This window comes from Pseudomonas sp. F8002 (assembly GCF_013385495.1).
In the GTDB taxonomy this organism is placed as follows: Bacteria; Pseudomonadota; Gammaproteobacteria; order Pseudomonadales; family Pseudomonadaceae; genus Aquipseudomonas.
Genome location: NZ_JACAPW010000015.1, coordinates 262,161 through 319,831, shown reverse-complemented (window position 1 = coordinate 319,831; position 57,671 = coordinate 262,161). Strand labels below are relative to the sequence as shown.

The 57,671-nt window shown below is 61.0% G+C and carries 46 protein-coding genes and 1 pseudogene (1 of these 47 only partly in view); 19 read left to right on the top strand and 28 right to left on the bottom strand.

Going from position 1 to position 57,671, the window contains the following annotated elements; translation table 11 throughout:
• The 3 genes from HX811_RS13140 to HX811_RS13130 all read right to left on the bottom strand — a co-directional run.
• Window positions 1–536: the 5' end (the start) of an OmpP1/FadL family transporter gene (locus HX811_RS13140; protein ID WP_177008960.1), read on the bottom strand. Its footprint begins 754 nt before the window's first position; 536 of the gene's 1,290 nt are visible here — the first part of the coding sequence; its start codon is at window positions 534–536; its stop codon lies off the left edge, out of view.
• A gap of 146 nt (window positions 537–682) precedes the next feature.
• Window positions 683–1,165: a hypothetical protein gene (locus HX811_RS13135; protein ID WP_087695206.1), complete on the bottom strand. Its 483-nt coding sequence runs from the start codon at window positions 1,163–1,165 to the stop codon at window positions 683–685.
• Between the two features lie 265 nt (window positions 1,166–1,430).
• The gene (locus tag HX811_RS13130) at window positions 1,431–1,655 is read right to left on the bottom strand and encodes a hypothetical protein (protein WP_003214941.1); all 225 of its coding nucleotides are present in this window, start codon (window positions 1,653–1,655) and stop codon (window positions 1,431–1,433) included.
• A gap of 846 nt (window positions 1,656–2,501) precedes the next feature.
• On the opposite strand from HX811_RS13130, the gene HX811_RS13125 reads away from it, so the two are divergent.
• Both HX811_RS13125 and rmuC read left to right on the top strand, forming a co-directional pair.
• The gene (locus HX811_RS13125) at window positions 2,502–2,825 is read left to right on the top strand and encodes a sel1 repeat family protein (RefSeq protein WP_023659092.1); all 324 of its coding nucleotides are present in this window, start codon (window positions 2,502–2,504) and stop codon (window positions 2,823–2,825) included.
• A gap of 175 nt (window positions 2,826–3,000) precedes the next feature.
• The gene (rmuC, locus tag HX811_RS13120; protein WP_173883039.1) at window positions 3,001–4,365 is read left to right on the top strand and encodes a DNA recombination protein RmuC; all 1,365 of its coding nucleotides are present in this window, start codon (window positions 3,001–3,003) and stop codon (window positions 4,363–4,365) included.
• A 101-nt stretch (window positions 4,366–4,466) separates the two neighbouring features.
• On the opposite strand, the gene HX811_RS13115 is transcribed toward rmuC, so the two are convergent.
• Window positions 4,467–7,937 (bottom strand): PAS domain-containing hybrid sensor histidine kinase/response regulator, encoded by a 3,471-nt coding sequence (locus HX811_RS13115; protein ID WP_003214948.1) that lies wholly within the window; start codon window positions 7,935–7,937, stop codon window positions 4,467–4,469.
• Window positions 7,938–8,057: 120 nt separating this feature from the next.
• Window positions 8,058–8,804, bottom strand: coding sequence for a 3-oxoacyl-ACP reductase family protein (locus HX811_RS13110; protein ID WP_177046153.1), 747 nt, complete (start codon window positions 8,802–8,804; stop codon window positions 8,058–8,060).
• A gap of 114 nt (window positions 8,805–8,918) precedes the next feature.
• On the opposite strand from HX811_RS13110, the gene HX811_RS13105 reads away from it, so the two are divergent.
• Window positions 8,919–9,842, top strand: coding sequence for a LysR family transcriptional regulator (locus HX811_RS13105; RefSeq protein ID WP_008432691.1), 924 nt, complete (start codon window positions 8,919–8,921; stop codon window positions 9,840–9,842).
• Between the two features lie 118 nt (window positions 9,843–9,960).
• On the opposite strand, the gene HX811_RS13100 is transcribed toward HX811_RS13105, so the two are convergent.
• From HX811_RS13100 to HX811_RS13090, 3 genes are all read right to left on the bottom strand, one after another.
• Window positions 9,961–10,689 carry an aspartate/glutamate racemase family protein gene (locus tag HX811_RS13100; protein WP_003214954.1) on the bottom strand — a complete coding sequence of 243 codons (729 nt, stop codon included), beginning with the start codon at window positions 10,687–10,689 and terminating at the stop codon, window positions 9,961–9,963.
• A gap of 13 nt (window positions 10,690–10,702) precedes the next feature.
• Window positions 10,703–12,232: an NCS1 family nucleobase:cation symporter-1 gene (locus tag HX811_RS13095; RefSeq protein ID WP_177046151.1), complete on the bottom strand. Its 1,530-nt coding sequence runs from the start codon at window positions 12,230–12,232 to the stop codon at window positions 10,703–10,705.
• A 352-nt stretch (window positions 12,233–12,584) separates the two neighbouring features.
• Window positions 12,585–13,319, bottom strand: a complete 735-nt coding sequence (locus HX811_RS13090) for a phosphoadenylyl-sulfate reductase (RefSeq protein ID WP_003214958.1) — start codon at window positions 13,317–13,319, stop codon at window positions 12,585–12,587.
• Between the two features lie 152 nt (window positions 13,320–13,471).
• Between HX811_RS13090 and thrH the strand changes: the two genes are divergently transcribed.
• Window positions 13,472–14,089: a bifunctional phosphoserine phosphatase/homoserine phosphotransferase ThrH gene (thrH, locus tag HX811_RS13085; protein ID WP_010176441.1), complete on the top strand. Its 618-nt coding sequence runs from the start codon at window positions 13,472–13,474 to the stop codon at window positions 14,087–14,089.
• Between the two features lie 115 nt (window positions 14,090–14,204).
• On the opposite strand, the gene HX811_RS13080 is transcribed toward thrH, so the two are convergent.
• The 6 genes and pseudogenes from HX811_RS13080 to HX811_RS13055 form a co-directional block, all read right to left on the bottom strand.
• Window positions 14,205–14,561 (bottom strand): type II toxin-antitoxin system HigA family antitoxin, encoded by a 357-nt coding sequence (locus HX811_RS13080; RefSeq protein ID WP_087695204.1) that lies wholly within the window; start codon window positions 14,559–14,561, stop codon window positions 14,205–14,207.
• Window positions 14,561–14,863, bottom strand: a pseudogene (locus tag HX811_RS13075) (type II toxin-antitoxin system HigB family toxin). Before HX811_RS13075 ends, HX811_RS13080 begins: the two are co-directional and overlap by 1 nt.
• Window positions 14,864–15,091: 228 nt before the next feature.
• Window positions 15,092–16,432: an aminodeoxychorismate synthase component I gene (gene pabB / locus HX811_RS13070; protein ID WP_177046147.1), complete on the bottom strand. Its 1,341-nt coding sequence runs from the start codon at window positions 16,430–16,432 to the stop codon at window positions 15,092–15,094.
• A 5-nt stretch (window positions 16,433–16,437) separates the two neighbouring features.
• Window positions 16,438–17,424: an alpha-L-glutamate ligase-like protein gene (locus HX811_RS13065; protein ID WP_003214969.1), complete on the bottom strand. Its 987-nt coding sequence runs from the start codon at window positions 17,422–17,424 to the stop codon at window positions 16,438–16,440.
• Window positions 17,424–18,956 (bottom strand): inactive transglutaminase family protein, encoded by a 1,533-nt coding sequence (locus HX811_RS13060; RefSeq protein ID WP_008432680.1) that lies wholly within the window; start codon window positions 18,954–18,956, stop codon window positions 17,424–17,426. The genes HX811_RS13065 and HX811_RS13060 overlap by 1 nt, the downstream gene beginning before the upstream one ends.
• A gap of 5 nt (window positions 18,957–18,961) precedes the next feature.
• On the bottom strand, window positions 18,962–19,495 hold the full coding sequence (locus tag HX811_RS13055) for an ATP-dependent zinc protease (protein ID WP_023659091.1): 534 nt from the start codon (window positions 19,493–19,495) through the stop codon (window positions 18,962–18,964).
• Between the two features lie 272 nt (window positions 19,496–19,767).
• On the opposite strand from HX811_RS13055, the gene HX811_RS13050 reads away from it, so the two are divergent.
• The 6 genes from HX811_RS13050 to prpD all read left to right on the top strand — a co-directional run bounded on the left by HX811_RS13050 (window position 19,768) and on the right by prpD (window position 28,204).
• Complete coding sequence (locus HX811_RS13050; protein ID WP_008432676.1) at window positions 19,768–20,481, top strand: GntR family transcriptional regulator; 714 nt, start codon at window positions 19,768–19,770, stop codon at window positions 20,479–20,481.
• On the top strand, window positions 20,478–21,371 hold the full coding sequence (prpB, locus tag HX811_RS13045) for a methylisocitrate lyase (protein ID WP_003214976.1): 894 nt from the start codon (window positions 20,478–20,480) through the stop codon (window positions 21,369–21,371). Before HX811_RS13050 ends, prpB begins: the two co-directional genes overlap by 4 nt.
• Window positions 21,372–21,411: 40 nt before the next feature.
• A complete protein-coding gene (gene prpC, locus HX811_RS13040) occupies window positions 21,412–22,539 on the top strand; it encodes a 2-methylcitrate synthase (RefSeq protein WP_177046145.1) in 1,128 nt (375 codons plus the stop codon).
• Window positions 22,540–22,740: 201 nt separating this feature from the next.
• A complete protein-coding gene (gene acnD, locus HX811_RS13035) occupies window positions 22,741–25,335 on the top strand; it encodes a Fe/S-dependent 2-methylisocitrate dehydratase AcnD (protein WP_177036355.1) in 2,595 nt (864 codons plus the stop codon).
• Window positions 25,336–25,377: 42 nt separating this feature from the next.
• Window positions 25,378–26,568: a 2-methylaconitate cis-trans isomerase PrpF gene (gene prpF / locus HX811_RS13030; RefSeq protein ID WP_177046143.1), complete on the top strand. Its 1,191-nt coding sequence runs from the start codon at window positions 25,378–25,380 to the stop codon at window positions 26,566–26,568.
• Between the two features lie 151 nt (window positions 26,569–26,719).
• The gene (prpD, locus tag HX811_RS13025) at window positions 26,720–28,204 is read left to right on the top strand and encodes a 2-methylcitrate dehydratase (protein WP_177046140.1); all 1,485 of its coding nucleotides are present in this window, start codon (window positions 26,720–26,722) and stop codon (window positions 28,202–28,204) included.
• Window positions 28,205–28,373: 169 nt separating this feature from the next.
• Here prpD and HX811_RS13020 read toward each other — a convergent pair whose 3' ends face one another.
• The 7 genes from HX811_RS13020 to HX811_RS12990 all read right to left on the bottom strand — a co-directional run bounded on the left by HX811_RS13020 (window position 28,374) and on the right by HX811_RS12990 (window position 37,123).
• Window positions 28,374–29,696 (bottom strand): AAA-associated domain-containing protein, encoded by a 1,323-nt coding sequence (locus HX811_RS13020; protein WP_177023062.1) that lies wholly within the window; start codon window positions 29,694–29,696, stop codon window positions 28,374–28,376.
• Window positions 29,697–29,710: 14 nt separating this feature from the next.
• Window positions 29,711–31,456 (bottom strand): ABC transporter permease subunit, encoded by a 1,746-nt coding sequence (locus HX811_RS13015; RefSeq protein ID WP_003214988.1) that lies wholly within the window; start codon window positions 31,454–31,456, stop codon window positions 29,711–29,713.
• Window positions 31,457–31,683: 227 nt separating this feature from the next.
• Entirely contained in the window at window positions 31,684–32,412 is a 729-nt protein-coding gene (locus HX811_RS13010; RefSeq protein WP_003214990.1) for an alanyl-tRNA editing protein, read from the bottom strand.
• A 2-nt stretch (window positions 32,413–32,414) separates the two neighbouring features.
• Window positions 32,415–33,407, bottom strand: coding sequence for a serine O-acetyltransferase (locus HX811_RS13005; protein ID WP_177046138.1), 993 nt, complete (start codon window positions 33,405–33,407; stop codon window positions 32,415–32,417).
• Between the two features lie 22 nt (window positions 33,408–33,429).
• Complete coding sequence (locus tag HX811_RS13000; protein ID WP_043225528.1) at window positions 33,430–34,344, bottom strand: PLP-dependent cysteine synthase family protein; 915 nt, start codon at window positions 34,342–34,344, stop codon at window positions 33,430–33,432.
• Between the two features lie 24 nt (window positions 34,345–34,368).
• Entirely contained in the window at window positions 34,369–36,228 is a 1,860-nt protein-coding gene (moeB, locus tag HX811_RS12995; RefSeq protein ID WP_134325939.1) for a molybdopterin-synthase adenylyltransferase MoeB, read from the bottom strand.
• Window position 36,229: 1 nt separating this feature from the next.
• Window positions 36,230–37,123: a DMT family transporter gene (locus HX811_RS12990; protein WP_166742189.1), complete on the bottom strand. Its 894-nt coding sequence runs from the start codon at window positions 37,121–37,123 to the stop codon at window positions 36,230–36,232.
• A 150-nt stretch (window positions 37,124–37,273) separates the two neighbouring features.
• Here HX811_RS12990 and HX811_RS12985 point away from each other — a divergent pair, with 150 nt between their 5' ends.
• Window positions 37,274–38,698: a PLP-dependent aminotransferase family protein gene (locus HX811_RS12985; protein ID WP_102370226.1), complete on the top strand. Its 1,425-nt coding sequence runs from the start codon at window positions 37,274–37,276 to the stop codon at window positions 38,696–38,698.
• A 190-nt stretch (window positions 38,699–38,888) separates the two neighbouring features.
• Here HX811_RS12985 and HX811_RS12980 read toward each other — a convergent pair whose 3' ends face one another.
• The gene (locus HX811_RS12980) at window positions 38,889–39,707 is read right to left on the bottom strand and encodes a pyruvate, water dikinase regulatory protein (RefSeq protein ID WP_003215001.1); all 819 of its coding nucleotides are present in this window, start codon (window positions 39,705–39,707) and stop codon (window positions 38,889–38,891) included.
• A 178-nt stretch (window positions 39,708–39,885) separates the two neighbouring features.
• Between HX811_RS12980 and ppsA the strand changes: the two genes are divergently transcribed.
• The 8 genes from ppsA (at window position 39,886) to HX811_RS12940 (ending at window position 48,021) form a co-directional block, all read left to right on the top strand.
• Complete coding sequence (gene ppsA, locus HX811_RS12975; RefSeq protein ID WP_003215003.1) at window positions 39,886–42,261, top strand: phosphoenolpyruvate synthase; 2,376 nt, start codon at window positions 39,886–39,888, stop codon at window positions 42,259–42,261.
• A gap of 107 nt (window positions 42,262–42,368) precedes the next feature.
• Complete coding sequence (locus HX811_RS12970; RefSeq protein WP_177046136.1) at window positions 42,369–43,358, top strand: alpha/beta fold hydrolase; 990 nt, start codon at window positions 42,369–42,371, stop codon at window positions 43,356–43,358.
• 222 nt (window positions 43,359–43,580) lie between these two features.
• Window positions 43,581–44,072 carry a ribonuclease E activity regulator RraA gene (rraA, locus tag HX811_RS12965; protein ID WP_003215007.1) on the top strand — a complete coding sequence of 164 codons (492 nt, stop codon included), beginning with the start codon at window positions 43,581–43,583 and terminating at the stop codon, window positions 44,070–44,072.
• 25 nt (window positions 44,073–44,097) lie between these two features.
• The gene (locus HX811_RS12960) at window positions 44,098–45,093 is read left to right on the top strand and encodes a zinc transporter ZntB (RefSeq protein WP_177046134.1); all 996 of its coding nucleotides are present in this window, start codon (window positions 44,098–44,100) and stop codon (window positions 45,091–45,093) included.
• Window positions 45,094–45,179: 86 nt separating this feature from the next.
• Entirely contained in the window at window positions 45,180–45,425 is a 246-nt protein-coding gene (locus HX811_RS12955; protein WP_003215011.1) for a hypothetical protein, read from the top strand.
• Window positions 45,426–45,427: 2 nt separating this feature from the next.
• Window positions 45,428–46,252 (top strand): mechanosensitive ion channel domain-containing protein, encoded by an 825-nt coding sequence (locus HX811_RS12950; protein WP_008432650.1) that lies wholly within the window; start codon window positions 45,428–45,430, stop codon window positions 46,250–46,252.
• An 87-nt stretch (window positions 46,253–46,339) separates the two neighbouring features.
• Window positions 46,340–46,930 carry an RNA polymerase sigma factor SigX gene (gene sigX, locus HX811_RS12945; protein ID WP_003215014.1) on the top strand — a complete coding sequence of 197 codons (591 nt, stop codon included), beginning with the start codon at window positions 46,340–46,342 and terminating at the stop codon, window positions 46,928–46,930.
• 107 nt (window positions 46,931–47,037) lie between these two features.
• Window positions 47,038–48,021: an OmpA family protein gene (locus tag HX811_RS12940; RefSeq protein WP_003215016.1), complete on the top strand. Its 984-nt coding sequence runs from the start codon at window positions 47,038–47,040 to the stop codon at window positions 48,019–48,021.
• 60 nt (window positions 48,022–48,081) lie between these two features.
• On the opposite strand, the gene cobA is transcribed toward HX811_RS12940, so the two are convergent.
• From cobA to HX811_RS12910, 6 genes are all read right to left on the bottom strand, one after another.
• On the bottom strand, window positions 48,082–48,825 hold the full coding sequence (gene cobA, locus HX811_RS12935) for a uroporphyrinogen-III C-methyltransferase (protein WP_177046131.1): 744 nt from the start codon (window positions 48,823–48,825) through the stop codon (window positions 48,082–48,084).
• A 9-nt stretch (window positions 48,826–48,834) separates the two neighbouring features.
• Entirely contained in the window at window positions 48,835–51,543 is a 2,709-nt protein-coding gene (locus HX811_RS12930) for a nitrate reductase (protein WP_177046129.1), read from the bottom strand.
• Window positions 51,543–51,860 (bottom strand): nitrite reductase small subunit NirD, encoded by a 318-nt coding sequence (gene nirD / locus HX811_RS12925; RefSeq protein WP_003215022.1) that lies wholly within the window; start codon window positions 51,858–51,860, stop codon window positions 51,543–51,545. The genes HX811_RS12930 and nirD overlap by 1 nt, the downstream gene beginning before the upstream one ends.
• Window positions 51,857–54,310, bottom strand: coding sequence for a nitrite reductase large subunit NirB (gene nirB, locus HX811_RS12920; RefSeq protein ID WP_003215025.1), 2,454 nt, complete (start codon window positions 54,308–54,310; stop codon window positions 51,857–51,859). The genes nirD and nirB overlap by 4 nt, the downstream gene beginning before the upstream one ends.
• Window positions 54,311–54,542: 232 nt before the next feature.
• Window positions 54,543–56,213, bottom strand: a complete 1,671-nt coding sequence (locus HX811_RS12915) for a bifunctional protein-serine/threonine kinase/phosphatase (protein ID WP_177046127.1) — start codon at window positions 56,211–56,213, stop codon at window positions 54,543–54,545.
• Window positions 56,213–57,424, bottom strand: a complete 1,212-nt coding sequence (locus HX811_RS12910; RefSeq protein ID WP_003215029.1) for a NarK/NasA family nitrate transporter — start codon at window positions 57,422–57,424, stop codon at window positions 56,213–56,215. The genes HX811_RS12915 and HX811_RS12910 overlap by 1 nt, the downstream gene beginning before the upstream one ends.
• Window positions 57,425–57,671: the final 247 nt, after the last annotated feature.

Genomic DNA, 57,671 nt, shown 5'->3' with positions numbered 1-57,671 from the left:
TCAAGCGTACCGGCGATACGGTTGATAGTCGGACCAAAACCAATCGACACCCGGTCGTTGAAGGCATAGCTGACGGTTGGCTGGAAGGTAATGACCTTCACTTCGCTCTTACTGCCGAATGCTTTGCCCTGGAAGCCGCTTTCGTAGTCAGTCACCAGGCCAAAGGGTGCATAGACGCCGAAACCGACAGCCCATTGCTCATTGAGTTTATTGGTGTAGAAACCGAAAGGAACGGCAGTGAAAGGGACCATGTCGCCTTTATTGCTACCGCTGGAGCGACCACTGACATCTTTGATGTTGGTGGAAGCATCAATCGCTGCAACACCACCTGTAACTTGCTGGCCTTCAAGGCGAGCCATACCGGCAGGGTTGCCATAAACAGTGCTTGCGTTTTCGGCAGATGAAGAACGTCCCGCAAAACCGGTACCCATCCCGGCAACGTCTTGTTCGTTGAGGGCGAAGCCGCTCGCGAACACGTGGGAGGATGCCATTGCAACGGCGAGGCTAAGTGTCGTCTTGAGCATTACTTTTTTCATTATTAGAACTCCGTGGTGATCACCGCTGCGGAAAGTAACAATAAATTTATGTTTGCGCTATAGGCTCAAACACAGGAGATAGAGCGGTTTTGTAGGACAATCCGACCAAAATCAACGTTTTTAGCCGAATCTTGCAAATCGCCCGGTCAACAGGCGACGTGATTCATGGGTGAAACACAGGTTTGCCAGGCCTGGGTGAAATCCCGGAGCCGGCCTTGAGGGTGAAATATTTCTTTCCAGATACGTGCCATCGCCAATACGTCGTCGGCCGGTGGCAGGTTTGGGCGGTGTTGTTCCACCAGCAGCCAGGCGATGGCGGTGGCGTAACGCAGGTTGACCGTCAGCTCAAGCTGCGGCCCGCTGAGGAAGGCATGCTGGCTGGCGAGTCCGCGTACCAGGCTGGCGCGCTCGGGGTCCAGCGCCAGGTAGTTATCCCACAGCGCGCGATGACGCGGCTCGGTGATGCTGTAGAGGCCATGGCCGCGGCGGTCGTGCAGGGCTGAACCGAGTGCCGACTGGCTGGCGGCGATGCCCAGCAGCAGGGATTCAGCCGTCTGGTTATGGCGACCCAGGTAAAGCAGGGTGGGCCGGATCACATAACGACACAATTCGCTGGCGGCGATGCCCATAAATGCCTCAATCCATGAAATTAATCGGCGATACCTGAGCGAGGGCTTGGCAGCGGTGAATCGGATCTCAGGTCCGCCGGAAGCGGATCATGCCGCTTGAGTTGAAGTGTAGTGTCATATTTACGATGTAAAGGACTGTTTTTAAAATATTTTCATCATTTAGTTATATCGTTTATATCAATTTAAACTTAGCGCGCCTGAATTTCAGGCAATAAAAAACCCCGGGTTTTAACCGGGGTTTTTGTGTTTCAGCGATTCGGGTCGATCAGGCAACCAGTGCCTGGCGAGTACGATCGATCACGGCCTGCAGCGGTTCTGCGCTGGAGTATTGATCGGGGTACAGGCGTTCGCTGTGACGAGCGATGCCGTGTTCGTTGACCAGGGTAAAGCTGAAGCAGCCTTTGCGAGCGGCCATGATCAGGCAGTTCATTGGTGCAAAAGCGTTGGTGAGGGTGCGAATGGCATCCTGAGTGTGGATTTGAGTGGACATATTATTGGTGTTCCTACAAATGACACGGTTAAGAACCGTGCAACGTTAAAACGTTCCAGTGACGTTGATCACCATTGATCGAACGAAGAACCCGACTGGAACAAAGCAGCCAGTTTGAAGCGCTATTAAGTTGGCGCGCTTGGGCTGGCAGGTAGGTACTTAGGAGGGCAGGCAACACAACAGGGGCAAAGGTTCTGGGCCCGGGGTGAAGATCCTGATCAATTTGCAGGTTGGTTCGGACAGAGTATGGAAACTTCGCGACACCCTTTGCATTGTTCAAAGGCCGTGTCGTCGCAAGTGATACCTGGAAACCATCGAGGTGGTCGATCCCTTTTTGTCGGCGGTGCCGTGAGGGAGTTGTTCGACCAGAATTGACTTTCAGCTTGGTACTAACGCCGCGGATAGTAACGGATTGAAACGATGAAAGGAAGTGTGATAGGCAAAAAACTTTTCGGGTCCTGGGCCTGCGGTAACATTCCTAAGCCGTTGCCTGAGCAAAAAACGCGGTTGATATAACCGGCGAGTGGGTAGTTGTGCACATTGGTGGCGCCCTGTGTAACTGAACTGACATACGCCCCGCAAAGCGCCCGGGTGCCTGCAACTAAAATTTAAGTCAATGAAAAATCGAGCTTTTTTTTATTGGTGAAAAAATCGTCAGTTTGACTGCGGCCCCCGTTCCATGGGCCTTTGCGGGACTTACAGAACGGTTGTCCACTGAGTTATCCACAGCTTCTGTGGATTGTCCCAAGCGCTTGCTCTAGAACGGGCGTGCAGGCTTTTTTCAGCTTTACCTGTACGAAAAAAAGAGTAGAGTGGCGCGCCTTCCGTTCTGTCCCACAGTGCTTTATGAAGTTTCGCTCAGTATCACCTTCTGTTACCGACAGCCCTCAGGTTGTTACCGCACCCAAGCGTTTTTCCCTGAAAGTTGCCTTGTGGTTGCTCGACAGCCCGCGCCTGGGCCACAGCCCCAACGTCAAACATTTTGCAGGGCATTTGCTCAAGCAACCGGCTCGTGCTGGCGTGGTGGTGGCGCAAAGCCGTCTGGGCCAGTTGATGTGCCGCGAATGCGGCAATGCCCGCGACCGCCGTATCGGCCACGAACTGCTGCGCCAGGCAGCCCGCGCCGGCGACCGCATCGCCCAGCGTGAACTGGGCCAGATCGAAGACTGAGCTGTCCTCAATGCGCTGGCTTGGTTAACCTTCTTCTTTTCGGGTGACGGCAGGAATCGCTATGGCTTTTGACTGGACCAGTGTTGTGCTGGGTCTCGCCGCTGCTGGATTGCCGCTGTTGGGCCTGTGCTGGCAGATTCAGCGCCGACTGAGCGCGCGAATGGCCGGCTGGGAATTGCTCGAAGAGCGCCTGGCCACCGCGCAACTGGCCCAGGAAGGGCTCGCCGCGCAGTTGGACGCCAGCCGTGACGAAATCAGCGACCTGAGCCAGGCCAACGCTGCCAAACAGGCTGATCTGGCCGCCGTGCGCCGGGAAGTCGAACTGCTGCAGATCGACCGTGACAACGCCCGCGACGCCGCCCACGCCTGGAACCTCGACCGTTCCGCCAAAGAAGCCGAACTGCGCCGCCTGGATGCCTTGTCCGCGTCCCTGCGCGCCGAACTTCGCGAGCAACAGGAAAGCCATCAGCAACGCCTCAGTGACCTGCAAGGTTCCCGTGATGAGCTGCGCGCGCAGTTCGCTGAACTCGCCGGGAAGATCTTCGACGAGCGCGAGCAACGCTTCGCCGAAACCAGCCAGCAGCGCCTCGGCCAATTGCTCGACCCGCTCAAGGAGCGCATCCAGTCGTTCGAAAAGCGCGTCGAAGAAAGCTACCAGAGCGAAGCCCGCGAGCGGTTCTCCCTGGCCAAGGAGCTGGAGCGCCTGCAACAGCTGAACCTGCGCCTGTCCGATGAAGCCACCAACCTGACACGCGCCCTCAAGGGCCAGAAAACCCAGGGCAACTGGGGCGAGCTGATCCTGGAGCGGGTGCTGGAACATGCCGGTCTGGAAAAGGGCCGCGAGTACCAGACCCAGGTCAACCTCAAGGGCCCGGACGGCGAACGCTTCCAGCCCGACGTGTTGATCATGCTGCCGGGGGACAAGCAGGTAGTGGTGGACTCCAAGGTCAGCCTGACCGCCTATCAACAGTACGTCGCCGAGGACGACCAGGCGATCGGCCAGGCAGCCCTCAAGCAGCACGTACTGTCCTTGCGCAACCACGTCAAAGGCCTGGCCGGCAAGGACTACAAACGTCTGGAAGGCCTGCACAGCCTGGATTTCGTGCTGCTGTTCGTGCCCATTGAAGCCGCATTTTCGGCGGCGCTTCAAGCCGAGCCGAACCTGTTCCAGGAAGCCTTCGACCGCAACATCGTGATCGTCAGCCCGACCACGCTGTTGGCCACCTTGCGGGTGATCGACAGCCTGTGGAAACAGGAACGGCAAAGCCAGAACGCCCGGGAAATTGCCGAGCGCGCCGGTTGGCTGTACGACAAGTTCGTGCTGTTTATCCAGGACCTGGACGAGGTGGGCAACCGCCTGCAGCAGTTGGACAAAGCATACAGTGCAGCGCGCAACAAGCTGACCGACGGACGCGGAAACCTGGTGAGCCGTACCGAGCAACTGAAGCTGCTCGGCGCCCGCGCCAGCAAAAGCCTGCCGGCCGACTTGCTGGAACGGGCGATGACCGATGAAGACGGCGTGGCGCAGTTGCCAGAATAGTCACCGGGCTCTGTGGGAGCTGGCTTGCCTGCAATGCAGACACCTCGTTCCTCCCCATACACCGAGGCGATGCCATCCCAGGCAAGCCAGCTCCCACATGGCTAAAGCGGCAGGTGCCGGCTCAACAAGGCCCGCAACGCCGCCGGCTTTACCGGCTTGGCCAGGTAATCCAACCCTGCCGCATGCACCTGGGCCACCATCTCCGGCCGCCCGTCGGCACTGATCACCACACCCGGAATCGGCTCTGCCAGTTGTGCCCGCAGCCAACCCATCAACTCGGTGCCGGTCTCGCCGTGGTCGAGGTGGTAATCCACCAGGGCCAGTTGCGGCCGCACACCCTCGGCCAGCAACGCGGCACATTGCGCCTGGTCGCGGGCGGTCCAGACTTCACAGCCCCAGCGCGTGAGCAAACTGCGCATGCCGATCAGGATGCTTTCTTCATTATCCACGCACAGCACCTGCGCACCGCTCAACGGCTGGCCGCTTTCCTGCGCCGGCTTGGCAGGCGCGCTGACCTGAGTGCGCGCCAACGGCACACGCACGCTGAACACGCTGCCCTTGCCCGGCCATGAACGCACGCTCAAGCGGTGCCCGAGCACGCGGCACAGGCCATCGGCAATCGCCAGGCCCAGTCCGAGGCCTTTCTCGGCACGGGTCTGGTGACTGTCCAGGCGTTTGAATTCCTCGAAGATGACTTTTTGCTTGTCCTGGGGAATCCCGGGACCACGGTCCCACACTTCCAGGCACAACTCGCCGCGACGGCGCCGCACACCCAATAGCACCGGCCCGTCGGCGTACCGGAATGCGTTGGTGAGGAAATTCTGCAACACCCGCCGCAGCAACTTGATGTCACTGTCCACCCGCAAACGACTGCCCCGCAGACGGAAACGCAAACCCTGCTCCTGAGCCAGCGCCTTGAACTCGGCGCCCAGCGTATCGAACAGTTCATTGAGCACGAAGGGCTGGCGCTGCGGATTGATCTTGCCGTTTTCCAGGCGGGAAATATCCAGCAGGTCGCTGATCAGGTCTTCCGCCGAACGCAACGAACTGTCCAGATGCTGCACCAACTGCCGGGCATCCGGCGACATGCCGTCGTTCTGATGGGAGAGGGCAGCAGAGAACAATCTTGCGGCGTTCAACGGTTGCATCAAGTCGTGACTGACCGCTGCGAGGAACCGGGTTTTCGACTGGCTGGCGGTCTCGGCCACGCCCTTGGCATCGGTCAGCGCGACGTTGAGTTGCGACAGTTCGTGGGTTCGCTCGGTCACCCGCTGTTCCAGGCCTTCATTGGCCTCGGTCAACGCCTGCTCGGCTTCGCGGAACGCGGTGATGTCGGTGAAGCTCATCACAAACCCGCCACCCGGCATCGGGTTGCCGATCAGTTCGATCACCCGGCCATTGGGAAACAGCCGCTCGGAGGTATGCGCACGGCCCTGGCGCATCCAGTGCAGGCGGCGCGCCACGTGCACTTCGGCCTCGCCCGGGCCGCACAGCCCGCGCTCGGCGTTGTAGCGAATGATGTCGGCTATCGGCCGGCCCACACTGATCAGGCCTTCGGGGTAATTGAACAGCTCCAGGTACCGCCGGTTCCACGCCACCAGCCGCAGGGACTGGTCGACCACGCTGATGCCCTGGGTGATGTTTTCGATGGCGCCTTGCAGCAATGCCCGGTTGAACTGCAGCACTTCCGACGCCTCGTCGGCGATGCGTACTACGTCCTCCAGTTGCATTTCCCGGCCTTCAATGGCGGCTTTCACCACTGCGCGGGTCGATGAAGCCCCGAGCACACCGGCCAACAGGCGTTCGGTGTGGGCAATCCAGTCATTGTCGGCGTTCTGGTTGGGGTTAAACCCTTTGCCTTGGCGATAGGCGAAGCGCACAAAACTCTGGTGAGCCCGTTCTTCACCGACAAACCGCGCTGCCAGGCTGAGCAAATCATTGATCTGCACCGAAAGCATTGAGCGGGCGCTGGCTCGCTGGCTGATTTCCTGGCCAATAAAACGCCCGGCCTGCCAATGCTCCGACACCCGCGTGCGGGACAACATCGAGACCCACACAAACAGTGTGAAGTTACCCGCCAGGGAAAATACGGTGCCCAGCGTCAGAGAAGTTACAGACAAGCCCAGCGGGTGCGAATGCAGCCACGTCATGCCCGGGAAAAGGCTGAACGACCAGCCCAGGCTTTTCGCGGTGACCGGCAGGACCAAGGTGTAGAACCACAGGAACGTACCCGCCGCCAATCCGGCAAACACGCCGCGCCGGTTGGCCTGTTTCCAGTACAGCGCACCCAGCATCGCCGGTGCCAGCTGGGTCACGGCGGCGAACGCAATCTGGCCAATGGTTGCAAGGCTGGCGGAGGACCCCAGCAGCCGGTAACTGACGTAAGCCAGCAGCAGGATGATGACAATGCTCACCCGGCGTACCGACAGCATCCAGTGACGGAACACTTCGAACGGCCGCTCGGCGCTGGAGCGGCGCAGCAGCCAGGGCAGCAGCATGTCGTTGGAGACCATGGTCGACAGGGCGATGCTCGCGACGATCACCATGCCCGTGGCCGCCGAGGCGCCGCCGATAAACGCCAGCACGGCGAGCGCCGGGTGGGCTTCGGCCAACGGCAGGCTGATCACGTAGGAATCCGGCAATACCGAGCCCGGCAGCAGCATCTTCCCGCCGAGGGCAATCGGGATCACAAACAGGGCGGCCAGGATCAGATAGGCCGGGAACACCCACTTGGCCAGGCGCAGGTCCTGGGGGTCGATATTTTCCACCACGGTGACATGGAATTGCCGGGGCAGGCAGATGATCGCCATCATCGCGACGCCGGTCTGCACCACCATCGAGGGCCAGTTGACGGTCTCTTTCCAGTATTCCTCCAGCCGTGGCGCGAGCATCGCCTGGCTGAACAAATCGTCGAAACCGTCGTACAGGCCGTAGGTCACAAACGCACCGACGGCGAGAAACGCGAACAGCTTGACCAAGGATTCAAAGGCAATCGCCAGCACCATGCCGCGGTGGTGTTCCGTGGCGTCGAGGTTGCGGGTACCGAACACAATGGTGAACAACGCCAATACCAGCGACACGATCAGCGCCGTGTCCTGGGAGCGGGTGCCCGTGGTGTCGGCGCTGGCGCCGATCAGCAGGTTCACCCCCAGCACGATGCCTTTGAGTTGCAAGGCTATATAAGGCAGGACGCCCACCAGGCAGATCAGCGCTACCACCACCGCGAGGGATTGGGATTTGCCGTAACGGGCGGCGATAAAGTCGGCGATGGAGGTGATGTTTTCCTGCTTGCTGATCAGCACCATCTTCTGCAGGACCCACGGCGCGAGCACCAACAGCAGCACCGGTCCCAGGTAGATCGGTAAAAACGCCCACAACTGTTCGGCTGCCTGGCCTACGGCACCAAAGAATGTCCAACTGGTGCAATACACCGCCAGCGACAGGCTATACACCCAGGCACGCATCCGCGGCGGCAGCGGCGCATGGCGACGGTCACCGTAAAAGGCGATGGCAAACATAATGGCCATATAGGCCAGGGCAACGGCGGCGATCAGCCCGCTGGACAGCGTCATGAGAACTCCAGACATAAGAACGCCCGGGCATTCCCGGCCCGGGCGAACAGTCTCGCATGATGCTTGGCGTTAGTCAGTGTCGACCAAGGTCGGAGCGTGGTGTGATGTCGCAGCGTTGGTTCAGGCGCCGAAACCACCGTCGATGGTCAGGCTGGCGCCGGTGATGTAGCCGGCCTCAGGGCCTGCCAGATAGGCGACGAAACTGGCGATCTCTTCTACATGGCCATAACGGCCCACGGCCATGAAGCCGATCAGGCTTTCGGCGAAATCACCGCTTGCCGGGTTCATGTCGGTGTCCACCGGGCCTGGCTGCACGTTATTGATGGTGATGCCCCGTGGGCCCAGGTCGCGGGCCAGGCCTTTGGTCAGGCCGACCAGCGCCGATTTGCTCATGGCGTACGGGCCGCCACCGGCAAACGGCATGCGATCGGCATTGGTGCTGCCGATGTTGATGATGCGGCCACCTTCGCCCATGTGCCGCGCGGCTTCCTGGGTGGCGACAAATACGCTGCGTACGTTGATGGCGAGGGTGCGGTCGAAGTCTTCCAGCTTGAAATCTTCCAGCGGGCCGACGGCCAGCACGCCTGCGTTGTTGACCAGGATATCCAGGCGCCCGAACGCTTCGACGGTGGCGTTGACGGCGCTGCGGATGGCGTCTGCGTCGGCGCTGTCGGCATGAATCGCCAGGGCTTTGCCGCCTTGGCTGATCAGGCTGTTCTGCAACGCTTCAGCCTTGGCAGCCGAACTGACGTAGGTAAAGGCGACGGCAGCGCCCTGTGCGGCCAGGCGCTTGACGATGGCGGCGCCGATACCGCGGGAACCGCCCTGGATCAAGGCGACTTTGCCGCTGAGGTTTTGTGTGGTCATGTCGTTCTCCAAAAGGTGTGTTGAGGTTGGAGTCGAGTATCGACCTCACCCGGCGCGCCCGGTAGACCGTGATTGCTATAGTCTGTGTAAACCAAAAGTTTAGAGTGGGGCGATATGGAAAGCTTTGGCAGTATCGAATGCTTCGTGCGCAGCGCCGAAGGCGGCAGTTTTGCCGAGGCTGCCCGGCATCTGAGCCTGACCCCGGCGGCCGTGGGCAAAAGTGTGGCCAAGCTGGAGGCGCGCCTGGGTGTAAGGCTGTTCCAGCGCAGTACCCGGCGCCTGACGCTGACTGAGGCCGGCAAGCTCTTCCTCGAAGAAGTCAGCGGCAGCCTCACCACCATTCAAAACGCCGTGGCTAACCTGGCCAGTGCCGAAGGGCGGCCAGTGGGCACGCTGAAAGTGAGCATGGGCACGGTGTTCGGCAACCGTTATGTGGTGCCGTTGCTGGGGGAGTTTCTAAAGCGCTTTCCTGATATCAACCCCGACTGGCATTTTGATAACCGCCAGGTGGACCTGATCGGCCAGGGTTTCGATGCCGCGATCGGCGGTGGTTTTGAGCTGCCCCAGGGCGTGGTCGCGCGCAAGCTGGCGCCGGCGCACCGGATCCTGCTGGCCTCACCGGAATACCTCGCCAAACGCAAGCCGGTGGTCGTGCCCGAGGACTTGTCTGTGTGCAACGGCATCCTGATCCGCTCACCGCAAACCGGGCGCGTGCGTTCGTGGCAACTCACCCACCGCACGCGCGAACAACGCCCGCTGGTGCTCAAGCCGCGCATGACCATGAGCGACTCGGGCGCTGCCTGCTGCGCCAGCGCCCAGGGCTTGGGGATTGCGCTGGTCAGCATGCCGATGGCGGTGCCGTATCTGGACAGCGGCCAACTGGTGCGAGTGCTGCCCGACTGGTACGTCGACGACGGCAACATCTCGCTGTACTACGCCGAACACAAGCTGCTGCCCGGCAAGACCCGGGCGTTTGTGGATTTCATCCTGGAGCAGTTTGTCGAACGCGAGTTGGGGCGGCGGTTCAGCGCCATTTGATCCTTGTGGGGATCAAAGTGTGGGAGCGGGCTTGCTCGCGAAGGCGGTGTGACAGTCACCACATGCATCGACTGATCCACCGCTTTCGCGAGCAAGCCCGCTCCCACATTTTGGATCTTCAATGTCCGAACTTTCCGGGCCAGCCGATCACTTTCTTCGGCCTCGGCGTCGCATACGTGCGGATCTTCGAGGTCGACAGTCCCAACCGCACCAGGCCTTCGGCAATCGTGACAGCCGAGGTCACACCGTCCACCACCGGCACACCCGTGCGGTAGCGAATCTGCTCATCCAGCCCGGCCATGCCGCCGCAGCCCAGGCAGATCACTTCGGCCTTGTCTTCGCTGATCGCCAATTCAGCCTGGCGCACGATGGCCTCCATGGCCCGCAGCGGGTCTTCCTCCAGTTCCAATACCGCCATGCCGCTGGCCCGTACCGACGCGCACCGCTGATATAAGCCGGCCAGTTTCAGCCGGTCCTCGATCAGCGGCACGGTGCGGTCCAGAGTCGTCACCACGGAGTAGGCATGTCCGAGGAACATCGCGGTGCTGGCGGCCGCTTCGGTGATGTCCACCACCGGCACGTTGAGCAACTCCTGCAAGCCTTCGCGGCCATGTTCGCCGTAGCCGGCCTGGATTACCGCATCGAACGGCTGGTCGTAAGCCATCACCCGGTCCATCACCGCGATGGCCGCCAGGTAGCTTTCGAAATTGCCTTCCACCGATTCGGCACCGAAAAACGGAGTCAGGCCGACGATCTCGGTGCCGGGGGACGCCACCGCCCGTGCCTGTTTGGCGATGGCCTCGGTGATGGACTCGGTGGTGTTGACGTTGACCACAAGGATGCGCATGGAATGTCCTTACTTAATGACTGACGTTATCGACTGCAATGCTTTCGCCGCTCACATCGGCGTAGTACGGCTGGCGCTTGGCGAACAGCAGGTACAGCAGCCCTGCAATACCGGCGCCAATCAGCCAGGAGAAGGGCGAGACGAGGGCGAAACCGGGCAGCAGGGCCAGGAGAATGGCGATCACCGCGGCAGGAATGAAGGCCGCCACGGCGCGCAAATTGATCCCGCGGCTGTAGTAATAAGCGCCATTCGGGTCTTCGCTATACAGCTGCGGCACGTCCACCTGGCTTTTGCGGATCAACCAGTAGTCGACCATGATCACCCCGTACAACGGCCCCAGCAGTGCGCCCAGCCCCGAGAGGAAATACACGATCACCAGCGGGCTGTTGTAGAGGTTCCACGGCAGGATCAACACCGCCACGGTGGCGCTGATCAGCCCGGCGCGGCGGAAGTTCAGGTACTTGGGCGCCAGGTTGCTCAGCACAAAGGCCGGCGCGACGAAGTTGGCCATGATATTCACCGCCACGGTCACAATCAGGAACGCCAGGCAGCCCAGCACCAGGAAGAACGTATTCGGAATCGCCGCAATGATTTCCGTGGGGCTCTCGATCACCCGGCCATTGAGGTGGAACTGCCCGCCGCACAGCAGCACGGTGATGGCCGCGAACACCAGGATATTCACCGGCAGGCCCCAGAAGTTGCCGACCTTGATGGTCTTGCGGCACGGCGAGGAGCGGGCGAAGTCGCAGAAATTCAGGATCAGCGTGCCGTAGATCGCCAGCCACAGCGCGCCGCCGGCAAAGATATTGCGCCACATCTCACCACCGGTCAGCGGCTCGCGAATGGCCCAGGCAATGTGGCCGTCCGCCTGGAAATACATCCAGCCGGCCAGGGACGCTACTGTCAGCAGAATCACCGGCCCGGCGAAGGCTTCATAGCGGCGCACCATCTCCATCCCATAGGCGAGGATGGCGAGCTGCACAAACCAGATCGCCACAAAACACGCCCAGCCCAGGGTGGACAGGCCGAGGATCGAGTTGTGGTCGTAGTCGGCAAAGCCCGGATGAACCGCCGTCAACAGCACGCGGAAAACCACCGAGGCCAGGTAGGTCTGTATCCCGAACCAGGCAATCGCGATCACCGCACGAATCAGTGCCGGAATCTGCGCACCATGGATGCCAAAACTGATGCGGCTGATCACTGGAAACGGTACGCCGGTCTTCTGCCCCATATAGCCCGACAGGTTCATGAAGAAGTACACCAGCGCCGCGCCGATCCCCAGGGACAGCAGAATCTGCCAGCCACCCAGGCCCAGCGCATACAGGCCGATGGCGAAGGAGTAGTTGGCGATGTTGTGCACATCGTTGGTCCACAAGGCAAAGATGCTGTAGCGGCCCCAGCGCCGGCCTTCGGCCTTGGTAGGCGCCAGGTCCTTGTTGTGCAGGCGCGGGCTGAGGACCAACGGGCCGGGGCTCGTGGCCTCGGGGGTCAGGGTGGAGGAGGGCAGATCCAGTGCGATGTTATTGGAGAGACTTGTACGCATTCCGGCAGGCTCCTGGACATCAGCAGGAGAGCGGCTGATGTCAAAGTGTATGTATCTTTTTTATTAATTGTATACAAAGTGTGTTTTGCCTTAAGCCACATACGTGCCAGATTTTCGCCGGATGAAATACACGGCGATTTGGTTTTTAGCGTGATTGGAAATAACCGGCTGAATTTAAAGCGATATAAATTGACCGTTTGAACAGCTATTTATTTTGTAGCGCAGAGAGGGGCGGGGATTTAAGTAGAGGTGTGACGAGGGAGGATGTAACTTTTCGGTGCAGGATTTTATAAGTGCACACAAAAATGGCACCGATGGTGACATTTCTGTGTACAGGATTCTGGCTCAGGCGTTACGCCTTGCTGATGATGTTCCCGGCGTGCAACCCGCATTCTTTCTGGGTTGCTTCTTCCCACCACCAACGGCCTTCGCGTTCGTGCTGGTTCGGCAGTACCGGACGGGTGCACGGCTCACAGCCGATGCTGATAAAACCGCGCTCGTGCAGGCTGTTGTACGGCAACTCCAGCATGCGGATGTAACCCCATACTTCCTCACTGGTCATCTGCGCCAGCGGGTTGAACTTGTACAGGGTGCGTTCCGGGGTGGAAAAAGCCGTATCGATTTCCAGCGCGGCCACCTGGCTGCGGGTGCCGGGGCTCTGGTCGCGGCGCTGGCCGGTGGCCCAGGCGCTCACACCGGACAGCTTGCGGCGCAGCGGTTCGATCTTGCGCACGCCACAGCACTCGCCATGGCCGTCCTTGTAGAAACTGAACAGGCCCTTTTCCTTGACGAAGGGTTCCAGCTTGCTCTGGTCCGGCGAGATCAGTTCGATGTCGATCTTGTAGAACTCACGCACCTGCTCGATAAACCGGTAGGTCTCCGGGTGCAGGCGACCGGTGTCGAGGCTGAACACCTTGACGTTCTTGTTCAGCTTCCAGGCCATGTCTACCAGCACCACGTCCTCGGCACCGCTGAAAGAGATCCACAGGTCGTCGCCAAACTGGCTGAAGGCCAGCTTGAGAATGTCCTGGGCGGATTTGTTGGCGTAAGTCGCGGCGAGTTCAGCGACGTCGAAGGCTTGGTTCATCAGGACGGTTCCTACAGGTCAGTGGCGCTGAGCGCTCTATAGGGGGGCGATGGTAACAAAATCCCGCCTGCGTTGCGGCGGCCAGCGTGAATCGCTAGAGTTCGGCAGTCCTTTTGCTCGCTCAACTCAATAACTTTAAATGGGAGTGTCTTGTGGAAATTGCCTGTCTCGACCTGGAAGGGGTGCTGGTTCCGGAAATCTGGATCGCCTTCGCCGAAAAAACCGGTATTGAATCCTTGCGGGCCACCACCCGGGACATCCCCGACTACGACGTGCTGATGAAACAGCGCCTGCGCATTCTTGATGAGCATGGGCTGAAGCTCTCCGACATCCAGGAAGTGATCGCCACCCTCAAGCCGCTGGACGGCGCCATCGAGTTCGTCAATTGGCTGCGCGAGCGCTTCCAGGTGGTGATCCTGTCTGACACCTTCTATGAGTTCTCCCAGCCGCTGATGCGCCAACTGGGTTTCCCGACCTTGCTGTGCCACCGGTTGATCACCGACGAAAATGACCGGGTGGTGAGCTACCAGCTGCGTCAGAAAGATCCCAAGCGTCAGTCGGTGCTGGCCTTCAAGACCCTGTACTACCGCGTGATTGCCGCCGGTGATTCCTACAACGACACCACCATGCTGGGTGAGGCCGACCGTGGGATTCTGTTCCACGCGCCGGAGAACGTGATTCGCGAGTTCCCGCAGTTCCCGGCGGTGCATACGTTTGAGGATTTGAAGAAAGAGTTCATCAAGGCGTCGAATCGGCAGTTGAGCCTGTAAGTTATTTGGCGTGGCTGACGCCTCATCGCAGGCAAGCCAGCTCCCACATGTTGACCGCGCTCCCATGTGGGAGCCGGGCTTGCCCGCGATGGGGCCGGTATGGCCACTGCACTGCCTAGACCCCTGCCAGCAAACTCTCATAAGGAATGCGCAAGCCTTCATGCAGGCGTTTGATCATCGACAAGCTCAGCTTGCGCTTATGATTCAACACTTCGGAAACCCGCCCGCTCGGACCTATGAAAGGCTCCAGGTCACGGGCGGTCAGGCCTAGTTGCTCCATTCGAAATTTAATCGCTTCTACGGGATCCGAAGGCGGCATTGGGAAATGCTCCGCTTCGTACTTTTCGATAAGTATCGCGAGAATTTCCAGCTCGTCACCCTCGGGCGAGCCGATTTCCGCTTCCCAGAGCTGTTCGACGCGCGCGAGCGCAGCGGTCAGGTCTTCCTGGGAATGAATGGGTTTGATATTCATCACACGGTCTCCGCATTGATCTGATTGTATTGCGCGTGGGTCCCCACGAAGCGAATGAACGCAAGCTGTCGCTGATAATTGATCGCCATGATCACTCGATACTTGTTGCCGCCTATGTTGAACATAACCCTGCCCCCTTTGAAAATGCTCGCTGTCCTTAGCTCTGCCTTGAGGGCCTGAGGGGTTGGGTAAACAGCTTTTTCCATATGGCGCTACAGCTCGACCAGCGGCGTTTTGGCATCCATGCAACCAGGGTGGTTTTCCCAGAATATTCGTAGGGCAGACAGAGCGATTATCCGCATCGCTGCGACCTCCCAATTTGGGAGATGATAGGTGCGGTTGAGGGCAGATGCAATCTCGGAAATCTTTCCTGACAAGTAGGCAGTCGTTTCATGTGATCCTTCACAGACGGCTGGTGGACGGTCGAAACCGGACGCTATCCTCCGGCTTCGACCCCGTCTACTTCGGTACTGATTCAGGTCTTTTCCGCTGCGTGGCTCTACGTCAGCGAGCCAGGAAGGGGCTGGGTGCTACAGGCTTTCCAAGGTTTGTAACAACACCCGCACCTTGGTCATCGACTCCTGATACTCCGCCTGCCACTCCGAGTCCGCGACAATCCCGCCGCCGCCCCAGCAGCACACCTGACCATCCTTGACCAACAGGCTGCGAATGGCGATGGAGCTGTCCATCTCGCCGCGCACGTCCAGATACACCAGCGAACCGCAATACAACCCGCGCCGGGTCGGCTCCAGCTCGTCGATGATCTGCATCGCGCGAATCTTCGGTGCGCCGGTGATGGAGCCGCCGGGGAAGCTGCCGGCGATCAGGTCGAGGGCGTCTTTATCGTCCGCCAGCTCACCGGTGACGCTGCTCACCAGATGATGCACGTTGGGATAGCTTTCCAGGCTGAACAACTCCGGCACTTTCACCGAGCCGGTACGGCAGGTGCGGCCCAGGTCGTTGCGCAGCAGGTCGACGATCATCAGGTTTTCGGCACGATCCTTGGGGCTGGCCAGCAATTCAGCGGCGTTGGCTGCATCCTCCTCGGGCGTCGCCCCCCTTGGCCGGGTGCCCTTGATCGGGCGGGTTTCCACCTGGCGTTGGCTGATTTTGACGAAGCGCTCCGGCGACAAGCTCAACACTGCGCCGTCGTCCGGCAGGCTCTGGAACCCGGAAAACGGCGTCGGGCAGGCTTCGCGCAAGGCGCAGTAGGCCACCCACGGATCGCCACTGCACGGGGCACGGAAACGTTGGGCAAAGTTGACCTGGTAGCAGTCACCCGCCTGGATGTAATCCTGGATGCGGGCGAGTGCATGTTTGTAGGTGTCGGCTGTCACGTCCGGAGCCATTGGGCCTTGCAGCTTGAAGGTGGCCGATGCGCTGATGGTCGGCTGACCGAACAAGGTAATCAGGCGTTGCCGTTCGCTTTCCTCCAGTTTGGGGTGGAACACCAGTTGGCTGGTCTGCGCCTGGTGATCGCTGATCAAGGCCCAGGCGTACAGGCCAAAGCGTGCATCCGGCAGGTGCAGGTCGTTCACCGCCAGGTGCGGCAGGTGCTCAAGATGACGACCGAAGTCGTAGCTCAGGTAGCCGATGAGGCCGCCGGCAAACGGCAGTTCGTAGGGCGCGGGGATCGTGGCTTCACCCAGCAACGTCAGGTTTTCCCGCAGGCGCTGCAGGAAATCACTGCCGCTTTCGTCGGGCAGTACCGCCAGGGTCGTCTCGGGCCAGGCGCTCAGCAGGTCATAACGGCCGCGCTCGGCCGCCGGTCGGCCACTGTCCAGCAGCACCGCGCCGGGCGCATGGCGGATTGCTGCAAAGTATTCTGCAGGGTTGGCCCGGTAGGGCAGCGGGTGTACGGAGCAGGTCACTGGGTTTATCCCTCGACCGCCGGAATATGCCCAAACATTTCCTGCACAAACTTAACCCGTTCCTCCGGTGTTTCCGTTACGCCCGCCGCCTTCAGCTCTTCCAATCGAGCCTCCACGGCATGGGTGCGCAAGGTCAGGCCGCAGTCGTTGGCAATCTGAATGTTCAGCCCCGGGCGAGCGTTAAGTTCCAGGATCAACGGACCCTTTTCCTGGTCCAGCACCATATCCACGCCGATATAGCCCAGGCCGCACAGCTCGTAGCAGCCGGCGGCGAGCTTCATGAAACCGTCCCAGTTGGGCAGTTGCACGCCGTCCACCGCATTGGTGGTGTCGGGGTGCTTGGTGATGATGTTGTTCAGCCAGGTGCCGCGCAGGGTCAGGCCGGTGGCGAGATCGACACCCACGCCAATCGCGCCCTGGTGCAGGTTGGCCTTGCCGCCGGACTGGCGGGTGGGCAAGCGCAGCATGGCCATCACCGGGTAGCCCATCAGCACGATGATGCGGATGTCCGGTACGCCTTCGTAGCTGATGCTTTTGAAGATCTGGTCGGGCACCACCCGGTATTCGATCAGCGCGCGGTCACGGTGGCCGCCGAGGGAATACAGGCCGGTGAGGATGCTGGAAATCTGATGCTCGATTTCTTCATGGCTGATGATCTTGCCGGAGACCGTTCGATAGCGCCCTTCAAAACGGTCGGCGATCACCAGGATACCGTCACCACCGGCGCCCTGGGCCGGCTTGATCACGAAGTCGCTGCGCCCGCCGATGATCTCGTCGAGCTTGTCGATTTCCTTCTCGGTGGAAATGACCCCGTACATTTCCGGCACGTGGATGCCGGCGGCCATGGCCCGTTCCTTGGTGATGATCTTGTCATCGACGATCGGATACAGGCTGCGCTTGTTGTACTTGAGCACGTAGTCGGCATTTCGCCGGTTGATGCCCATGATCCCCCGCGCTTCCAGGGCCTTCCAGGTCTTCCAGAAGCCGAACATTACGAGTCAGCCTTGAGGAAGGCCTTGAAACGCACCAGTTCGGTCAGGCGGTAGCCGCGATAACGACCCATGGCCAGCATGAAGCCCACCAGGATCAACAGGATCGCCGGGAAGGTGAACACGAAGTAGATCAGTTCCGGCACGCTCATGATGATGTGCGCCAGGGACGCGGCGAACAGCGTGCCGATCGCGACTTTCATCGCATGGCCGCCACCGCGTTCTTCCCAGGTGATCGACAGGCGTTCGATGGTCATGGTCAGGATCACCATCGGGAACAGTGCCACCGACAACCCGCGCTCCAGGCCGAGCTTGTGGCTGAACAGACTGATGGCGGCGATCAGCACCACCACGAAGGTCAGCACCACCGAGAGCCTCGGCAGCATCTGCAGCTTCAAGTGTTCCAGGTAAGACCGAAGCGACAGCCCCAGCGCCGTAATAATGGTGAACAGCACAATCCCGAAGCCCAGCTGTGTCTCTCGGAACGCCAGGGCAATCAGCACCGGGGTAAACGTGCCAAGGGTCTGCAGGCCGATCAGGTTGCGCAGGATCAGGATCACCAGCACGCCAATCGGGATCATCACCATGATCATGAAGGTCTGCTGGGTTTGCAGCGGCAGGCCGTACAGCGAGTACTCGAGGAAGTTGGCGTCGGTGTTTTCGTCCGTCAGCTTGGCCAGGCGAATCGCGTTCATTTCGCTGTTGTTGAGGCTGAAGGTCACCATGGCCTTCTTGCCGCCGTCGACGGTGATCAGGTTTTCATCACCGGTCCACCACAGCAGGCGGTCGGCCGGCAGCCCTTGCTCGCCGGTGTCGGGGTTGAAGTACAGCCAGTCGTTGCCATTGAAACTGCGCAGCCAGAGTTCCGGGGTTTGCGGCTGGTCGGCCACCAGGCGGATGGTGTGGACCTTTTCCACCGGCACATGGGCGATGGACAGCAGCAACTCGACGATCTTGGCCTTGTGCGGCGTCGACGGGTCGCCCGCCAGCAGCAGCTTCACGTTGTCGTCGTTGAGGTTGTTGGTGCGCTTGATGGCTTCGCTGATAAAGGTCTCGACGTCGGCCGAGTGCTGGCGGATCGGCGCCAGCAGGGCTTCGGCGGCGATTTTTTCCGGGCCTTCGACGGCGATGCTGTCGCGGAAGGTCGGGCCCTTGACCTTGATCTTTTCACCGCTGTAACGCTTGGTCAGCACCAGGCGGTAGTAGAGGGTCTGGTTGCCCTTGGCCCGGCGTGCCGACCAGGTGACCTTGCGGTTGCCGTCGAGGCGATTGACGCTGACGCCGTAGTTATTCGAGATAAAGCTTTCATTCAGGCTGACGAAGTCGCGGCTCAGGGGCGGCACGAACATCTGGATTTTCACCGGGTCCTTGGCGCTGGCGACGAACTCGACCTTGGCGTCGATGTTCCACAGGTCGTCGGTGGCGTCCTCGGTGACGGGAATCCCCAGCACGAAAATCTGATAGGCGGTGACCGAAATGCCCAAGACCACCAAAACGGCGATCAGGATTTTCAGGTGCAGATTAAGAGAGCGCATTCAAATTACTCAGCGGTATGAGCGTCGGAGGCGCAGGCAGGTTTGCCCGCCGCGTATTTAAGACTGGGGTCGACCAGCGCATCAAAGCGTTTCAGCGCTTCGGAGCCGATCAGCAGCGGGTATTGGAAGGCGCTGCGGTCAGTCAAGTTCACTTCGATACTGCGTAAAGCGGTGCCCATGCAGATGTCCAGGGCGATGACTGGACGGGCGGTGTAGTTCTTGTCTTCATCGGGGTCGTAGTCACCGGCGCGGCGCTTGATCTTGCTCACGCGGGCCAGGGGACGCTCGATGGGGTGGGAGTGTGCGGTGTCGATGGCCAGGTAGAAGCGCACCCAGGACTCGCCGTTGCGCTTGAAGCGCTTGATGTCGCGGGCGCTCAAGGACGCGGTCTTGGCCCCGGTGTCGAGCTTGGCGGCCACTTCCAGGTCAATGCCGGCCAACTTGGCGTATTCATTGAGTCCATAAACGGTCTTCTCGGCAGCAACGCCAAGGCCCGGGATAAACAGTAGAAGCAAAAGGGGGAAGGGCTTGAGTCTCATAAATCCTGACGCGGTGCAGTGCGATGTTCAATTCAAGGCGACTGGCATTGCTGCGCAAGCTCCCTCGTGCGCCTTTTCATCCAGGGATGTGAGGCAAAAGTGGCCGGCATTCTAACATGAAGGTTTTCTGGCGCCAGCGCTGGCAGCCGGCCATGCCCCGATAGAGTGCAAGGCGGGTTATTAGACGATTGTCGACAATGTGTATTTATTCTTTGACTATCCGGGGCTGATTGGCTAGTTTTTGCGGCATTGCTTTTAAAGGTGTCGACAATATGCTGGATCAGCTGGAAACCCCAGTGATGGCCCAAGACGATTCCCAGACCATGTCCGAGAACGTCTTCCGGCGTATCCAGGCCGCCATCGTCAAGGGCGAAATCGCCCCCGGCAGCAAGATCTCCGAGCCGGAACTGGCGCGCACCTATGGCATCAGCCGTGGCCCGCTGCGCGAGGCGATCCACCGCCTGGAAGGCCAGCGCCTGCTGGTGCGCATCCCCCATGTGGGCGCGCGGGTGGTCTCGTTGAGCCATGAAGAACTGATTGAACTCTACGAAATCCGCGAATCCCTGGAAGGCATGGCCTGCCGCCTGGCCGCCGAGCGCATGACCGACGCCGAGATCGAAGAGCTGCGCCAGGTGTTGCACACCCACGAGCGCGATGCGGCCTTCCAGGCCGGTGTCGGCTACTACCAGCAGGAAGGCGACTTCGATTTTCATTACCGGATAATTCAAGGCGCCGGTAACCGCACCCTGACCCAAATGTTGTGCGGCGAGCTGTATCAGTTGGTGCGCATGTACCGCATCCAGTTCTCCGCCACCCCCAATCGTCCACGCCAGGCCTTTGCCGAGCATCACCGCATTCTTGACGCGATTGCCGATCGCGACGGTGAACTGGCCGAGTTGTTGATGCGCCGGCATATCGGTGCCTCCAAACGCAACATTGCCCGTCACTTCCCGGACGGCGCTCCCCAATCACGAGGTGAGTCATGAGTTCCAATAACAACACCACTCCAGGCCAGCGTTTCCGTGACGCGGTTGCCAGCGAGCACCCGTTGCAGGTAGTCGGCGCGATCAACGCCAACCACGCGCTGCTGGCCAAGCGCGCCGGCTTCAAGGCGATCTACCTGTCGGGTGGCGGGGTGGCTGCCGGCTCCCTCGGTGTGCCGGACCTGGGCATCACCGGCCTGGATGACGTGCTGACGGACGTGCGCCGCATCACCGACGTGTGCGACCTGCCGCTGCTGGTGGACGTGGACACCGGTTTCGGCTCCTCCGCGTTCAACGTGGCGCGCACCGTCAAGTCGATGATCAAGTTCGGCGCGGCGGCGATCCATATCGAAGACCAGGTGGGCGCCAAGCGTTGCGGCCATCGCCCGAACAAAGAAATCGTGTCCCAGCAGGAAATGGTCGACCGCATCAAGGCTGCGGTGGATGCGCGTACCGATGACAGCTTCGTGATCATGGCCCGCACCGACGCACTGGCCGTGGAAGGTTTGGAATCCGCCCTGGAACGTGCGGCCGCCTGCATCGAGGCCGGTGCCGACATGGTGTTCCCGGAAGCCATCACTGAGCTTGAGATGTACAAGCTGTTCGCCTCCCGGGTGAAAGCGCCGATCCTGGCCAACATCACCGAATTCGGTGCGACACCTCTCTATACCGTCGATCAACTGAAATCTGCGGATGTTTCCATCGTCCTGTACCCGCTCTCGGCCTTCCGCGCCATGAACAAGGCGGCCGAGAACGTCTACACCGCGATCCGTCGCGACGGCACCCAGCAGAACGTGATCGACACCATGCAAACCCGCATGGAGCTTTATGATCGCATCGACTACCACACCTTCGAGCAGAAGCTCGACGCGCTGTTCGCCGCCAAGAAGTAACGCGAGCGCCTCACTAATAACTACAAGATTGGAGATAACCATGGCCGAAGCAAAAGTACTCAGTGGAGCTGGCCTGCGTGGCCAGGTTGCCGGGCAAACCGCACTGTCCACCGTGGGCCAGGCCGGTGCCGGCTTGACCTATCGCGGCTACGACGTGCGCGAACTCGCCGCCGATGCCCAGTTTGAAGAAGTCGCCTACCTGCTGCTCCACGGCGAACTGCCGACCAAAGCCGAACTGGCCGCCTACACCGCCAAGCTCGGCAAACTGCGCGACCTGCCCCAGGCGCTGAAAGAAGTGCTGGAACGCATCCCCGCCGACGCGCACCCGATGGACGTGATGCGCACCGGTTGCTCGTTCCTGGGCAACATCGAGCCGGAGAAAGACTTCTCCGTGCAGCGCGACGTGACCGACCGCCTGCTGGCCGCGTTCCCGGCGATCATGTGCTACTGGTACCGCTTCAGCCACGACGGCCAGCGCATCAACTGCGTGACCGACGAGCCGAGCATCGGCGGGCACTTCCTGCACCTGCTGCACGACAAGAAGCCCAGCGACTTGCACGTCAAGGTGATGAACGTGTCGCTGATTCTCTACGCCGAGCACGAATTCAACGCCTCGACCTTCACCGCCCGCGTGTGTGCGTCGACCCTGTCGGACCTGTATTCCTGCGTCACCGCCGCCATCGGCTCCCTGCGTGGCCCGTTGCACGGTGGTGCCAACGAAGCGGCGATGGAGATGATCGAGCGTTTCTCTTCCGCCCAGGAAGCGGTGGAAGGCACCCTCGGCATGCTGGCGCGCAAGGACAAGATCATGGGCTTTGGCCACGCGATCTATAAAGACAGCGACCCGCGTAATGAAGTGATCAAGGCCTGGTCGAAAAAACTCGCCGACGAAGTGGGCGACACCGTGCTGTTCCCGGTTTCCGAAGCCATCGACAAGACCATGTGGGAGCAGAAGAAACTGTTCCCCAACGCCGACTTCTACCATGCCTCGGCGTACCACTTCATGGGCATCCCGACGAAGCTGTTCACCCCGATTTTCGTCTGCTCGCGGCTGACAGGATGGGCAGCTCACGTGTTCGAGCAGCGAGCCAACAACCGCATCATCCGTCCGAGCGCCGAGTACATCGGCGCCCCGCAGCGCAAGTTCGTGCCAATCGAACGTCGCTGAGTGGAGAAACCGCTGATCTCGGGGTGAAAACGGATTAAAAAGGTGGGAGCGGGCTTGCTCGCGAAGGCGGTGTGACAGTCGCCATGTGTGTTGCATGACACACCGCTTTCGCGAGCAAGCCCGCTCCCACATTTTGATCGCATTCCACCTTGGATCAGCACCGGTTCTTCCTTTTGCAACTACCGTGACCGAGTCCTGACGATGAACACTGAACACCGCAAAGCGCTCCCCGGCAGCCGCCTTGATTTCTTTGACGCCCGCGCGGCAGTCGATGCAATCACCCCCGGCGCCTACGCCACACTGCCGTACACCTCTCGCGTACTCGCGGAAAACCTGGTGCGTCGCTGCGACCCCGCAACCCTCAATGCCTCCTTGAGCCAACTGATCGAACGCAAGCGCGACCTCGATTTCCCATGGTTCCCGGCCCGCGTTGTATGCCACGACATCCTCGGCCAGACCGCCCTGGTGGACCTTGCCGGCCTGCGCGACGCCATCGCCCTGCAAGGCGGTGACCCGGCCCAGGTCAACCCGGTGGTGCCGACCCAACTGATCGTCGACCACTCCCTGGCCGTCGAAGCCGGTGGTTCTGACCCGCAGGCGTTCGAGAAAAACCGCGCCATCGAAGACCGTCGCAACGAAGACCGTTTCCACTTTATCGAATGGACCAAAAAGGCCTTCAAGAACGTCGACGTGATCCCGCCGGGCAACGGCATCATGCACCAGATCAACCTGGAGAAAATGTCTCCGGTGATCCAGGTACGTGACGGCGTGGCCTTCCCGGATACCTGCGTCGGCACCGACAGCCACACGCCTCACGTTGATGCCTTGGGCGTGATCGCCATCGGCGTTGGCGGCCTTGAAGCAGAGAGCGTGATGCTCGGCCGCGCCTCGTGGATGCGCCTGCCGGAAAGTGTTGGCGTGGAGCTGACGGGCAAGCTGCAACCGGGCATCACCGCCACCGACATGGTGCTGGCGCTGACCGAGTTCCTGCGCAAGCAGAAGGTCGTCGGTGCGTGGCTGGAGTTCTTCGGTGAAGGTGCTTCGGCGCTGACTCTGGGCGACCGCGCCACCATCTCCAACATGGCCCCGGAATATGGCGCCACCGCCGCGATGTTTTACATCGACCAACAGACCATCGCCTACCTGAAACTCACCGGTCGTGAAGACGAGCAAGTCACCCTGGTGGAGCAGTACGCTCGCCACACCGGCCTGTGGGCGGACGACCTCAAGGGCGCGCAATACGAGCGTGGCCTGAGCTTCGATTTGTCCTCGGTGGTGCGCAACATGGCCGGCCCGAGCAACCCCCACGCCCGCGTCGCCACCAGCGACCTGGCGGCCAAGGGCATCTCCGGCCAGTGGGATGACGTGCCGGGGCAAATGCCCGACGGCGCGGTGATCATCGCCGCCATCACCAGTTGCACCAACACCAGCAACCCGCGCAATGTGATTGCCGCCGGCCTGCTGGCACGCAATGCCAACAAGCTCGGCCTGGCCCGCAAGCCGTGGGTCAAGTCGTCCCTGGCACCGGGTTCGAAAACCGTGGCGATGTACCTCGACGAAGCCGGGCTGACCACCGAGCTGGAGCAACTCGGTTTTGGTGTCGTGGCGTTCGCCTGCACCACCTGCAACGGCATGTCCGGCGCACTCGACCCGGTGATCCAGCAAGAGATCATCGACCGCGACCTGTACGCCACCGCCGTGCTTTCGGGTAACCGCAACTTCGACGGCCGTATCCACCCGTACGCCAAGCAAGCGTTCCTCGCGTCGCCGCCGCTGGTGGTGGCCTATGCGATTGCCGGCACCATCCGTTTCGACATCGAAAAAGACGTGCTGGGCCTGGACGCCAATGGCAAGGAAATCCGCCTCAAGGACATCTGGCCGAGCGACGAAGAAATCGACGCGGTGGTCAAGGCGTCGGTCAAGCCGGAGCAGTTTCGCCAGGTGTACATCCCGATGTTCGCGATCCACGAAGACACCGGCCCGAAGGTCACGCCGCTGTACGACTGGCGCCCGCAGAGCACCTACATCCGTCGCCCGCCGTACTGGGAAGGTGCCCTGGCCGGTGCACGTCCGCTCAAGGGCATGCGCCCGCTGGCGGTGCTGCCGGACAACATCACCACCGATCACCTGTCGCCGTCCAACGCGATCATGCCGGGCAGCGCCGCCGGCGAATACCTGGCGAAAATGGGCCTGCCGGAAGTCGACTTCAACTCTTACGCGACCCATCGTGGCGACCACTTGACCGCGCAGCGCGCCACCTTCGCCAACCCGAAACTGTTCAATGAAATGGTGGTTGAAGACGGCAAGGTCAAGCAGGGTTCGCTGGCGCGCCTGGAGCCGGAAGGCAAGGTCACGCGCATGTGGGAAGCCATCGAAACCTACATGGAGCGCAAGCAGCCGCTGATCATCATTGCCGGCGCCGACTACGGCCAGGGTTCGTCCCGGGACTGGGCGGCCAAGGGCGTACGCCTGGCCGGTGTTGAAGCGATTGCCGCCGAAGGTTTCGAGCGCATCCACCGCACCAACCTGGTGGGCATGGGCGTGCTGCCGCTGGAGTTCCTGCCGGGCACCGACCGCAAGACCCTGAAGATCGACGGCACTGAAACCTACGACGTGATCGGCGAACGCACCCCGCGTGCGCAACTGACGTTGCTGATCAACCGCAAGAACGGCGAGCGTGTCGAGGTGCCGGTGACCTGCCGCCTGGACACGGCTGAAGAAGTGTCGATCTACGAGGCGGGCGGCGTGTTGCAACGTTTTGCCCAGGACTTCCTGGAATCGGCTGTAACTGCCTGATAACTGCGGCCGGGGTCAACGCCCCGGCCCATGAGGACCACCATGGCACACGTACCGCAGATCAAGATTCCCGCCACCTACATGCGTGGCGGCACCAGTAAAGGCGTGTTTTTCAGCCTCAAGGATTTGCCCGAGTCGGCCCAGGTGCCGGGCGCGGCGCGGGATGCGCTGTTGTTGCGGGTGATCGGCAGCCCCGACCCGTATGACAAGCAGATCGACGGCATGGGCGGCGCGACTTCCAGCACCAGCAAAACCGTGATCCTGGCCAAAAGCACCCGAGCCGATCACGACGTGGATTACCTGTTCGGCCAGGTGTCCATCGACAAACCGTTCGTGGACTGGAGTGGCAACTGCGGCAACCTGTCGGCGGCGGTGGGTTCGTTCGCCATCAGCGCCGGCCTGGTAGATGCCGCGCGCATTCCGCACAACGGCGTGGCTGTGGTGCGGGTGTGGCAGGCGAATATCGCCAAGACCATCATCGCTCACGTACCGATCACCGACGGTGCGGTGCAGGAAACCGGCGACTTCGAACTCGACGGCGTGACCTTCCCGGCCGCCGAGGTGCAGTTGGAATTCATGGACCCGGCGGCGGAAGAAGAGGGCGGCGGTGGCTCGATGTTCCCTACCGGCAACCTGGTGGATGACCTGGAAGTGCCGGGTGTCGGCACGTTCAAGGCGACGCTGATCAATGCCGGGATTCCCACCATCTTCATCAACGCCCAGGACCTGGGTTACACCGGCACCGAGTTGCAGGGCGCGATCAATGGCGACCCCAAGGCCCTGGCGATGTTTGAAACCATCCGCGCCCATGGTGCGCTGCGCATGGGCTTGATCAAGCACCTGGACGAGGCGGCCCAGCGTCAGCACACGCCGAAGGTGGCGTTTGTGGCGCGGCCTGCGGATTACGTGGCGTCCAGCGGCAAGGCGATCAAGGCGGGTGATGTCGACCTGCTGGTGCGGGCGCTGTCCATGGGCAAGTTGCACCACGCGATGATGGGCACGGCGGCGGTGGCGATTGGCACGGCGGCGGCGATTTCCGGCACGCTGGTGAATTTGGCGGCGGGCGGCGTGGAGCGCAATGCAGTGCGGTTCGGGCATCCGTCCGGGACGCTGCGGGTAGGCGCCGAGGCCAGCCAGGTCAACGGTGAATGGGTCGTGAAAAAAGCCATCATGAGCCGCAGTGCGCGGGTGTTGATGGAAGGGTTCGTGCGCGTACCCGGCGATGCTTTCTAACCTTGCGCCGTGCGGGACGCGGAGCGTCCAAGGCGGCATTCCCACGCAGAGCGTGGGAACGATCACAGGCAGGCACCAAGACCTGCCTTTTATAAAACTTCAACCCTGACCCTGAGGATGGACCATACCTAACCCACTTTGGAGTACTGCCATGAGCGCCAACGTCGACCAGAACAACCGCCCCGACTACGACCAGGTCCTGCAGGACATCGCCGATTACGTCCTGGACTTCAGGATCGAATCCCGCGACGCCCTGGACACCGCCCGCAACTGCCTGATGGACACCCTCGGTTGCGGCCTGCTGGCCCTGCGTTTCCCGGAGTGCACCAAGCACCTGGGGCCGATCGTCGAAGGCACGGTGGTGCCGTTCGGCGCACGGGTGCCGGGCACCTCGTTCCGCCTGGACCCGGTCAAGGCCGCATGGGACATCGGCTGCATCGTGCGCTGGCTCGACTACAACGACACCTGGCTTGCCGCCGAATGGGGTCACCCTTCCGATAACCTCGGTGGCATCCTCGCGGTCGCCGACCATCTCTCGCAAAAACGCGTGGCCAACGGCGACGCACCGCTGACCGTGCGGGCAGTGCTTGAGGCGATGATCATGGCCCACGAAATCCAGGGTGTGATTGCCCTGGAAAATTCCTTCAACCGTGTCGGCCTTGACCACGTGCTGCTGGTGAAAGTCGCCTCCACCGCCGTCACCGCCAAGCTGATGGGCGCCAACCGTGAGCAACTGCTGTCGGCCCTGTCCCAGGCGTTTGTCGATGGCCAGGCATTGCGTACTTATCGTCATGCGCCGAACGCCGGTTCGCGCAAGTCGTGGGCGGCGGGGGATGCGTCGAGTCGCGGGGTGCGCCTGGCGGATATCGCCATGCGCGGCGAGATGGGCATTCCCGGTGTGTTGAGCGCGCCGCAGTGGGGCTTCTATGACGTGCTGTTCAGCCACACCAACAAGGACCTGGCGCTCAAGCCTGAAGACAAGCGCGCCTTCAGCCTGTCGCAGCCCTATGGCACGTATGTGATGGAGAACGTACTGTTCAAGATCAGCTTCCCCGCCGAGTTCCACGCACAAACCGCCTGCGAGGCAGCAGTCACCCTGCACCCACAGGTGAAGCACCGCCTGCATGAGATCGACAGGATTGTCATCACCACCCACGAGTCGGCGATCCGGATCATCTCCAAGGTCGGGCAGTTGGCCAACGCGGCGGACCGCGATCATTGCCTGCAGTACATGACCGCCGTACCGCTGGCGTTTGGCAACCTGGTGGCCGAGCAATACGAAGATGAATTCCACGCGGCCCATCCGATCATCGATGAGCTGCGGGAGAAGATGGTGATTGTCGAGGAGCCGCGCTACAGCCGCGAATACCTGGAGGCCGACAAGCGCTCCATCGCCAATGCGGTGCAGGTGTTCTTCAAGGATGGTTCCAGCACCGAACAGGTGGCCGTGGAATACCCGATTGGCCACCGTCGCCGTCGGGTGGATGGCATTCCGTTGCTGGAAGACAAGTTCAAGGCCAACCTGGCGACCCGGTTTACCGCGCAGCGCAGTGCCGAGATTTTTGCGCTGTGCAAGGATCAGGCACGGCTTGAGGCCACTGCGGTAAACCGGTTTGTGGACCTGTTCGTCATCTAAAAATGATCGTTACTGATCGTTCCCGCGCTCTGCGTGGGAATGCATCCTGTGACGCTCCGCGTCACCATTGCGCAGGACTCAAGCCTTGCGCCAGCAGTGGAACGCGGAGCGTCCCTGGCGGCATTCCCACGCAGAGCGTGGGAACGATCAATGTGTCGATATCACGCCGTCACATGCTGCCTTCCACATCATCCAGGCTGAACGTCTCGGTATGGTCGTCATAGGAGAAAATCTCCGCATACCGCCCCCAGGCCACCACGCTTTCCAGGGTTTTCTCCACAAAGGCTTCCGTCATCGAGTCTTCCAGCTCCTGCTCGAAGCGCACCCGTGGCGCCCGGTGGCCGCTGCGCTCAAGCAACACCTGGTGAATGCGCGCGGCCAATGGCACGTGGCGGATCAAGTGTTCGGCGAACAGGGTTTTACGCTCCTGGGTGCCGTAGTCGGCGAACAGTTTGCCGGCATCGGTCAGGGTGATATCGGCACCCTTGAGTTCGGCGAAGCCCAGATGCTCAAGCATCTCCGCCACCGGGAACAGATCGTCGACTTCCAGCAAACGCCGTTCAGCCACGGTCGGCAGGCCGGCGTGGCCATTGTAGGGCTCGGCGGCCAGGGTTTCGATCAGGCCAGCCATCAGGTTGGTGGAGACTTCCGGCAACAGGCTGCCCATTTTCAGCTCAGGCAAACCTCTGCTCGCGTCGGCGCTGCGGCGGTCGGTCATCAGGGCGTAGATGTCGTCGACCATTTGCCGGAAGGTCGGGTCCAGGCGGTTGCGCGGGTGTGCAAACGGCACCTTGATCTCGGCCACCACCCGGCCAGGGTTGGACGACAGCACCAGGATGCGGTCGCACATCAGCACCGCTTCTTCGATGTTGTGGGTCACGATCAGGATCGACTTGATCGGCAGCTGCTTGCCGCTCCACAGATCCAGCAGGTCGGTGCGCAGGGTTTCGGCGGTGAGTACGTCCAGCGCCGAGAACGGTTCGTCCATCAGCAGCAGGGTCGGGTTCACCACCAGCCCGCGGGCGAAACCCACGCGTTGGCGCATGCCGCCGGACAGTTCGCGCGGGTAGGCGTTTTCAAAACCGTCCAGGCCGATCAGGTCGATGGCCGCAAGGGCGCGCCTGCGGGATTCCTTGCGCTCGACCTGCAAGGCTTGCAGGCCGGCCTCGACGTTTTCCAGCACGGTCAGCCACGGGAACAGAGCGAAGGTCTGGAACACCATGGCCACGCCTTCGGCCGGGCCGTTGAGCGGCGCGCCGTTGTAGCGCACTTCGCCCGACGACGGCTGAATCAGCCCGGCGATGATGCGCAGCAAGGTCGACTTGCCCGAGCCGGACCGGCCGAGCATGCCGACAATCTCGCCTTCGTGCAGGCTCAAGTTCACGCCGCTGAGGACTTGCAGCTCGTCTTTACCTTTGCCGAACACCCGGTTCACGTTTTTCAACGAGTAGATTTCCGGAGTGTCGGCGGCATGCTCGGTATAGGTAGTCATCACAGCGAGTCCCATCAATTCAGACGAAGTTTGTTTTCAGCCATGGCGTACATCGGCCGCCACACAGCGCGGTTGAACGCCACCACGAAGATCGACATCACCACCACGCCCAGGGCGATCTTCGGGAAGTCGCCGGCCGCGGTGGTCTGGGCGATGTAGGCGCCCAGCCCGTGGGCGACCACGTTGTCGTGGCCCCAGGACACGTACTCGGACACGATACTGGCGTTCCAGGCACCGCCCGAGGCGGTAATGGCGCCGGTGACGTAGTACGGGAAAATCCCCGGCAGCATCACCTTGCGCCACCACAACCAGCCGCGAATGCGGAAGTTGGCGGCGGCTTCCTTGAAGTCATTCGGGAACGCGCTGGCTCCGGCGATCACGTTGAACAGGATGTACCACTGGGTGCCCAGCACAATCAGCGGGCTCAGCCAGATATCCGGGTTGAGGTTGTAGTGCAGGATCACGATGACGAACACCGGGAACAGCAGGTTCGCCGGGAAGGCCGCAAGGAACTGCGCCAGCGGCTGGATTTTTTCCGCAAGCGCAGGGCGCAAGCCGATCATCACGCCCAGCGGCACCCAGATCAGCGAGGCGATCAGGATCAGGCCGACCACCCGCAACAACGTGATCAGCCCCAGCACGAATACATGGCCGACTTCGGCCAGGGTCACTTCAGTGCCGACGTACTGCACGATGTGATACAGCGCATAAGCGGCCAGCAGCGCGATGAGTGCGCCCCATACCCAGTCGATCACTTTTGACGCTTTCGGGGTTTCTGCCGGCAGCGCCTTGAGTGCACCGCCCGCCAGGCTGAAGCGCTTGTTGCCAATGCGGCTGATGGCGCGGGTGACAGGCCGCAGGATGCGCTGGACGATGCGCGTGCGCTGGATCAGGTTCAGCAGCCAGGATTGCGGCGCGGCACCCTGGGAGGCGGTGGTTTCCATGCGGAACTTGTCGGCCCAGGCCACCAGCGGGCGGAACAGGAACTGGTCGTACATCAGGATGACCACAATCATCGCCAGGATCACGTAACCCACGGCGTGCAGGTCTTTCTGGGCAATCGCCAGGGCCAGGTATGAGCCCACGCCCGGCAAGGTGATGGTCTTGTCGCCGACGGTAATGGCCTCGGAGGCGACCACGAAAAACCAGCCGCCGGACATGCTCATCATCATGTTCCACACCAGCCCGGGCATGGCGAAGGGCACGTCGAGCTTCCAGAACCGCTGCCAACCGGAAAGTCGCAGGTTGGTCGACACTTCCACCAGGTCATGGGGCAGCATGCGCAGCGACTGGTAGAAGCTGAACGTCATGTTCCAGGCCTGGCTGGTGAAAATCGCAAAGATGGCCGCGAACTCCGCGCCGAGCACACGCCCGGGGAACAGCAGCAGGAAGAACGTCACCGTGAACGAGATGTAACCCAGTACCGGTACCGATTGCAGGATGTCGAGCACGGGCACCAGCAGTTTCTCGGCGCGCCGGCTTTTGGCGGCCAGGGTGCCGTACAACAGGGTGAACACCAGCGCTGCAACCATCGCCGCGAGCATGCGCATCGTGGTGCGCATCGCGTATTCCGGCAGGTTGGCCGGGTCCAGCGAGATCACTTCACTCTGCAGGGTGGCGATGGGCGCCCAGGTTTCCCGCGCAGTGATGGAGAAAAACAGTAAAAAGCCGATCACCAGGGGCAGGGCGACCAAATCCCAGCGGTTGGGGAGCAAGCGCAATGTGGATGCAGGGATGTAGTGACGGAACACTCTTTTCATAGGCAGTCATTCCTGCAGCGTTCAGGTTCAGGGGCGTGATGGGAGTGAGCTTAGCTGCTGCACGAATGACCCACCGAGAAGGGCGGGCGCTGTTTTCGCGAGTCAGGGGCAACGAGGCGTTGCTGGCGGGATTGTACGTTTCTGAATGTTACAAGCGCATAAATTTGCTGTCAGTTTCCTGTACGAACGGCGACTAGGGCGTCGGCGCCCCGGTCGTCGCTCGGCGGTTATTCAAACCGCAGGATCACCCTGCGATTGTGTTTGCTCTTCTTCTCGATTTTTTCGCAGAACACCCGGCCGATTTCTTCGGTATTGGTCACATGGGTGCCGCCGCAGGGCTGGATATCGATCCCGGCGATTTCAATCACCCGAACTGCCCCCTGGATGACCGGTGGCGCCACCGCCTGGGTGCGAGTGATCTGCAGCAGGGTTGAATACTCCGAGGCGGGCATGGACAGGGTTTTCACCCCATGAGCCTGTTCGATCAAGGCATTGAGGTCACGGGTGATGGTCTCTTTGTCGAGGGTCATTTCCGGCAGGTCGAAATCCAGGCGGCCCTTGTCGGCGCCGATACTGCAACCGGTCACCGGAGCGTCGATGATCGAGCACAGGAGGTGCAGGCAGGTGTGCATTTTCATGTGCTGGTAGCGACGTTCCCAGTCCAGGCTGGCGTCTACCTGCATCCCGGCGGCCAGTTGCTCGGGGCAGTGTTCTACCTGGTGCCAGATGATCGAGCGCAGCACCGGGTCACGCACGGTGCCGGTGATGTCGACGCGGCTGCCGTCGGGCAGGATGAAATGGCCGGTGTCCCCCGGTTGGCCGCCGCCGGTGGGGTAGAACAGCGTGTGCTCCAGGGCGATTCCCTGTTCGCTGACGGCAATCACCCGCGCACTGAAGGCATTCTGGTAAGGAGCGCTGTCGAACAGCGCGAGGGTTTCCATGGTGTGCACGGACATGTTCAACCTCCGACGATCAGTGGGCTGGCTTGCAGCAGGCGACGAACCATCGCGCTCAAGCCAGGAGGAGATAGCAAGGTGATTTCAAATTCGGGCCCGGTCACTTTCAGGTTCAGCGGCAGGCGCGGCGGGTAGGCGTTGGTTTCGATGTGCCGCAGGCGGAATTGCAGGTGATGACGTTCCTTGACTGTCGGCTCCAGCAGCAGGCCGGGCAGGGGATGAAAGTCAGCGTCCAATACCGTCACCTTGTGGCTGGCGTTGACTTCGCCCACCACGTGCAGGCGTTCGTCGAGGGCAAATGCGCCGAGGTAATTGCTGTGGTCCGACTCATCGTTTTTCTGCAACTGGATCTGGTTGACCACCTTGACCTTGGTGCCGGCCGGCACGTCCTGGGTGATCACGCAGGACGGGCTGATGAACACGTTGTCGCCGATCAGCACGTAACCGAGCACCCGCGCGCCGGAGCCGACTTCCACGTTGTTGCCCAACCGTGGGTGACGCTTGCCGTCCGGGTTGTTGGCGATGCCCCGGGCGCCAAGGGTCACGCCGCAGAGGATGTAGCAGTCGTTGCCGATTTCGCAGGTTTCACCGATGACCGTGCCGTAACCGTGGTCCAGCACAAAGCGTCGGCCGATCCGCGCGGCGGGGTGAATTTCGGCGCCGGACAGGATCTTGCCCTGGTTGCTCAGCTTTAGGGCGATGGCGGAAAACACGCCGTTGTTCGTGTCCGGGAAATTCCACACCAGGTGCGCCAGGCGGTAATACAGCACGGCCTTGAACGAGGCGTAGGACTCCAGGATCAGCTCTCCGCGCCCACGGGACGCCGGGTCGCGCCAGGCATAGGCGATCAGGTCTTCGGCCACCGCCTGGGCCGCCGCCTGGATCAGCGGCGCGAGATGCGCCTCCAGCTGCTTCAACTGCGCAGGCGTAAGCGTGGTGATGAGGTGGGTGAGCATCTCATCGTGCAGCTGTTGCATGTCGATAAAGCCCCCCATGGAGGCACCCCCGCAATAGTTGTTATTCAAAACAGGGCAGATAGCTGTCGGCACTGTCGTAGACCATGGTCAGCACGACGGTGTCGGTGGGCAGCTCCGGCGCCAGCTTGGCGATGGCTACCATGTTGGCGGCCGACGACAGCCCGAGGCTGATGGCGTCGGTGCGCATGATGCGTTTGATCATGTCGAGGCATTCCTGGCGCGACACCTTGAGCATCCCGTCAATGATCGCGACGTTGAGAATGCTCGGGATCAAGCCGATCGACAGGCCCTGGATATGGTGCGGCGCATGGCGGTCGCTGAGCAGGTCGCACTCTTCCGGCTCCACCCCCATCACGCGGATCGCCGGCCAGGTGCTCTTGAGGGTTTCGCCGATGCCGGTGATATGGCCCCCGGTGCCGATGCCGCTGACGAAGTAGTCCACACGCAGCTCGCCGAAGGCGCGGATGATTTCCCGGGCGGTGGTGTCACGGTGGGTCTGCGGGTTGGCGCCGTTGCGCTGCTGGTTGAGCATCACGTAGCTGGGGTTTTCCAGCTGCAGCTCCATGCACTTTTCGCCGTGGGAATTGTTGCCCAGGCGGCTGTCCGACAGCACCACCCTGGCGCCGTACAGGCGCAGCAGTTTCTGCTTCTCGGGGCTGTAGTTGTCGGGGATCACCAGCACCACTTTGTAGCCCAGCACGTTACCGGCCATCACCAGGCCGATGCCGGTGTTGCCGCCGCTGGGCTCAATGATGGTTTGCCCTGAGCCACGAATCAGAATGCCCCGGCGCTCGGCGTCGAGGATCATGCCCAGGGCGATGCGTGCCTTGTGGCTTCCGCCGGGGTTGAGGGATTCCAGCTTGGCGTAGACCTCGATGCCGAGGTCTTCGGAAAACTGTTCCAGGCGCACGATGGGCGTTTGGCCAATGGCGTCGAGTATCGAGTTATGCAACATCAAGTAAGAGCCCATGGCCGCTGATCAGTACAAAGGCATGTCGGGTTCGACGTCGCGAACCCAGTGTTTCATGCCACCTTGCAGTACTTTGGTGTTGGCGAATCCGGCGGCCAGCAAGGTGCTGGCGGCTTGCTCCGCGCGGGTCCCGGCGTAGCAGATGAGGTAGTGGGTGTTGTCGCGGCTGAGGTTGGCGAGTTGCCCGTCGAGCTCGGCCAGCGGGATGTGCACCACCCCCGGCAACTTGCACACTTCCAGCTCGCTGGCGTCCCGCACATCCAGCAGTACGTCGGCCTTGCTGTGTTGCTCGAGCAGTTGCTTGAGCACCCGCGGCTTGATGTAGCGTTCTTCGGCCAGGGAAGGTTGGCTTGGCAGGGCGTCGGCGCAGACGGCGGGGGCGATGGTTTGGCTGTGGCGCAGTTCCGAGCAGCAAGGGCAGTCGGCGCGGCGCTTGAAGCGGATCTCGCTGAACTTCATCGCCAGCGCATCAAAGCGCATCAGCCGGCCCGAGAGTGGTTCGCCAATGCCGATCAGCAGCTTGATCGCCTCGGTGGCCTGGATCATCCCGACCACCCCGGGCAATACGCCGATGACCCCGCCGGCGCTGCAGTTGGGCGCCAGTTCCGCCGGTGGTGCCTGGGGAAACAGGCAGCGATAGCACGGCCCGCCTTTATAGTTGAGCACGCTGATCTGCCCGTCGAAGCGGTAGATGGCGCCGTACACCAACGGCTTGCCCAACTGCACGCAGGCGTCGTTGACCAGGTAGCGGGTTTCGAAATTGTCGGTGCCGTCGATCACCAGGTCATAGGCGCCCACCAGTTCCAGGGCGTTGTCGGTGTTGAAGGCGGTGTCGTAGGTGTTGATCTGGATGTGGCTGTTGAGGTCCTGCAAGCGCTGCTTGGCGGACTCGACCTTGGGCAGGCCCAGGGTGCTGTTGCCGTGGACGATCTGGCGTTGCAGGTTGCTGCTTTCCACCACGTCGAAATCCACCAGCCCCAGGGTGCCGATGCCGGCTGCCGCCAGGTACAGGCTGATGGGCGAACCGAGGCCGCCGGTGCCGATGATCAGCACGCGGGCTTTCTTCAGGTTCAACTGGCCTTCGCGGCCGACGCCGGGCAGGGTGATGTGGCGCACGTAGCGCTGCACTTCTTCGTTGCTCAGTTGGTCGACGTCCATGCCGCCGGAAGTGGCCAGCAACACTTCGATTTTGGCTTTTTCGGGCAACCGGTCGTTGGCGTCGATCAGTTCCTCTTCGGCGGTGAACAGGAAGTGTTCCTTGAGCTGGTTGTTCTCGTAGAGCAGGTGCGCCCGCAATTGCGGGTGCTCGATGCACAGGTTTTCAATGACTTCGCGCAATGTCGATCCGGCACCCTCGAGGGTCGATGCTGGCAGCTTGGCCACGCGGACCAGGATGTCGGGGAAAGAGACAGCGTTCATGCACAACTCCGTTTGCAGGTCGTTGAAGGGTTTTTGGGCGAAGTGTTTGCCATCCCAGGCAAACAGCTTGGAACCTTGGGTCTTGCCCTGGCGAACATCCACCACCAGGTAGCTTACGGGGTAGATCGGCTCGCCCATGAAAAGGGCCTTGTCCTGGTCTTCGTCGCTGAAATACGCGCCGACGTCAGGGTGGGAGTGGTAGATCACCACCACCGGGTTATCACTGCGAAACGCCTTGTTCATCATCAGCGTGTCGGCCACCGAAAAGGTGTAGCCGTTGGCGGCGCTGCGTGAATACATATCCGGGTTCTTGCTGTGCAGCTCGTTCTGGATGTTGCTGCCCAGGTACACGCTGCCATCGGCGAAAACGAAACCGCAGCATTCCTCGGGGTAGCTGCGGTCGGCGTGGGCGTAGATCTGCTCCAGTGCGCTTGGGCTCAGGACCTTCATCTCAGTTTTTCTTCGCCAGGAGCTTTTCGATGGGCAGCTTGGTGATGGCAAAGCCGGCCAGCAGGATCGCCGAATACATCATCAGGTCCCTGGAAATCTGCACGCCCTCGTACCAGGCCCCGATGATCACCGCGAACACCGGGAAGATGATGAACACGAAGGACAAAATGATCGGGCTCAGGCGCTTGAGCAGCATGAAATACACGATAAAACCGCCCACCGAGGCCACCAGCCCGAGGTAGAACAGCGCACTCCAGGAACGCAGGGTGATGTCTTCAAAGGTCGGGGTTTCAAACCACAGCCCGGCGACAAACAGCATCAACCCGGCGATGCCGATGGGCAGGGTGTTGTAGGTGATCACGCTGATGGCGCTGCCTTGTTTCTTGGTAATCACGTAGCACAAGGCATGCATGATCGCGGCGGCGAGGATCGCCAGCACGCCGAAGAACTCGGCATGGTCCAGATGCAGGCCCTGGCTCTTGATGATCATGTACAGGCTGCCGAACCCGATGGCGATGCCGATCACCTGGGAAAAGTAGATGCGCTCGCGCAGGAACAGCGCGGAGAAAATCAGGATAAACACCGGCATGCAGCTGAACAGCAGCGCGGTGAGGCCGGACGAGACATGCATCTCGCCGTAGTTGAGCAGGTAATACGGAACGCTGAAGTAGGACAGCGTCACAAACACGAAGAACCAGCGGCTTTCCCGGGGAAACAGGATCGGCTCGCGGCGCACCCAGGCGAAACACAGGAACAGCGGAAACGCGATCAGGAACCGCAGCCCGGCGGAGGTCAGCGGTGGCACGCTTTCCACGGCGATCTTGATGCCCAGCCAGGTAGTGCCCCAGCTGAGACACACGATCAGGAACATCACACTGGTAATCAGCCCGGCCAACCACTGCTTGTGAGTTTTTGTTTTTTCAGCATTTTCGAGAACGGCGGACATTGGCATCGTGACATTGCTTCCATGAGACCGAATTGACCTCTATATTGAGTGCCATGATTCGGTGATTGAACCCGTAAAAGCACACTATTAGGGCGAATGATGGCTGTCAAAACAAATATTGACATGGTGTCAATTATGCGAGAGGGACTCTCCAACGGGCAGGGCGTGAAGTACAAGCGCCTGTCCGATGTCATGGAGCGAGGCATCCTTGAAGGCTTGATTGAACCGGGAAGAAAACTGCCGCCTCATCGGGTGCTTTCCGACAATCTGGGGGTCACCATTGGCACCATCAGCCGCGCCTACGGTGAGCTGGAACGCCTGGGGCTGGTAGTTGCGCGGGTGGGCGACGGCACTTTCGTACGCAAGCGTGGGATGGAGCGCCAGCGGGATGAAGGCTTTCGCAACTTCAGCGACGAGCCGCGGCAATACTTTGATATGAGCCGCAACATGCACATCCCCGGGCAGGAGACCACGTTTCTGGCCCAGAGCTTCCAGACGCTGGCGAACAACGCCAAGTTCTTGCAGGACATCAGTGCCTACACCCCGGATGCCGGGCTGCCGCGTTACCGGGCGGCGGGTGCGCAGTGGCTGGTGCAGCGGGATTTCCACCCGATTCCCGAGCAGGTGATTTGCGTGAACGGCGGCCAGCATGGGTTGCTCTGCGCAATGATGGCGCTGTTGCGAGCCGGCGATACGGTGGTGACCGAACAGTTGACCTATCCAGGGCTGATCACCGCCGCGCGCATGCTGGGCATCCGCCTGATCGGCCTGGAAATGGATGAAGAAGGGCTGCTGCCGGGGGCGCTGGATGAAGTCTGCCGCAATCACCGGGTGTCGGCGTTGTACTGCACGCCGACCATCCAGAATCCTACGACAGCGGTGCTATCGGTCCCGCGCCGTGAGGCATTGGTGAAGGTCTGTCGGGAACACAACCTGCTGATTCTCGAGGATGAGGCCCACGGTGTGCTGGTGGAAGACCGTCCGCCGCCCCTGAGTCATTTTGCCCCGGAGCGTACGATTCTGATCAGCAGCCTGAGCAAGGCGGTATCGGCAGGCTTGCGGGTTGGGTACGTGCATGCACCGCCGGCGCTGGTCAGCCGGATTTCTGCGGCCTTGCGTTCCACCTGCTGGATGGCCACGCCGGTCACCCTGGAACTGGCGACCCAGTGGATCGAAAACGGCACGGCGGAACACCTGTTGCACCAGCAGATCCAGGAAATCAGCCGCCGCAAGGCACTGGTGGAAGGTTTGTTGATCGGGCTGGAGTACCGCACTCACCTGAACAGCCCGCACTTCTGGATCGAAGTCCCGGAGCCATGGCGCGCGTCGGAAATCGAAGCGGAGTTAAAGCAGAACAATTACCTGATTGCGACAGCCGAAGCGTTTGCCGTGGGGCAGACAGCGGTGCCGCAATTCATTCGGGCGAGTATCTGCAATACGTCGGGGGATGATCAGTTGTTGCTGGATGGGTTCGATGCGCTGGCGACGGCGCTGGGGCAGGGCGGGGGGCGGTTTCACCTGTGAACCCAACAGCTTGTTGTGAACATGACCCCTGTGGCGAGGGAGCAAGCTCCCGCTGGGCTGCGAAGCAGCCCCAAAGCCATTCACTAAATACCAGTCGTCTGGTTTGCGACTGCTGCGCCGTCGAGCGGGAGCAAGCTCCCTCGCCACCGAAGCTCCCTCGCCACACAAGCACCTTGGCCAGAGCGCGGAGTTACTTGAACCGCCGCTCCACCCCTTTCTCCACCAGAATCTTCGCCGAAATCTCTTCCACCGAAAAATGCGTGGAATTGATGTGCGCAATATTTTCCCGGCGGAACAGATTTTCCACCTCCCGCACTTCAAATTCGCACTGCGCATAGCTGGAGTAACGGCTATTGGGCTTGCGCTCGTTGCGAATCGCCGTCAGGCGGTCCGGGTCGATGGTCAGCCCGAACAGCTTGTGCTGGTGCGCGCGCAGGGCGCTCGGCAGCGTCAGGTGCTCCATGTCGTCTTCGGTCAGCGGGTAGTTGGCCGCGCGAATCCCGAACTGCATGGCCATATAAAGGCAGGTCGGCGTCTTGCCGCAGCGGGACACGCCCACCAGGATCAAATCAGCCTTGTCGTAGTAGTGGGTGCGGGCGCCGTCGTCGTTGTCGAGGGCGAAGTTCACCGCCTCGATCCGCTCCATATAGTTGGAGTTATGGCCAATGGAGTGAGATTTTCCGACAGAGTATGACGAATGTTCACTTAACTCTTGTTCCAGCGGCGCCAGGAAGGTAGAGAAGATGTCGATCATGAAACCATTGGAGGTGGCGAGGATCTCACGAATGTCCTGATTGACGATGGTGTCGAAAATGATCGGACGAAATCCGTCTTTTTCGGCCGCCAGATTGATTTGTTGTACCATGGCTCGCGCTTTATCCACGCTATCGATATAGGGTCGCGTGAATTTGCTGAAGGTAATGTTTTCGAACTGCGCCAGCAGGCTTTGACCCAGGGTTTCGGCTGTAATGCCGGTGCCGTCGGAGATAAAGAAAGCAGATCGTTTCATTTGAGCCTTGGGCCTTAAGCTGATGACGAATCTTGGATATGATAGGCGCGATTTTGCCGTCCCGCAGTGGGCCGCATTCTCACTTATTTTCCAGGTCCAGGCCACAAACGCCGGTAACCGCTCCTACTGAGCCGCCGGCGTCCTGAGCTTTTCCAACACAGAAAGTGGAGAGATCACCTTGGTAGAGTACGTAGTTTCCCTCGATAAGCTCGGCGTCCATGATGTAGAGCACGTAGGGGGCAAGAACGCATCCCTGGGCGAGATGATCAGTAATCTTGCGGGTGCCGGTGTATCGGTGCCAGGTGGTTTTGCCACCACTGCCCAGGCTTACCGTGATTTCCTTGAGTTGAGCGGCCTCAACGATCAGATCCATGCCGCCCTCGATGCGCTGGACGTCGATGACGTCAACGCCCTGGCCAAGACTGGCGCCCAGATCCGTCAATGGATCATGGAAGCCGAATTCCCCGAGAAGCTCAACGCCGAGATCCGCACCGCGTTTGCCACGCTGTCGGCCGGTAACCCCGACATGGCTGTCGCCGTGCGCTCCTCGGCCACCGCCGAAGACCTGCCGGACGCCTCCTTTGCCGGCCAGCAAGAAACCTTCCTGAACATCCGCGGCGTGGAAAACGTGATCCGCGCAGCCAAGGAAGTGTTTGCCTCCCTCTTTAACGACCGTGCTATTTCCTACCGCGTACACCAGGGTTTCGACCACAAGCTGGTGGCCCTGTCTGCCGGTGTGCAGCGCATGGTGCGTTCGGAAACCGGCACCGCCGGCGTGATGTTCACCCTGGACACCGAATCGGGCTTCCGCGACGTGGTGTTCATCACCGGCGCCTACGGCCTCGGCGAAACCGTCGTACAAGGCGCGGTGAACCCGGACGAATTCTACGTCCACAAACACACTCTTGAAGCCGGCCGCCCGGCCATCCTGCGCCGCAACCTGGGCAGCAAGGCCATCAAGATGATCTACGGCGACGAGGCCAAGGCCGGTCGCTCGGTGAAAACCGTTGATGTCGACAAGGCCGAACGCGCGCGTTTCTGCCTGACCGACGCCGAAGTCAGCGAATTGGCCAAGCAGGCGATGATCATCGAGAAGCACTACAAGTGCCCGATGGACATCGAATGGGCCAAGGACGGTGACGACGGCAAGCTGTACATCGTCCAGGCCCGCCCTGAGACCGTGAAGAGCCGCACCTCGGCCAACGTCATGGAACGCTACCTGTTGAAAGAAACCGGCACCGTGCTGGTGGAAGGCCGTGCCATCGGCCAGCGCATCGGCGCCGGCAAGGTGCGGATCATCAAGGACGTGTCCGAGATGGACAAGGTACAGCCAGGCGACGTGCTGGTCTCCGACATGACCGACCCGGACTGGGAACCGGTGATGAAGCGCGCCAGCGCCATCGTCACCAACCGTGGCGGGCGTACCTGCCACGCGGCGATCATCGCCCGCGAGCTGGGGATTCCGGCAGTGGTCGGTTGCGGTAACGCCACCCAACTGTTGAAAGACGGCCAGGGCGTAACCGTGTCCTGCGCTGAAGGCGACACCGGCTTCATCTTCGAAGGTGAGCTGGGCTTCGATATCAAGCAAAACTCCATCGACGCCATGCCCGACCTGCCGTTCAAGATCATGATGAACGTCGGCAACCCGGACCGCGCCTTCGATTTCGCGCAATTGCCGAACGCCGGTGTGGGCCTGGCCCGCCTGGAGTTCATCATCAACCGCATGATCGGTGTGCACCCCAAGGCCCTGCTGAACTACGACGGCCTGCCGCCGGACATCAAGGAAAGCGTCGACAAGCGCATCGCCGGCTACAACGACCCGGTGGGCTTTTACGTCGAGAAGCTGGTGGAAGGCATCAGCACCCTGGCAGCGGCGTTCTACCCGAAAAAGGTCATCGTGCGCCTGTCGGACTTCAAGTCCAACGAGTACGCCAACCTGATCGGCGGCAAGCTTTACGAGCCGGAAGAAGAAAACCCGATGCTGGGCTTCCGTGGCGCCTCGCGCTACATCAGCGAAGCCTTCCGCGACTGCTTCGAGCTGGAATGCCGTGCCCTCAAGCGCGTGCGCAACGAGATGGGCCTGACCAACGTCGAAATCATGGTGCCGTTCGTGCGCACCCTGGGTGAAGCGAGCCAGGTGGTGGACCTGCTGGCTGAAAACGGCCTGTCCCGTGGCGAGAACGGCCTGCGCGTCATCATGATGTGCGAGCTGCCATCCAATGCCATCCTGGCTGAAGAATTCCTGGAGTTCTTCGACGGCTTCTCCATCGGTTCCAACGACCTGACCCAGCTGACCCTGGGCCTGGACCGCGACTCCGGGATCATCGCCCACCTGTTCGACGAGCGTAACCCTGCGGTCAAGAAGCTGCTGGCCAACGCCATCCAGGCGTGCAACAAGGCCGGCAAGTACATCGGGATCTGCGGCCAGGGCCCTTCCGATCACCCGGACCTGGCCAAGTGGCTGATGGAGCAGGGCATCGAAAGCGTCTCGCTGAACCCCGATTCCGTACTGGAAACCTGGTTCTTCCTGGCTGAAGGCCAAGCCCAGGCGTAACACGCAACACCCAAAAGTGCCGGTCAACCTTGCGGTTGGCCGGCATTTCTCATTCTGTACAGGGCGGAACTCCTTCCGGACGCCGCCCTTTTTTGTGCAAGAGCATTATGCAAAGCAGCAGCAACCTGTTTCCCGTCGCCTTGATCAGCGCTGAGCGTCGTGGCGACCTGAGTGAAGATGTGTATCGGCTGAAACCCGGCAACAGCCCTGACGGTACCGTCGAGCTGGCCGTGACCCGCCTGGGCCTGGCTGACGTCCCGGAAAACCGGGGCGTGCCGGTGGTTTTGTTGCATGGCAGTTTTTCCAACCGCCGCTTCTGGTACTCGCCCAAGGGGATCGGCCTGGGCGCCTGCCTGGCGCGCGAAGGGTTTGACGTCTGGATCCCGGAAATGCGCGGTCACGGGCTGTCCCGGCGCAACCAGGACTACGCCAGGAATCGTGTCGCCGACTATGCTCGCTACGACTTGCCGGCCATTGCCGCCTTCGTGCGTGAGCAAAGCGGGCAGATTCCCCACTGGATCGGGCATTCCCTGGGTGGCACAACCCTGGCTGCGGCCCTGGGTGGGCAGCACCTTGGCGCGCCGGCAGTGGCCTCGGTGGCGCTGTTTGGCTGCCAGGTCAGTCGCACGCATTGGCCGTTGAAGTTGCCACCGGTGGAGTGGACCGGTCGCCTGCTCTTGAAACGTTTCGGCCAATTGTCCGGCGCTCGGTGGAAACGCGGCCCGGAGGACGAGCCGGCGGGCGTATTGATTGAAGCCATGCGCTGGAATGGGCTGTTCGGCCGCTTTGGCGAAGGTAAACAGGATTGGTGGAAAGGCCTGGCCGAGGTTGACGTGCCGCTGTTGGCGGTGAGCGCCGCCGGCGATCACCAGGACCCGGACTGGGCCTGTCGCAAGCTCTTTGAGCAGGTCGGCTCCGAGCATCGCCAATACCTGTGCCTGGGGCGCCAGCAAGGGTTCAGCGGGGATTTCGGGCATGTCGAGATGCTCGTCAGCAAGGCCGCCCAGGCTGAAGTGTGGCCGCTGGTGACGCGCTGGTTGAAAAATCCGCTTACACCTTTGCTGGGGGCGCAGGCGCAGGAACTGGCAGCGGTTTGAGCGCAAGGCTCTATCAGGGGCGTTTCGCTTGTTTGCCGTAGAGGCTAAGATATGACGCGTTGGGTGGTTCTGGTCATATTCAGTCGCGCAGTGGGTCTTGCGTTGCTATCCGATGGGCCTGACTATTCGGCCCGGATTAAAGAACCTTCACGGCAAAGCGTTTCCAGATGTAAGTAAACAGTGGGATGTTTGACACCTTCTTTCACCTACAGGAGTTTCTCGATGAACCATTACCTTACCCCCGACCTGTGTGACGCCTATCCGGAGCTGGTGCAGGTGGTTGAGCCGATGTTCAGCAATTTCGGCGGCCGGGACTCCTTTGGTGGCGAGATCGTGACCATCAAGTGCTTTGAAGACAATTCCCTGGTCAAGGAACAAGCCGAGCTCAATGGGGCCGGCAAGGTGCTGGTGGTCGATGGTGGAGGTTCCCTGCGCCGCGCGTTGCTGGGCGACATGATCGCCGAGAAAGCCGCGAAAAACGGCTGGGAAGGGCTGGTGATCTACGGCTGCATCCGCGATGTCGACGTGATCGCCCAGACCGACCTGGGCGTGCAGGCCCTGGCCAGCCACCCGATGAAGACTGACAAGCGCGGTATTGGCGATTTGAACGTGGCGGTGACATTCGCCGGCGTGACCTTCCGCCCGGGCGAGTACGTGTACGCCGACAATAACGGTGTGATCGTCTCCCCCAGCCCGCTGAAGATGCCTGAATAAACAGCAGTAGCCGACAGGGGTGAGGATGTTCGAGGAAGAAAACGCGCAGTGGGGGCTGGTGCACGCCCTGGTGCTGGACGGTAAAGGTGGTGCGCGTTCGATTGCCCGGACAGAGCTTGATGAGCTGAAACTGCAGCCTCAGGAAAGCCTGTGGCTGCATTGGGACCGTAGCCATCCCCAGACCCAGACCTGGTTGCGCAAATCCAGCGGCCTCAGCGAATTCGCCTGTGACCTGCTGCTGGAGGAGAACACTCGCCCACGCCTGTTGCCGCTGCCGGATGCCGAACTGCTGCTGTTTTTGCGCGGGGTCAACCTCAATCCCGGCGCCGAACCGGAAGACATGGTCTCGGTGCGGATCTTTGCCTCGGCAGCGCGGGTGATTTCCCTGCGTTTGCGCCCATTGCGCGCCACCGACGAGTTGCTGGTGCAACTGGCGGACGGCAAGGGGCCGAAGACTTCCTCGGAACTGGTCCTGTATATGGCGCAGTACCTGACCAACAAGGTTCAGGATCTGGTCAGCGACTTGTCCGAAATCGTCGATATCGAAGAAGAAAAACTGGATGCCGACGAACGGTATACTCCGGAGCACGGCAGCGTTTTGCAGATCCGTCGGCGCGCCGCCGGGCTTAAACGTTTCTTGTCGCCGCAGCGGGATATTTTCGCGCAGTTGACCCGGATCAAATTGCCCTGGTTCTGTGACGACGATGCTGACTACTGGAACGAATTGAACAACAGCCTGACCCGCTACCTGGAAGAGCTTGAGCTGGCCCGGGAGCGCGTGGGGCTTGTGCTGGAGACCGAAGACCGGCGTTTGAGCCTGCGCATGAACCGCACCATGTACCGCTTCGGGATCATCACCGGGATCTTCCTGCCGATGAGTTTCCTGACCGGTTTGCTGGGCATCAATGTAGGCGGTATTCCGTTCTCTTCCAGCCCTTACGGGTTCCTGATTGCCTGCCTGATGATGGTCACGGTGGCGGTCGGGCAATGGTGGTTGTTTCGACGGTTACGTTGGGTTTGAGCTGAATGTGACCTGAACGTGGAAAGAGGTCATGTGACCCGAAGAATTTTACCCTCGTCTTTTAAATCACTTGCGAGAGGTTTTTTATGCACGATCCGTTCGAACAGTCTTTGCGTGACATGCTCAATGCCTCGCCGTCCAACCGGGACGACGATGCTTGCCTGGGTCGCGTCTTGAAAACCGCCAACCGCCAGGTCGGGGCTGGGGATCTGTTCGGTCTGCTTGGCCGCTGGTTGCCGGCGTTGATGATGGCCTTGAACAATGGTTCGGCCCATGTCTCACCGGTTTCCCGTCGTAAACCTCTTGCTCGCACTGCTGATAAGGCTGAATGAATATGGAACTCGATCTCTGGACCCAGAGTCTGGTAACTGCAATGACTGCGTTGTGGACCAAGGTGGCGAATTTCATTCCCAACCTGTTTGGTGCACTGGTGGTGGTACTGCTGGGTTTTGTCGTGGCCAAGCTGCTTGACACCCTGCTTTCCAAGTTGCTGGCCAAGCTGGGTCTTGATCGATTGATGGGTGGCACCGGCCTGACCAAGATTTTGGGGCGTGCCGGGTTGCAAGTGCCGATCTCGACACTGATCGGCAAGATCGTTTATTGGTTTGTTTTACTGATTTTTCTGGTTTCTGCGGCTGAATCCCTTGGACTTGAGCGAGTTTCAGCTACGCTCGACATGCTGGCGCTGTATTTGCCGAAAGTATTCGGTGGCGCGCTGGTGTTGCTGGTAGGGGTTTTGCTGGCGCAACTGGCCAATGGCCTGGTGCGTGGCGCGGCTGAAGGCGTGGGTCTGGATTACGCCAGCGGCCTGGGGCGAATTGCCCAGGGTCTGGTGATTATCATCAGTATTTCGGTCGCGATCAGCCAGTTGGAGGTCAAGACCGACCTGCTGAACCATGTGATTGTGATTGTTTTGATTACCGTTGGTCTGGCCGTTGCGCTGGCCATGGGACTGGGAAGCCGGGAAATTGCCGGGCAGATTCTTGCGGGAATCTATGTGCGTGAGCTATATCAGGTTGGGCAACAAGTGCGTGTGGGCGAGGTCGAAGGGCAGATCGAGGAGATCGGCACGGTCAAGACGACAGTGCTGACGGACGATGGCGAACTGGTTTCGCTTTCGAACCGGATCCTGCTGGAACAGCATGTGACTAGCCGCTAACCCGGCGAATCCTGCTAATGTACGCCGCCGCAAACCTGGGTATCCAGGCCATGGCGGACATTGACCTGACTGTCGGCACGACTTGTTTTGAATAAAGCCCAAACGCTGTCCACGCGCTATGACCCCCGTGAGCTCTCTGATGAGGAGTTGGTCGCGCGCTCGCACACGGAGCTGTTTCACGTAACACGCGCGTACGAAGAATTGATGCGCAGGTATCAACGCACTCTGTTCAACGTTTGTTCAAGGTATTTAGGGAACGATAGAGATGCGGATGATGTCTGTCAGGAAGTGATGCTCAAGGTGCTATACGGCCTGAAGAACTTCGAGGGAAAATCGAAGTTCAAGACATGGCTCTATAGCATCACGTACAACGAGTGCATCACGCAGTATCGGAAGGAACGGCGAAAGCGTCGCTTGATGGATGCTTTGAGTCTGGACCCCCTTGAGGAAGCGTCTGAGGAAAAGGCGCCTACCCCGGAAGAAAAGGGCGGACTCGATCGCTGGTTGGTGCATGTGAATCCGATTGACCGGGAAATTCTGGTGCTACGATTTGTCGCAGAGCTGGAGTTTCAGGAAATCGCTGACATCATGCATATGGGTTTGAGTGCTACAAAAATGCGTTACAAACGCGCTCTTGATAAATTACGTGAGAAATTTGCGGGCAGCACTGAAACTTAGTGCGTGGCAAATATCTCTTACGTGTAGGCAAGTTCTGTTAGACTTGTCGCCGAGTTGTCCCCCGGTATGTGGGACTGCTTTACAATCACCAGATGGGGATTTAACGGATGAAACTGAAAAACACCTTGGGCTTGGCCATTGGTACTCTTATTGCTGCCACTTCTGTCGGCGCTCTGGCACAAGGCCAAGGCGCAGTTGAAGGCCAGCTGTTTTACAAAAAGCAGTTCAACGATAGCGTCAAACATATCGAAGACGGCTTCAATCCTGGCGCCAGCATCGGTTACTTCCTGACCGACGACGTGTCGATCAACCTGAACTACGACACTACCAACCACACCCGTTCGAACGACGGTACTGGCAACCAGAAGATCAAAGGTGATACCGGCAGCGTTACTGCCCAGTACCACTTCGGTCAAGCTGGCGTCGACTCCCTGCGTCCATACGTAGAGGGCGGTTTCGGCCACCAGAGCCGTACCAACGTTGAAGCTGATGGTCACAAAGGTCGCGATCAATCGACCCTGGCTATCGCTGGCGCTGGTGTGAAGTACTACTTCACCGACAACCTGTTCGCACGTGCTGGTGTTGAAGCTGACTACGCTATCGACAACGGCAAGTGGGACTACTCCGCACTGGTTGGCCTGGGCGTAAACTTCGGCGGCAACGCTGGCAAAACTGCTCCAGCTCCTACCCCAGCACCAGCTCCAGAGCCAACCCCAGAGCCAGAAGCTCCGGTTGCTCAGGTTGTTCGTGTTGAGCTGGACGTGAAGTTCGACTTCGACAAGTCGGTTGTTAAGCCTAACAGCTACGGCGACGTGAAAAACCTCGCTGACTTCATGAAACAGTACCCACAAACCACCACCGTTGTTGAAGGTCACACTGACTCCGTCGGTCCTGACGCTTACAACCAGAAGCTGTCCCAGCGTCGTGCTGACGCTGTTAAGCAAGTCCTGGTCAAAGACGGTATCGCTCCTAACCGTGTAAGCTCGGTTGGTTATGGCAAATCCCGCCCAGTTGCTGACAACGCGACTGAAGCTGGCCGTGCTATCAACCGTCGCGTAGAAGCCTCGGTAGAAGCACAAGCAGCTCAGTAATTACTGAGTTGTAGAAAAAAGCCCGGCTTAGGCCGGGCTTTTTTTCGCCTGCAATTTGCCTCAGGCCGTGGCGCTGGCCAGGGCCGCAAGCGCCTGCGTCGCTTGCGCAACCCGGCCAATCACCAGGATAGCCGGGCTCTTGAGCGCGAATTCGTGCGCATCATCCTGCATCCGGGCGAGGCTGCTGCGGCATTCGCGCTGTTGTGGCAGTGAAGCGTTTTCAATCATCGCCACCGGCATGTCATCGCTCATGCCACCTTCCAGCAATTGCCGGCGGATTTCCTCCAGTTTCGCCACCCCCATATAGATCACCAGCGTCGTGCCGCCCTCGGCCAGGGCCCGCCAATTGAGGCTGCTGTCGTCCTGGGTATGGGCCGTGACCAACGTGACGCCACGGCTGACACCGCGCAACGTCAGCGAAATATCGCAGTTCGTTGCCCCGGCCAGCCCTGCCGTAATGCCGTTGACCAACTCCACTTCCACCCCTTGCTGCCTGAGCCACGCCGCCTCTTCGCCGCCGCGACCAAAAATGCACGGGTCGCCGCCCTTGAGCCGCACCACGCACTTACCCTGCCGGGCATAACGCAACATCAGGCGATGGATAAACGCCTGTGGGGTGGAACGGCAGCCACCGCGTTTGCCCACGGTGATCAGCCGTGCAGCGGGGCAATGCTCCAGCAGCGCCGGGTTGACCAGATCATCGATCAGCACCACATCGGCTTCCCGCAGGGCTCTCACCGCCTTGAGTGTCAGCAGTTCCGGATCGCCGGGGCCTGCGCCCACCAGCCAGACTTTTGCGCTCATATGCTTGCCTCACACTCTGATCGCGATTGGCTGCTTGCCGCTCGCCAATAACCGTTTGATTTCCGGCACACAGGAGCCGCATTGCGTGCCGCAACCCAGTTCCTGCTTCAGCCCGTTCAGGTCCAGGCCCCGGGCAATGCCGGCGCAGACCGCGCTTTCGCTGACGTTCTTGCAGTTGCACAGCGTCTTGTTGCTGCTCGAGACGCCCCCCGGTGGCGCACTCAATGGCGCCAACAACCAGCGGCGTAACTGCTCATCGGTGCGACCTTCCAGCCACAGGCTTTGCAGCCAGTGGCGAGCCAGGGTTTCGCCAGCCAGGCGGATCGCGGTGATACGGCCTTTTTCAATCTTTACCCGCTTGCCAATGGAGCGCCGCGGGTCGTCGTACGCCATCACGGGGCCGTCGTTGAGGCCCAGCAGTTGGTCGATCTGCTTGAGCAGGTCAAGGGCGGGCGCCTCGTGATGCGCCGCACGAATCAGCAGGGCAGGCCGCTCGCGTCCGGTCAGGCTCAGACTGACGTAGGCAAAGCCGTCACACAGCGGTCGCAACGCTTCGAAGTGTTGCTGCACATCGCCTTCAATCAGCGCAAACAAGTGCCAGGGCAGTTGCACCACCTCCAGGCGCACGCCGCTGTGCTTGAGTTCCGGCTGTTTGGACAGCGGGTCGAATGCCGGCTGGGTCAGCGCATTTACGCCGCCTTTAAGAAAACGGTCGCCCCAGTGCATCGGCAGGAAAGCCTGGCCGGGACGCACGCTGTCATCGCTGCCGACGGCCACAATCACGCTGCCGCGCCGGCTTTTCAGGCTGACCAGATCCCCTTCCTTCAAGCGATGGCGACGCAGTTCGTCCGGGTGCAGGCTGAGCACTGCTTCACTGACATGGCCGAACAGCTGCGCAGCGGTGCCGGTGCGGCTCATGCCATGCCATTGGTCCCGCAGGCGGCCGGTGATCAGGGTGAGTGGGAAACGCGCGTCACGCTGCTCCTTGGCGGCGCGATAAGGGTCGGCGACAAAGTGCGCCCGGCCAGTCTCCGTAGGGAAAAATCCGTCGGTGTACAGCCTTGGTGTTCCGCCCACAGCATCGGCCGGGAATGGCCATTGCTGCGGGCCTATCCGGTCCAGCAGCGCGTGGCTGATACCCGACAGGTCCAGGTCCCGCCCACGGGTCAGCAGCTTGTATTCATCAAAGATCTGCGCCGGTTGCTCAAAGGCAAAAAGTCCCGATTTTCCGGGACAAAGACGCTGCTCCAGGCGTTGGGCGAAATCCACGGTGATTGCCCAGTCCGGCCGCGCCTCCCCAGGTGGGGCGATGGCTCGGCGAACGTGGGAAATGCGCCGCTCAGAGTTGGTCACTGTGCCTTCCTTCTCGCCCCAGCTCGCGGCTGGCAGCAACAGGTCGGCGTAACGCGCCGTCTCGGTTGTACGAAAGGCTTCCTGTAGCACCACGAACGGACACGCTTCCAGGGCCTGGCGCACGGTGTTCTGGTCGGGCAGGGATTGGGCGGGGTTGGTGCACGCGATCCACAAGGCCTTGATCTTGCCGGCCTGCATCTGTTCAAACAATTCGATGGCGGTCAGCCCGGTGCTGGCCGGCAGTTGGTCGACCCCCCAATACGCGGCAACTTCTGCCCGATGTTCGGGGTTGGCAGCCTCACGATGGCCAGGCAGTAAATTCGACAAACTGCCGGTTTCCCGCCCACCCATGGCATTCGGCTGACCCGTCAGGGAGAAAGGTCCGCAGCCAGGGCGGCCGATGGTGCCGGTCGCCAAATGCAGGTTAATCAAGGCGCTGTTCTTCGCGCTGCCGGCGGTGGACTGATTGAGCCCCATGCACCACAACGACAGAAAACTCGCCGAGGTGCCGACCCATTCCGCACACAGACGCAGTTGCTCGACACTGATCCCGCACAACTGCGTGACCATTTGCGGTGTGTAGTCGTGAACCAGGCGTTTGAGTTCGACCAGGCCGTCGGTATGGGCCTGGATAAAGTCGCGGTCGATCCAGTCTTCCCACAACAGCAAGTGCAGGATCCCATGGAACAATGCGACATCCGTACCCGGCAAAATCGCCAGATGCAGGTCTGCCAAGTCGCAGGTGTCGGTGCGCCGGGGATCAATTACCAGCACTTTCATCTGTGGCCGGCGGGCCTTGGCTTCCTCCAGGCGTCGGAACAACACCGGATGCGCGTAGGCCATATTGCTGCCGACGATCATCACGCAGTCGCTCGACTCCAGGTCCTCGTAGCTGCACGGTGGCGCGTCGGCCCCCAGGCTGCGCTTGTAGCCGACCACCGCCGAAGACATGCACAGCCGCGAGTTGCTGTCGATGTTGTTGGTGCCCACCAGCGCCCGCGCCAGTTTGTTGAAGCTGTAGTAATCCTCGGTCAGCAACTGCCCGGAAATATAGAACGCGACGCTGTCCGGCCCGTGTTCAGCGATGGTTTCGGCAAACACGTTCGCCGCGTGCTCCAGGGCGGTATCCCAGTCGGTGCGGCTGCGGGCCAGGCCTTTGCCCAGCCGCAGTTCCGGGTACAACGCGCGGGCCGCGAGGTCTCCGGTGAGGTGCAGGCTGGAGCCCTTGCTGCACAATTTTCCGAAGTTGGCCGGATGACTCGGATCGCCACTGACGCCGAGGATCTGCGAGCCATCATGCTCGATCAGTACGCCGCAACCGACCCCGCAGTAGCAGCAGGTGGACGCGGTGGTCTGGCGGTTCATCAACCGGCGTCCCGCAGGGCCAACATCACCCGGCCGTTTTCCACACGGGCCGGGTGGTGATGGGCGCAGCCGACGTCCGGTGCCTGGGCCTCCCCGGACTCCAGGTCGATCTGCCAGTTGTGCAGCGGGCAGGCCACGCGCTTGCCGTAGATCAAGCCTTGGGACAGCGGGCCACCCTTGTGCGGGCAGCGGTCGTCGAGGGCGAAAACCTCGTCGTCACTGGTACGAAAAATCGCGATGTCGCCTTTTGGCCCGCTGATGATGCGCGAGCCCAGGGCGTTGATTTCTTCGAGGGCGCAGATATCCAGCCAGTTCATGCCGGCACCTCCAGCAGTTTGACGGGGATGGTGTCGAATTCCTTTTTCAGCAGCGGCTGTTCCAGGCGTTCTTTCCACGGGTCCTGCTCGAACGACAGGGAGAATTGCAGGCGTTCATTCAGTGCCTGGCGCCGCGCCGGGTCTTCCAGTACAGCCTTCTTGATGTGCTCCATGCCGACCCGTTGCAGGTAGTGCACGGTGCGCTCCAGGTAGAAGGCTTCTTCCCGGTAGAGCTGTAGGAAAGCGCCGTTGTATTCGCGCACTTCTTCGGCGGTTTTCAGCTTGACGAAGAACTCGGCGACCTCGGTCTTGATCCCGCCGTTACCGCCGATGTACATCTCCCAGCCGGAATCGACGCCGATGATTCCAACGTCCTTGATCCCCGCTTCCGAGCAGTTGCGCGGGCAGCCGGACACTGCCAGCTTGACCTTGTGGGGCGACCACATATTGAACAGGTCATGTTCCAGCTCAATCCCCAGTTGCGTCGAGTTCTGCGTACCAAAGCGGCAGAACTCGCTGCCGACGCAGGTCTTCACGGTGCGGATGGATTTGCCGTAGGCGTGGCCGGATGGCATATCGAGGTCTTTCCATACGCCGGGCAAGTCCTGCTTCTTGATGCCGAGCAAATCGATGCGCTGCCCGCCGGTGACCTTGACCATCGGCACGTTGTACTTGTCGGCCACATCAGCGATGCGCCGCAGTTCCGACGGATTGGTCACACCACCCCACATCCTTGGGACTACCGAGTAGGTGCCGTCTTTCTGAATATTGGCGTGGGCGCGTTCGTTGATCAGGCGCGATTGCGGATCGTCTTTTGCCTCGCCGGGCCAAGTGGAGATCAGGTAGTAGTTGAGTGCCGGGCGGCAGGTGGCACAGCCGTTCGGGGTGCGCCAGTTCAGGTAGCTCATGGTGCCGGCGATGGTCAGCAGGTGCTGGTCGCGGATGGCCTGGCGGATTTGCCCGTGGTTGAGGTCGCTGCAGCCGCAGATGGCTTTTTCGCTTTTCGGTTTGACGTCCGCCGCGCCGCCCACGGTGTTGATCAGGATCTGTTCCACCAGCCCGGCGCAGGAACCGCAGGAGCTCGCGGCCTTGGTGTGCTTCTTCACATCGTCGACGCTGAACAGCCCGTGTTCCTGAATCGCCTTGACGATGGTGCCCTTGCACACGCCGTTGCAGCCGCAGACTTCGGCGGTGTCGGCCATGCTCATGGCTTTGTCCTGGCCTTGGTGGCCTACATCGCCCAAAGCATTTTCACCGAACATCAGGTGATCGCGAATCTCGCCAATGGCATGGTTCTCACGGATCTGCCGGAAATACCAGCCGCCGTCAGCCGTATCGCCGTACAGGCAGGCGCCGACGAGGATGTCGTCCTTGATCACCAGCTTCTTGTACACACCGCCAATCGGGTCGGAAAGCGTGATGGTCTCCGTGCCTTCGCCGCCCATGAAGTCCCCGGCGGAGAACAGGTCGATGCCGGTGACTTTCAATTTGGTCGAAGTCACCGAGCCTTGATAGCGCGCGAAACCCAGTTGGGCGAGGTGGTTGGCGCAGACCTTGGCCTGCTCGAACAGCGGTGCCACCAGGCCGTAGGCAATCCCGCGATGGCTGGCGCATTCGCCGATGGCATAGATGCGCGGGTCGTAGGTTTGCAGGGTGTCGTTGACCAGAATCCCGCGGTTGCACGGGATGCCGGATTTTTCCGCGAGTTCGGTGTTGGGGCGAATGCCCGCAGCCATCACCACCAGGTCGGCGGGGATCACATCGCCATTCTTGAATTGCACCGAGCCGACGCGGCCGTTGCCGGCGTCATGCAGCGCCTCGGTCTGCTCCTTCAAGCGAAACACCAGGCCACGGCTTTCCAGTTCGGTTTGCAGCAACTGGCCGCTGGTCTTGTCCAGTTGCCGTTCCAGCAGCCACTCGCCGATATGCACCACGGTCACGTGCATGCCACGCAGCATCAGGCCGTTGGCGGCCTCCAGGCCCAGCAGGCCGCCGCCGATGACGACCGCGTGCTTGTGGGTCTTGGCGGTGTCGATCATGGCCTGGGTGTCGGCGATGTCGCGGTAGCCGATCACACCCTGCAACGTATTGCCCGGGATCGGCAGGATAAACGGCGTGGAGCCGGTGGCGATCAGCAGGCGATCGTACTCGGCCTCGCTGCCGTCTTCGGCGATGACTTTGCGTTTGACCCGGTCGATCTGCACCACTTTGCGGTTAAGCAACAGCTTGATGTTGTTATCGAGGTACCAGCTCAAATCATTGAGCACGATCTCTTCGAAGGTCTGCTCACCGGCCAGCACCGGCGACAGCAAAATGCGGTTGTAATTGGTGTGGGGCTCGGCGCCGAAAACGGTGATGTCGTACAGGTCGCTGCTCAGCTTGAGCAATTCTTCAAGGGTGCGAACCCCGGCCATGCCGTTGCCGATCATCACCAGTTTGAGTTTCTTCATGTCGTTCTCCGCAGTGGCTCGACAAATCGTGCGCAACAAAAAAAGGCGTCCCCGCTACGTAAGTAGCGAGGACGCCTTTGTCCTGGTCCCGTTCTCTCGGGAAGCCCGACCTTCGACGTTGAAGGTGCGGCTATATGTGTGTTGATGGGAAAGCTAATGCAGCGGTTGTGCCAAGTAGGATTTTGGCCGGTTTTGCTAAGTGAGGCGGCGATGTATCGAGAAAATTCGCCTCTTAGTGGTGCAACAGCCAGTACAACAGCACCAGATTGATCAGCAACGACAGCACGGCCAACGTTTGCCAGACCTTCAGCGGTTCGCGCTCCAGCAGCGGTTTTGGTCGCGTGCTCAACTCGCGGCGATCCGCCTGCTCCAGTACCAGCAACCATTCCTCGGCAGTTTCATAACGCTGCTCGGGTTGCGCGGCGACTGCGCGCTCCAGGCTCTGTTGCAGCCAGTCGGGCAGGTCGGGGCGGTAGCGGCTGGCGCCGACAGGCGTAATGAACCTGGGACGCTGGAAAGCTTCGATTTCGCCGTAGGGGTAATGCCCGGTGAGCAGGTAATAAAAGGTCACACCTACGCTATACAGGTCCTGTTGCGGGGTAGGGCGTTCGCCGTTGAAGGCTTCCGGGGCGATAAAGCTTGGCGTGCCAGGCAACAGGTGCGCGCGATCCTCCGAGAGCCCGGGGCAGTAGGCCAGGCCGAAGTCCAGCACACGCAATTCGCCATCCTCGGCCAGCAGCAGGTTTTCCGGCTTGATGTCGCGGTGCAGGATCTGCCGGCGGTGCAGCAGCCCGACGGCACGCAACAGGCGCTCGGCCAGGGTTTGCCACTGCGCCAGGGGCAATGGGCCCTGGTGCTTGAACAGTTCGGCCAGGGTTTGGCCGGAGTATTCACGCATCACGTAGTACAAATGCTGACGGCCACTGGCTGGATGGACTTCAGGAAACGCGCGGCCGGCGACCCGGCGCAGGAACCATTCCTCTGACAGCAATGCCTGGGCGGCGAACACGTCATCGTCGTGGCTGAGCGGCAAGGTCTTCAGCAGCCACGCCTGTTGATGGGCATCGCGCACCCGATAGAGCAAGGATTGGCGGCTTTGCCCCAACAGCGACTCTACGTGCCAGCCTTCGAAGCGCTGGCCGGGTTTCAGGGGGGGCGGCAGGGGCCATTGCTGCAACTGCACCAGCGCATCGCCGAGGGTGGCGGCGCCAAGCTGGTCGACGCGGACCAGCAGGGCGCTGGCGTTGTCCTGGCTACCGGCCAGGTGCGCGGCGCTGACCAGGGTGTTTACCGCGAGGTCCAGGTCCGACTGTTCCCGCAGGATTGCGCTGATGTTGTTGTCATCCAGGGTCGCCCACACGCCGTCGCTGAGCAGCAGGAAACACTCGCCTGCCCGCAACTCGCCGTCGAGGAAATCCAGCACCAGATGCTGATCCAGGCCCATGGCGCGCTTGAGCACATGCTGCATGCCCGGTTGCTCCCACACATGCTCCTGGCTCAGGCGCTGCAACTGGCCATCGAGCCAGCGGTACACCCGGCAATCACCCACATGGGCCAGGGTGAAACGCTGGCCGCGAAACACCAGGGCGCTGAGGGTGGTCAGCAACGGCTGACCGCCGCCGTTGGCTTGCAGCCAGCGATTCTGGGCCACCAGCAAGCGCTCCAGGGCCTGGGCCACGCCCCAGGTTTGCGGCGTGGCGTAATAGTCCAGGGCCAGCGCTTGCAAGGTCGAGCGTGCAGCCAGTCCGCCATCGGCGCATTGGCTGACGCCATCGGCGATGGCACACAAGTAGCCTTTGCTGGCGGCCAGCTCCGGGGCGGGAGTGACCAGGCGCAAGGCGTCCTGGTTTTCCTGCCGTGGGCCGGTGGCGCTGGCTTGGGCGAAGCTCAGTTGCAGGCTCATCAGACCCGTGCAGCCGTCACCGCAGCCGAGCCCCAGGTGGTTCTCCAGCGACGCTTGACGCCGTACAGGCCGAACCAGGCCAGCACGCCCAGGCTGGCGAACAACCACAGCGCCAACTGATAGCTGCCGGTGCTTTGCTTGATCGCGCCCATGCCCGCCGCCAGGGCGAAACCGCCGATGCCGCCGGCCATACCGATCAGGCCGGTCATCACACCAATCTCGCGGTGAAAACGTTGGGGCACCAGTTGGAAGACTGCACCGTTACCGGCACCCAAACCGAGCATGGTGCACACAAAAAGCGCCAGTGCTGCGTAGGAGCTTGGCAGGTTGAACCCCACCGCCGCGATGCAGATCGCTGCCACGCCGTACATGCCGAGCAGGGTGCGAATCCCGCCGAAACGGTCAGCCAGGGCGCCGCCCAAAGGCCGCATCAGGCTGCCGCCGAATACGCAGGCGGCGGTGTAGTAGCCGGCGGTGACCGGGCTCAGGCCGTATTGGTCGTTGAAATAGCCGGGCAGGGCGCTGGCCAGGCCGATGAAACCACCGAAGGTCACACTGTAGAAGAACATGAACCACCAACTGTCGCGGTCGCCCAGGGCTTTGAAGTAGTCGGCCATGGACTTGGCCTTGGGTCGTTGCGGGGCGTTGCGGGCGAGCCAGGCGAAGACGATCAGCGTCAGGATCAGCGGGATCAGTGCGAAGCCGAACACATTGCTCCAGCCAAACGCGGCGGCGAGTACCGGTGCCAGCAGGGCCGCGAACACCGTCCCGGAGTTGCCGGCGCCGGCGATGCCCATGGCCTTGCCCTGGTGCTCGGCGGGGTACCACTGGGACGCCAGGGGCAGGGCGACGGCGAACGAGGCTCCCGCCATGCCGAGGAACATGCCCAGCAGCAGGGCTTGCTCGTAGCTGTGGATTCCGAGTTTCCAGGCGACGAACAAGGCGCCGATGACAATCACCTGGCCGATCAGGCCGGCGGTCTTGGGGGAGAGTTTGTCGGCGAGCATGCCCATCAGGAACCGCAGCACTGCGCCGGCCAGGATGGGGGTGGCGACCACCAGGCCGCGTTGTTGGGTGGTGAGGTGCAGGTCGGCGGCGATTTGTACCGCCAATGGGCCCAACAGGTACCAGACCATGAAGCTCAGGTCGAAATACAGGAACGCGGCGAACAGGGTCGGGGTGTGACCGGATTTCCAGAAGCTTGATTTCATCACGCACCTCAGCGGTAAGGGGTCTTATGAGAAGGCCTGGTGATGGAACGGCTGTGGCCGCCCCATCGGCCCCGGGCTATGGGGCCAAAACGAAAAAACGCCGCCACCGGGTTCGCTGGGGCAAACCGGGTGTGCGACGTCTTTGTCGTGGAGGGGGCAACCGCCGTTGGCTACCTGTGGGGATTCTTTAGCAAGAGGTGGGCCAACAGGGGGGCGTTGTGGTGTGGTGTACATATCCGTTGCTGCG

What these genes read in the sequence shown, in the direction of transcription:
- HX811_RS13135 (WP_087695206.1), bottom strand. Translation starts at nt 1,165, where the DNA reads ATGGGCATCGCCGCCAGCGAATTGTGTCGTTATGTGATCCGGCCCACC.
- HX811_RS13130 (WP_003214941.1), bottom strand. Translation starts at nt 1,655, where the DNA reads ATGTCCACTCAAATCCACACTCAGGATGCCATTCGCACCCTCACCAAC.
- HX811_RS13125 (WP_023659092.1), top strand. Translation starts at nt 2,502, where the DNA reads ATGAAGTTTCGCTCAGTATCACCTTCTGTTACCGACAGCCCTCAGGTT.
- HX811_RS13115 (WP_003214948.1), bottom strand. Translation starts at nt 7,937, where the DNA reads ATGACGCTGTCCAGCGGGCTGATCGCCGCCGTTGCCCTGGCCTATATG.
- HX811_RS13110 (WP_177046153.1), bottom strand. Translation starts at nt 8,804, where the DNA reads ATGACCACACAAAACCTCAGCGGCAAAGTCGCCTTGATCCAGGGCGGT.
- HX811_RS13105 (WP_008432691.1), top strand. Translation starts at nt 8,919, where the DNA reads ATGGAAAGCTTTGGCAGTATCGAATGCTTCGTGCGCAGCGCCGAAGGC.
- HX811_RS13100 (WP_003214954.1), bottom strand. Translation starts at nt 10,689, where the DNA reads ATGCGCATCCTTGTGGTCAACGTCAACACCACCGAGTCCATCACCGAG.
- HX811_RS13095 (WP_177046151.1), bottom strand. Translation starts at nt 12,232, where the DNA reads ATGCGTACAAGTCTCTCCAATAACATCGCACTGGATCTGCCCTCCTCC.
- HX811_RS13090 (WP_003214958.1), bottom strand. Translation starts at nt 13,319, where the DNA reads ATGAACCAAGCCTTCGACGTCGCTGAACTCGCCGCGACTTACGCCAAC.
- HX811_RS13080 (WP_087695204.1), bottom strand. Translation starts at nt 14,561, where the DNA reads ATGAATATCAAACCCATTCATTCCCAGGAAGACCTGACCGCTGCGCTC.
- HX811_RS13065 (WP_003214969.1), bottom strand. Translation starts at nt 17,424, where the DNA reads ATGTTCGGCTTCTGGAAGACCTGGAAGGCCCTGGAAGCGCGGGGGATC.
- HX811_RS13060 (WP_008432680.1), bottom strand. Translation starts at nt 18,956, where the DNA reads ATGCGCTCTCTTAATCTGCACCTGAAAATCCTGATCGCCGTTTTGGTG.
- HX811_RS13055 (WP_023659091.1), bottom strand. Translation starts at nt 19,495, where the DNA reads ATGAGACTCAAGCCCTTCCCCCTTTTGCTTCTACTGTTTATCCCGGGC.
- HX811_RS13050 (WP_008432676.1), top strand. Translation starts at nt 19,768, where the DNA reads ATGCTGGATCAGCTGGAAACCCCAGTGATGGCCCAAGACGATTCCCAG.
- prpB (WP_003214976.1), top strand. Translation starts at nt 20,478, where the DNA reads ATGAGTTCCAATAACAACACCACTCCAGGCCAGCGTTTCCGTGACGCG.
- prpC (WP_177046145.1), top strand. Translation starts at nt 21,412, where the DNA reads ATGGCCGAAGCAAAAGTACTCAGTGGAGCTGGCCTGCGTGGCCAGGTT.
- acnD (WP_177036355.1), top strand. Translation starts at nt 22,741, where the DNA reads ATGAACACTGAACACCGCAAAGCGCTCCCCGGCAGCCGCCTTGATTTC.
- prpF (WP_177046143.1), top strand. Translation starts at nt 25,378, where the DNA reads ATGGCACACGTACCGCAGATCAAGATTCCCGCCACCTACATGCGTGGC.
- prpD (WP_177046140.1), top strand. Translation starts at nt 26,720, where the DNA reads ATGAGCGCCAACGTCGACCAGAACAACCGCCCCGACTACGACCAGGTC.
- HX811_RS13020 (WP_177023062.1), bottom strand. Translation starts at nt 29,696, where the DNA reads ATGACTACCTATACCGAGCATGCCGCCGACACTCCGGAAATCTACTCG.
- HX811_RS13015 (WP_003214988.1), bottom strand. Translation starts at nt 31,456, where the DNA reads ATGAAAAGAGTGTTCCGTCACTACATCCCTGCATCCACATTGCGCTTG.
- HX811_RS13010 (WP_003214990.1), bottom strand. Translation starts at nt 32,412, where the DNA reads ATGTCCGTGCACACCATGGAAACCCTCGCGCTGTTCGACAGCGCTCCT.
- HX811_RS13005 (WP_177046138.1), bottom strand. Translation starts at nt 33,407, where the DNA reads ATGGGGGGCTTTATCGACATGCAACAGCTGCACGATGAGATGCTCACC.
- HX811_RS13000 (WP_043225528.1), bottom strand. Translation starts at nt 34,344, where the DNA reads ATGTTGCATAACTCGATACTCGACGCCATTGGCCAAACGCCCATCGTG.
- moeB (WP_134325939.1), bottom strand. Translation starts at nt 36,228, where the DNA reads ATGAAGGTCCTGAGCCCAAGCGCACTGGAGCAGATCTACGCCCACGCC.
- HX811_RS12985 (WP_102370226.1), top strand. Translation starts at nt 37,274, where the DNA reads ATGGCTGTCAAAACAAATATTGACATGGTGTCAATTATGCGAGAGGGA.
- HX811_RS12980 (WP_003215001.1), bottom strand. Translation starts at nt 39,707, where the DNA reads ATGAAACGATCTGCTTTCTTTATCTCCGACGGCACCGGCATTACAGCC.
- HX811_RS12970 (WP_177046136.1), top strand. Translation starts at nt 42,369, where the DNA reads ATGCAAAGCAGCAGCAACCTGTTTCCCGTCGCCTTGATCAGCGCTGAG.
- rraA (WP_003215007.1), top strand. Translation starts at nt 43,581, where the DNA reads ATGAACCATTACCTTACCCCCGACCTGTGTGACGCCTATCCGGAGCTG.
- HX811_RS12960 (WP_177046134.1), top strand. Translation starts at nt 44,098, where the DNA reads ATGTTCGAGGAAGAAAACGCGCAGTGGGGGCTGGTGCACGCCCTGGTG.
- HX811_RS12955 (WP_003215011.1), top strand. Translation starts at nt 45,180, where the DNA reads ATGCACGATCCGTTCGAACAGTCTTTGCGTGACATGCTCAATGCCTCG.
- HX811_RS12950 (WP_008432650.1), top strand. Translation starts at nt 45,428, where the DNA reads ATGGAACTCGATCTCTGGACCCAGAGTCTGGTAACTGCAATGACTGCG.
- HX811_RS12940 (WP_003215016.1), top strand. Translation starts at nt 47,038, where the DNA reads ATGAAACTGAAAAACACCTTGGGCTTGGCCATTGGTACTCTTATTGCT.
- cobA (WP_177046131.1), bottom strand. Translation starts at nt 48,825, where the DNA reads ATGAGCGCAAAAGTCTGGCTGGTGGGCGCAGGCCCCGGCGATCCGGAA.
- HX811_RS12930 (WP_177046129.1), bottom strand. Translation starts at nt 51,543, where the DNA reads ATGAACCGCCAGACCACCGCGTCCACCTGCTGCTACTGCGGGGTCGGT.
- nirD (WP_003215022.1), bottom strand. Translation starts at nt 51,860, where the DNA reads ATGAACTGGCTGGATATCTGCGCCCTCGAAGAAATCAACGCCCTGGGC.
- nirB (WP_003215025.1), bottom strand. Translation starts at nt 54,310, where the DNA reads ATGAAGAAACTCAAACTGGTGATGATCGGCAACGGCATGGCCGGGGTT.
- HX811_RS12915 (WP_177046127.1), bottom strand. Translation starts at nt 56,213, where the DNA reads ATGAGCCTGCAACTGAGCTTCGCCCAAGCCAGCGCCACCGGCCCACGG.
- HX811_RS12910 (WP_003215029.1), bottom strand. Translation starts at nt 57,424, where the DNA reads ATGAAATCAAGCTTCTGGAAATCCGGTCACACCCCGACCCTGTTCGCC.